Genomic DNA, 57,671 nt, shown 5'->3' on the forward strand with positions numbered 1-57,671 from the left:
CTGCATGAGAGTGATTGTGTAGCGAGTTGATGAAAACAGAATTTGCCTGGCGGCCATAGCGCGGTGGTCCCACCTGATCCCATGCCGAACTCAGAAGTGAAACGCCGTAGCGCCGATGGTAGTGTGGGGTCTCCCCATGCGAGAGTAGGACACTGCCAGGCATCAAATCAAGCCGAGACCCCATGCCAAAAGCGTGGGGTTTTTGCTATGTGTGGAATATGAAAAGAGAAAGCCTTCTGCTATGCAGAGGGCTTTTTTACGTTTGTACTTAAAGCAAAATACAATATTAAGTGTTATTTGACGAGAAATAGGCCGTATAAACGGTTATTCAGCTGATTTCGCACTAGTTAACCGCTTGATAGAGGCTATAACCGGTAGCTGCTCCAGCAACATCCCAAGCGAAATCTTTCCAACTCCAGCCAGTACCCCCTTGGCGGCTATCATACAACTCTTTACCCGCGCCTATCCCTATTGAGAACAGTAACCCGAAATGACGACTTTTCGTATCTGACCAATTTTGATGTTCACCATAGGCCGTTCCTGCGGCGGCTAACGCCGCAGAAACAAAGAAATGTTGTGCTTTGTCTTTCCCTGTCCAGTTGTCATTGGCCATGTGGGTGCATGCAGAGCTGATAAAAAGGAGCGGGAGGATAATTAAAGGGCGAAGATAAGGTGAGCACTTCATGCTGTCTCTCCTCTGACTTGAAACAAAAAACCCGGTAGAGAACCGGGCTTTATGTTTAGATTTACAGAATACGGCTAATGAGCCGATCGATACGAATGCGGCGTAGACGACGGATCAATTTACGAACCTTGACGGGATATTGTTGAATATTCTCTAGTTCAAGGTAATGCGAAACCACTTTGGTATGCGTGCGGATACATTCTAGCTCTTTCGCCCGCTGCTCATGCATCTCATGCTTAGGATCATGGATCAAAATCGCATTTTCCAAATCAAGACGCCACGCTCGCGGATTCAGATTATTACCCGTAATCAGTTGCCAGTTATTATCAACCCACATACCTTTCAGATGGTAAGTGTTATCGCCATCTTTCCATAAGCGAACAATCAGTTGACCATTATCGACAAAGCGCTGTAAGCGGCTAAGGAAGCGGCGCAAATTGATTTCGTATAAGTACGGCAACGCGCCAATAATCTTAAATGGCTGATCTTCAGGAATATAAAAATCATTTGCTGTTTTATCGCCAACAATAATCTCGACCTGTTTACCTTCACGCAGCAGATAAATGATATTACGTACCAAAAGCGCGGGCAGATTAAAGTAGGGCGTGCAAATCGTGAGGCGTTCGTCAGCGGAAGCCATTAAGTGATGAATGGTTTTGTTGAGTTGGCTCTTTTTACCTAACCCAACTAATGGAGTGACGGCCAATTCATCATTACCTGCTTGTGCTGAGAATTGATAACCGACGTCGCGCAGTGACGAGCGGAACTGCCGAGTCTCATTTTTGATCTCAGGATTAGTTGGCCTATCAGTACGATCTAGACGTTGAACCGCACCAGCACTCAGTACCCGCTGTTTCACATAATCAACCATGATTTTGGCTAATGATGAGTTTGTGATTAATTGATAGCGGTCATAACGGTATTTATCATTTTGATGGAGATAGACATCATTAATGCTGGCGCCACTGTAAATTACGGTGTCATCAATGATAAAACCTTTAAGATGCAATACACCAAGGGCTTCACGGGTATTCACAGGAACACCATAAACCGGGACACACACATCCGGATGCTTGCTGGCCATCTCACAATACCAATCAGCATTGGTATTGACTGCTGCGGCTCCAATGCGGCCACGCTGGGCACGATGCCAGTCGACCAACACACAAATTTCCAGTTCAGGATGCCGCTGCTTGGCCTGATAGAGTGCGTTCATCACATCGTGGCCTGCATCATCCTGCTCAAGGTAAAGCGCCACCAGATAAATACGTTTGGTCGCTTGGCCTATTAATTCCAGCAGAGTAGAGCGGAAAACCTTGGGGCAATAAAGCGTTTGGACATCATCAACTGGCTGGGGGAGTTTGGGCAGTTGTGCAAGGTGTTGTTGATGTTTGCTACGTTTGAATTTTGACAACATCACAGTGCGCTTCTTCTCTTGTTATTTGATGGCAGAACCGCCATATCCAAAAAAACACTAATCCATAGAATCGGGCGATAATACCACTACTTCTTCGGATTGTGCGCAAGTTTTGCCTGCCATAGACCGAATCGCTAATCTATGTGGTCTATGTCACTTTGATTGATGTAATTGAAATCAAAGTGCCAGTTCCAGATTAACGATTCCATCTTCCATCTGTACATCAATGCTAAAGCCGAGTTTTTTCGCCAAACCTATCATGCCGCGGTTATTGGGCATGGTAACAGCGGTCAACCGTGTTAAGCCGTGGCTGCGCGTATAGTGAATCATCTTCTCTAGCAACTCTCGGCCCAATCCCAACCCTTTTAGGTCTGAACGCACTAATACTGCAAATTCTGCGTCGATATTGTCAGGATCCGATAGCGCGCGCGTAACACCAATGATTTCCGGGCCGGTCGTGCTTTGGCGCACTGCAACAAAGGCCATTTCCCGATCATAGTCAATTTGCGTCATATTCGCCAAATCATCATGGCTGAATTCGTTGATTTCACTGAAGTAGCGATAATAGAGATCTTCTTTAGTGACTTGATCAATAAACAGTTTCAGTAGCGGTTCATCTTCCGGCAAGATGGGGCGGAACAAGCAATGAGAGCCATCTTTCAGCACCACATTCTGCTCTAGTTCGTGTGGGTAAGGCCGAATAGCCAGCCGGGCCTGTGGGTCACCGGTGACGGGGGCCAACTGCATTGAGACATCCAGCAACGTAAACTCACTACCGGATGCAAGTACGGGGTGAATGTCTAAGCGTGAAATTTCAGGGCAATCTAGAATCAGGTTAGAAACCTGCACCAGCAGGCGGCTTAGGCCAGGAATGTCCAACGGTTGTAGTGAGCCACGACTGCGAATTTTTCCGCCTTTGACTGCCTGTATTATCAGGTAACGAGCCAGCGCCATATTCAGGGGGGGCAAAGCAACGGCCGCTTGGGTTTCATGGTGCCACTCAATACCGCCTTCCCCCAGCATGATCAGGGGGCCAAAGATAGCATCTTGCTCAACGGCAATCCGTAGCTCCTGCGCTCCGGCCCGATTTGCCATGCTTTGCACCAGTAAACCGTGGATGCGGGCTTGCGGGTAAGTTCGTTTTACGCGATCAAGGATATCATCTGCGGCTCGCTGCACTTCAATCGCGGTGCGCAGATACAGCATAACGCCCTGAACTTCCGATTTATGTGGGATATCAGGTGAGCGCAATTTGATGGCGACCGGGTAACCAAGGCGCTCTGCAATATGTACTGCTTCAACACTGTCACTGGCAATCCAGGTCGGTAACATGCGCAGCCCATAGGCTTCAAGGATGGGTTGCACTTCATGGGTATCAAGCTGGGTTGTTCCTTCTGCCAGCGCCTGACGAATTAGCTGATGCACATGGGCAGTATTTGCTGTAAGGCCCACAGGCAGTGCCGGGGTTTCTTTTAGTTGTTTTTGGTTACGACGATATTCCACCATGTGCATAAAGGCCGTAATCGCGCCTTCTGGTGTGCGATAGGTCGGGATCCCGGCTTCTGTGAATAAGCGGCGAGCATCTTGAGATGAATATTCACCGCACCAGTTAGTCAGCAGAGTGATACGTTTGCCGCGTGGATGCTGGCGGATAGCAGAAATCAATAACTCTGCAGTTTTGCTACCCGGTGCGGCGGCACTAGGGGAGTGGATCAGCAGCAGAGCATCGTAATCGGTGCTGTCCAATAGTGGTTTAACCGCTGCCAGATAGCGCTCAGCACTGGCATCATCCCGCAGGTCTATTGGGTTACGTAAGGAAACAAAAGTCGGTAGTGCCGCACTCAGGGCGGATTGGGTGGTATCAGACAAGGTTGCCAGTTTGCCATTACGGCTAATCAGTTCATCTAAGGCCATAGCCGCAGGAGCCGCACCATTGCTAACAATCAGTAACCGCTCCCCGCGTAATGGATGCATATGGCTCAATGTTTCGACGGCGGAGAACAGTTCATGAGTATCTTGAACACGCAGCAAACCAGCGCGCTGAATAGCGGCGTCATAGGCGGCATCCAAACCTTGCTGGCCATTGAGCAATTGCTGGGCGCGTTGGCTGCGGCCGCTTTTGATAACCAGAATCGGCTTATTGCGTGAAGCACTACGTGATGCCGATAAGAAGCGGCGGGCATCACTGATATGCTCGATATACAGCATAATGGCGCTGGTTTTACCGTCACGGGCTAAGAAGTCGAGTAAATCGTCGACATCAATGTCGAGGCTTTCACCCAACGCAATAAAATAAGAGAAACCAACCTCACGCTGCTGTGCCCAGTCCAAAATAGTGTTTGCTACCGCCGCAGACTGGGAGATAAACGCCAGACGGCCTTTTTTGATTGGTACCGGAGAGAAACTGGCATTCAGTCCTTGCCACGGAGCCAGCAAACCCAAACTATTAGGGCCAAGCAGGCGCATGTGATGGCGTTGCGCACAGGCTTTCAGATCCGAGAATTGCTCGGTTGCCGCCGACAAAATAATCACCGCTTTACAGCCACGTGTACCTAAATCTTCCAGTAGGGACAGATTACGATGATCGTTAGTACATAAAATGGCCAGATCGGGCGTGATGGGGAGGCTGGCAATATTCGCGTAAGCCAGTACCCCGCAAACTGCTTTGTGGGTCGGGGTGACCGGTAAAATAGGGCCGTTAAATCCGCCATCAAGCAAATTGCGCATCATCAGGAAACCCGCACGATCAGGTTTTTCAGAAGCGCCAATAACCGCGATAGACTTCGGGCGTAGTAGTGCTTCTAATCCGCGTTGGCTCATAGGGTATTCCTTAAAGGAAAAACAGCTGGCCTAATTTTATGCGATTTCTTCGATACTTGCTGTGACTCGGCCCACTGGATGATGAGGTTTTCCGGCTAAATATTGCTGGCGAAAATAATGAAAGTGCGCCGTCAATCCATCTGCCGCTTGAATATCACCTGCTTGCTGGAGCAGAGCAGCGGCGACCTCTACGGTACAGTGTTGTTCCGGGCGTGGTGATTCTCGTAGCAAATAATCTGAGGTATTACTGACGTTCAGTGATAGCACAGGTAAACCGGCAAGGTACGGGCTTTTACGGAACATTTTTTTTGCCTCATTCCAGGTTCCGTCCAGCAGAATGAATAATGGCGGTTTATCGCTGATGGGTAATTGATTGAGAACCACCCGCTCGGGTTCAGCATATTTTTCAGGGAAAACTACATAAGGCTGGCGCTGAGGGTCACGAATCGCGGCTAGCAACTCAGGATCAACTTCCGTTCGCGCCCACATAAAGGCTTGAGTGTTCGGCAATATATCGGCAATCAGGCGGCCCGTATTACTGGGTTTAAGTGGTTCAGTATCAAACATCACCAGACAAAACCGACTGTTGGCTTGTTGCGGTTTAATGGTATCACACAAACAAAAACGTTCAGTTAGCAGGCAACCTTGGCAACGAATGGCACGACAACCTCGGGCGCGGTAGGGGCGAGTGGATAATGCCAGCCGCTGGTGACGCAGGCGCAATACCGCATTTCCCGTCGTTATATTTACGGGCAATGAATGTGCGTTGGTCAATGTTTCTGTCACGGCGGCTCCTGAAGAAATAGCGCTATTCTAATGAACCTAGGGTCTGAATTATAGAAAAAGTCACGCCCCGACAGAAAACTGCCAGGGCGTAGATGTGATGGGGATTTTCCCTCATCACCAGTAAATGGGGTAAACTTATTGAGCGAGCTTTTATCAGGCTGATGGCTCTACTGCTAATTGTTCATCTAACCAATTATCAAAAGGTGCTTTTGGCACTGCGCCGTTAAGCATGTCGACCATTTTGCCGTTGCGATACAGCATAATAGTGGGAATGCTGCGGATACGAAAACGGGTGCTAAGTGTGGGTTCCGCTTCTGTATTGACTTTAACGAAGCGAATTTTTCCCGCACGTTCTGCGGCGACATCTTCAAAAATCGGGGCGAAGCTGCGGCAAGGGCCACACCAAGGTGCCCAGAAGTCGATGACGATAGGTAGGTCATCTTGCAGCAGTTTATCCAGCGTTTCGGCGGTGGCGTTAATCACTTCGCCATCAAATAAAGAGTGGCCACAGCGCCCACATTTAGCGCCGTCATCAATACGTTCTTCCGGCAGGCGGTTGGTCGCCATACAAGCTGTACATACCGTATTCATAGATTAGCCTTTATTGTGTATCTCAGTAGATAAGAGAAACCAAACAGTCAAAGTGAGCTGAATTGTTTCGTTGTTGTTATCTATTATGGGTATAAATGAGGCCAGTGCCAAAAAGGTTTATTCGATGAATACGATAGTTGGTAGCTTTTAGCGCTTGCTTATGGCTAACCGGGCAGACATCAGGTAATCTTCGCGCCCTGCGCGTTGGTGGAGAAGACAATGAACGATTCATTTAGTGGCAAGAACGGCAAAGTTAAAGTGATGTACGTCCGCAGTGACGAAAGCAGCGACGACCGTAATAATAACCGCGGTAACAAACAACGTCCGGCGGGTAAAGGTCGTCCGGGTGATAATGCCGGCCGGGGCAGCTCACAGCGGAATAATGACTCACGTCGTAATGATTCCGGCCGTAATGAACGCGATCGTCCTAGCCGTCCGGCACGCTCTGACAGCAGTGGCCCTTACGATTCACCGTGGAAAACCGTGTCTCGTGCGCCTTCTGAGGAGCCAGAGTTTGATCACGGCGGCATCAGTGGCAAGAGCCATGTAGATCCTGCGCAATTGCGTCGTCAGCGAGCTGAAGAAACACGTGTTTATGGCGAGAATGCCTGTAAAGCGCTGTTTGAAAGTCGCCCTGATGCTATTGTGCGCGCCTGGTTTGTACAGTCAGTTACTCCTCGTTTCCGTGAAGCACTGAAATGGATGGCGGCTAACCGCAAGGCTTACCATGTGGTTGAAGAAGACGAGCTGGCGAAAGCATCGGGTACAGAGCACCACGGTGGCGTGTGTTTCTTAATTAAAAAACGCCAAGGTTTGGATGCAGAAACCTATTTGCAACAGCAAACTCAGGCAAAAGATTGCGTGCTGGCATTGGAAGATGTGGGTAACCCACATAATCTAGGCGGTATTATGCGTACCTGCGCGCACTTCGGTATTAATGGCGTGTTGTTGCAAGACCCGGCGATGCTGGAGTCTGGTGCCGCAGTGCGTACAGCAGAAGGTGGTGCAGAGCATATCAAGGCAATCAATGCCGACGATTTCCTCTCGGTGCTGGATACCTTCCGTAAAGCGGGTTACACCATCGTGACGACCTCAAGCCATAAAGGTGTCAGTCTGGCGAAAGCGGAACTGCCAGCTAAAATGGTGCTGGTGTTGGGTCAAGAGAGCGACGGCCTCACCGACAGCGCTTGGCAGCAGGGAGATATGAGCGTGTCTATCGGCGGTACTGGGCGAGTTGAAAGTTTGAACGTGTCGGTTGCGACGGGGATTTTGCTGTCAGAATGGTGGCGTCAAAATAGCGCCCAATAATACCCTGCGTCCTTGACGTTGCAGGGTTGTTAGCTGCGTTCATGCACTCGAGCTTGATCGGGATGCATTTATCTGCAACGTGAATGATTTTGGGTATGCTCAGTATAAAAACGGGCGCTGATGATCAGTCAGCGCCTGTTTTTTTATGTTAAATCTTGATTGATTTAGTGCGCACCACCGCCACTGCCACCGGAGGTGAATGGGGGTTTGGCGAACCAGACTAATGCCAGCAATAGCAGGAATACGCCTGCCGAGAGCCAGAAAATTTCATTAGCCGAGATAATTAGCCCCTGATTAGTTATCTCTCGCGCCAGATAAGCCGAGGCTTGTTGCTCGCTCATCCCCAGTTTTTCCAAATCCTGATACATCTGTGTCGCATTCGGGTTGAATGGGTTAACAAACTCCGTCAATTGCGAATGATGCATCGATTCTCTTTGCGTCCACAATGTGGTGGTGATTGACGTACCAATCGACCCCGCCAGTGTTCGCAGGAAGTTAGATAAGCTGGATGCCGCCGCCATTCGCTCTGGCGGTAAACCCGACAACGTAATTGCAGTCAGTGGCATAAAGAAGCAAGCAATGGCAAAACCTTGCACAAACTGCGGCCACGCCGAGGCACCAAAATCCATCCCCGGTTCGAATGTATATGCTCGCCAGTAGAAACAAACCGCATACATAATGAAGCTGAATGTGACTAACTGTCGCATATCAATTCGATGAGAGAAGCGACCAATGATTGGCGACAGCAATACCGGCAATATCCCAACGGGAGCCGACGCCAGACCAGCCCAAGTGGCGGTATAGCCATATACCTCCTGTAGTAACTGAGGTAGCAAAACGATCGCGCCAAAGTACAACATATAGGCCAGGCTGATACACAAACAACCAATGGTAAAGTTTCTCGACTTGAATAATGACAAATCGATCACCGGATGATCGTCGGTTAACTCCCACACGATCAGGAAGGAAATCGCAATCACGGCTACGATTGTCAGGACGATAATTTCGGTGGAGTTAAACCAATCCAGTTCCTTACCTTGGTCGAGCATGATTTGCAAAGCGCCGATACCGACGACCAACAGAACCAACCCCACAGTATCGATCGGTCTGATTTCGGTTTTGGTCTCTCGCCCTTTCAGCGTGCTGCCTGCAATTAAAACAACCACTATCCCGATCGGGATGTTAATAAAGAAGATCCAGCCCCAGTGATAGTTGTCACTGATATAACCGCCGAGAATTGGCCCAAAGATCGGGGCGACAACGATAGTCATCGACCACAATGCCAGGGCCATACTTCGCTTCGCGGGTGGGTAGTTGTTCAGTAGTAAACTTTGTGACAATGGGATCAATGGCCCGGCGACCAACCCTTGAATCACTCGGAAAAAGATAAGCATTCCCAAGCTGTTTGAAATGCCGCACAGCCATGAGGCCAGTGCAAATAAACCGATTGCCCACAAGAATAATCTGACTTCACCGACCCGTTTTGCTAGCCAGCCAGTGATAGGGATGGAAATCGCATTTGCTACACCAAACGAGGTAATGACCCACGTGCCCTGCGAGTTGGACGAGCCAAGATCACCGGCAATCGTTGGAATAGCCACGTTCGCAATGGTGGAATCCAGCACTTGCATGAAAGTCGCTAATGAGAGCGCGACCGTCATCCAGGCGAGCTGGGCACCTTCAAGCGGTTTTTGTGCCACAGTGGCCTCCGGCGCGCTTAACCTGCATTGGCATGAACATTAACCTGCGTTCGCATGAACAATGTCGCTAATCATTTGATTAACTGGCGCTAAATCCAGCGACAACGCGTCAGTGACAAATGCCGGATCTTTACGTACGTTTTGTGCTAACACCAGACCTTCGGTATTGGCGGTATCCACTCTTACCGTGGTGGACAGGCCAATACGTAGCGGATGATCTGCCAGTTGTTTTGGTTCAAGTGCGATACGCACAGGCAGACGCTGAACAACTTTAATCCAGTTACCCGTTGCGTTCTGGGCAGGAAGCAGTGAGAAGGCGCTGCCAGTCCCCATATCCAAACCGACAACTGTTCCCTGATAGACTACGTCATCGCCATAGAAGTCCGTCACCACAGTGGCGGGTTGACCAATCCGCATATTGGCGAGCTGTGTTTCTTTAAAGTTGGCATCGATCCACATCTCATTTGCTGGGATAACGGCCATCAATGGGGCGCCATTGGCAATTTCAGCACCCACTTGCACGCTGCGGCGTGAAACAAACCCGGTGATTGGGCTAACCACTTTCGTGCGTTGCAATGCTAACCAAGCATCACGCAGTTTGGCGGCGGCTTGCTCGACAGCTGGCTGTTTTTCCAGCGGTGTATTGAGAACCAGCGCCTGATTGGCATTGTACTGTGCAATCGCCACATCCAGTGATGCTGCCGCAGCTTCCGCGGCATCGCGGGCATGTTGCAGTTCTTCGCGACCAATGGCATCAACTGAACCCAGAACTACGCGGCGCTTCAAATCGCTTTGGGCTTTATTCAGTTCAGTTTTTTTCAGAGCAATATTGGCTTGATACTGTTTGCTATTAATCATGAGCTGGTGGGTTTGGCGCACGCTGTTAGCCAACGCGGTTTTTGCCTGCTCATAGGTTTGTTCTGCATCGGTAGGATCCAGAGCTAGCAGCACATCGCCACTTTTCACAAAGTCAGTATTTTCAAAATTGACACTGACTACACTGCCGGGCACCTGAGACATAATTTGTACCTGGTTGCCTGACACATAGGCATTATCCGTCTCTTGGTGATGGCGCAGTACCAAGAACCAATAAATCAGGTAGGCCACCCCAACGATGATAAAAATAACCGTCAGCAACAACAGCACGCGCTTGCGTTGCTGCTTTTTGTTCTGCGGTTGTGGCGGGGTTTGAGTTTCCGCGTTTGCACTCATGGTCTTCTCCAAACTCTCTATTATTTTATATTGTTTTATTCTGTGAACCGTCACTGACAGGGGCCTGATAGCCACCACCGAGTGAACGGATCAAACCAATCTTGGCCTGCAATAAATTGTTGCTGGCACTGAGTTCTGATTGCTGCTGTTGTAGATATTGCGACTGGCTAGTCAACAGTTCATCTCGTCCAATAACCCCTGCCTTATAACGTGCGTCGGCGACGTTATATACCTTCAGCATGGACTGCGACGCAGATGCGGCCTGTTGGAGTTGGAGCTGACTGCTTTGTTGGATGGTGATGGCATCCGCTGTTTCTTGCACAGCATTGAGGATGGTTTGGTTGTAGGATTCAACCGCTTCATCATACAGTGCCGATTCTTCGCCTAACTGACTGCGCAAGGCACCAGCGTGGAAAATAGGCAATGAAATTGCGGGAGCAAAGTTCCATGCCTGGCTGGCGGCTTCTAGCAAATTGGGGTTTGTGCCTTGAAAATTAGTGGTCGAGAACCCTGCAAATCCAGTAATGGATAAACTTGGATAAAACTCCTTACGTGCTGCTTTAACTCGCTGGTCATAAGATTCAACCAATTGACGTTGAGCGGTAATGTCTGGGCGCTGACCGAGTAAATCGGTGGTCAGCTCACCTTTCGGTGCCAAATGCGTGATATCTGGCAGAGAAACCGGATGCAGATTTTGCGTACCACTTGGGCCTTGGCCAGTCAGTGCGGCTAACTGATGCTTTAGCTGTTCACCTTGTGATTGCAGTTGGGTCATTTGCTGCTTGGCGGTGTCTGCCTGCACTTGTGTTTGTTGCGGAATTTCAACGCCATAAATGCCCGCCTGATATTGCTTACTACGCAACTCAGCCAGACGCTCATTATTATCGACTTCCTGCTGCAACACTTTTTGCAGGGCAAAATTGCTCTGTAGCTGGTAATACACTGATGCCACTGAACTGGTCAGTGTCAGTGCCGCTTGCTGCTGTTCGGCACGGGCAGCATTTACCTGCGCATTGGCGGCATTGACTCGGTTGCGGTATTTACCCCACCAATCAAATTCATAACTGAGATTCAGGCCAAGTGTATTAGCGGTTTCATACAGTGGCTTACTCGGGTAAGCCTGTAAGAATGGTTGCAGCGTATTTTGTGCGATTTTTTCCCGCGTACTGCTGGCGGCTAAATCCAGATTAGGGCCATTGGCTGCATCAGCCTGACCCACAATACTTTGTGCCTCCCGAACCCGCGCTGCAGCTTGTTTGAGTGACGGTGAGGTTTGTAAACTTTGTGACATCAAAGCATCAAGTTGGGGATCTTCCAGTACCCGCCACCACTGAGGACTTAACGCCAACGAACTGACTTTGGGTTGCGCCAATTGCAGTTGTTGGTTATTCAGCATTTGAGACTGAGGAGCAATATTATCGCTTGAGGCACAGCCCGCCAGTAAAAAAACGGCGAACAGGGGCGTGAGTCTCCAGCTATGTGGGGATGACATAGTTATTTACCTGGACAGATATTGTGTGGAATTACTGTTCCGGTATTTCCATTTGGTCCAAACGTGTCAGTAACTTACGCGTCAGCGTTTCAAGCTGTTGCTGTTCGTCGGCGTCAAGTGTTGACCAAAGAAAATGCAGACACTTATGTTGTGGGGGCAGCAGCTGATTTAAAAATTCCACGCCCGCTTCGGTGAGATGCAAATGCAAACAACGGCGGTCGTTTTGGCTTTCGCGGCGCTCAATCCAGCCTTTCTTTTCCAGCTCGTCAGCAATGCGCGTGGCATTGGTACGTGAAGAACCCAATGCTGCACTCAATTCTGACGGTTGGATACTGTGGCTTTCCTGCGCATCCAGCGTAATTAATGCCATAAACAGGGTCTCGTTAATCCCTTGTGCTTTTAGCATTTTGTTGCGATTTTCTAGCAGTTTACTGTGCATATGCATACACAAACGCGTCAGTAGAATTTCCTGATAAGGGAAATCTTTCTGGCGTTTTGCACGAAAATTAAGCATTTGTTCTATGGGACTAAACGAACTTTCCATTATAAGGAGCCTCATTAATTTCAAATGGTACAGTAACGATAGTGACTAATAATGTAAACGGTATAATTAAGGAAAAATTTAGCAATTAGTGTTATTCAGTCACTGTGTGTAAGTAATTAGTATCATTAATTGTAAGGATATTGTGTTTTAGCTCACAATTCATGCAAATTGTTACGCCAAAAGCATCAGTAGCTTGAATGTTAGACCGTAGCTAAGTGCGCCAAGTAAAGTGGCGAAAATAATACTGTTGGTTTTATAAAAGCATCCACAAATAACTAAGAAACCAATAAGTGTTGGGATTAATTTCTGGGGGTTATGCATGATCTCTGGCGTACTGGATACGACCAGTAAGGCACATATCGAGGCGATGCCGATGCTGTCTAGCAACAGTGAAATTTTTCCTCGTTGCAGACCGGCTTGCTGACGTGCTGGTCCAAGGCGCAGCGGTAAATAACGAAACAGGTAATTTACCGTTCCCACAACTAAGCCAATTATCAGGACATCCATATTCATGGTGTTTGCTCCTGTTTATTGTTCTCGTTCTGTTCTGTCACCACCTCTGGGGCGGGTTGAAGTAGTGCGGCCAAACATCCACCACCAATACCCGCCAAAATGGCGACTGGAATGGAGAATAATAATACGCCGAGTAATGCACCTGTCAGTGATGCCATCACTGTTAGGCTGTATTGACGTTTAAAAGAGGCTAATAGGAAACTCAAAAACAGGGCTGGCAGCATAAAGGAGAGTGAGGCTTCAATTGCAGGATAGTTTTCCAGCGGACCATTGCCGAACATGGCCCCGATGGCTGTGCCTGCCACCCAAGACAGCCAAGAGGTGAACGCGATGCCGAGCATCCAGTTCTCACTCCAACGGCGCTGGTCTTTCATGAGTTTGGTGGTCGCGGCAGCAAATACTTCATCGGTCAAACCGAAAGCCCATAAAGCCGTTTTTTTACCCGATAATCGGGTCAGAATGCGGTGCTTAAGTGCGGGACCATACAAAATATGGCGGATGTCCATGGCCATTACGGTTAAGGCGGAAACCCACAATGACATTCCGGCACTGAGCAGGGCGGTAATAACAAATTGGCTGGCACCAGCATAAATAATACAAGAGAAGAAAATCGCTTCCCACGGCGAAAAGCCAAGTTTTACCGAACTCAAACCAAAGGCAAAAGCGACAGGCAGATAGCCAATAACAATGGGCAAGCTATCAGTTATGCCCTCGATAAATGTTGCGGCTGGCTGTGTCGTTGGCGGGGAGTCGGTGGTTTGGCTATGCATAGGGTCAGCTATTAATTAAGTTTCAGGGAAAAATAATACGTTAGATAACACTAACAGAGTAGTAATTGTCTTAATACCCTAGAACCCAAATTTCTATCTACGTTGATTAGTAGTTAGCTAATTAACAACCAGAGGTAATATCTCGCTTTATAGCGAATAGCCCAGCCTCTGATAAGAGGCTGGGTATAACCGACATCACTCAACAGGCTGGTTTGCTGGTGGGTCAAAACGTTTACCGGCCAGCCAAGTCGTTATGTTCAAAATGCACAACACTAAACCGGCGATAGCCACACCATACCAACCCGCATGTTGATAGGCGGCGGCTGAAATTAATGAGCCCAGTGCGCCACCAATAAAGTAGGTGGTCATATAGCCTGCGGTTAACCGGTTTCTGGCTTCCGGCATCATGCGGTAGATAACGCTCTGGTTAGTGACATGAACCCCTTGAACAGCCAAGTCCAACACGACTATCCCAATAATTAGCGCAAGAATGGAGTACTGCCCCAATGCGATGGGTATCCATGAGAGCAGCAACAATACCAAGCCGACACTGGTGGTTACACGCGCTTTTCCTTTATCCGCCAACTGACCTGCTTTGGTGGCCATTAATGCACCGGCCGCCCCGACCAAACCAAATAGTCCGATAGCGGCTTCTGAATAACCATAGGGTGGTGAGGCCAGCAGAAAGGCCATTGATGTCCACAAGACACTGAAGTTGGCGAAAGATAGCGCACCCAGTAAGGCCCGAGTGCGTAATACAGGGGTACGGATAAATAAAGAAAATATCGAGCTGAGTAGCTGGCCGTAATTCAGACCGGTATGTTGTTTATAGCGAGGTAGGTAGCGCCACAGCGTCAGTGCCATAAAAATCATCAATACGCTAGCAACCCAATAGATCGTGCGCCATCCGCCAACAGAGGCCAATGCACCCGCTACAGTTCGTGCCAGTAAAATCCCCAGCAACAGGCCACTCATAATAATGCCGACAACTTTACCGCGTTTTTCTGGTGCGGCGAGCGTCGCTGCCAGTGGCACTAATAATTGTGCTACGACGGAAAAGAGGCCGGTGAGTGCTGTGCCGACAATCATCATGGTGAGGTTTTGCGACAAGGCGGTGATTAGCATTCCGCCTGCGGCCAGCAAGGTCATGCTGACGATCAGCCCACGGCGCTCGAACATATCTCCCAGTGGTACCAAGAACATCAACCCCACCGCGTAACCCAACTGGGCTGCTGTGACGATAAAACCGGCCTGATTGACCGAAAGATTAAACGCTTGCGCGATAGTTTCTAGTAGGGGCTGGGCATAATAGTTGCTAGCAACCGCCAATCCGGTGGCGACGGACATCAAGACAATTAATGCTGGGCTTAAACCGGCGGTTTCGGTTTTTTGTGTCATGGGGGATTATTCTGAATTGAAAAGAGTGACAGTATTAGATAAATGGCAGTGATAAACCAATGGATAATTTTTTATTTCATTTTGATCGGGTTTGGCTTCGGTGGGTATTCGATTTGTTCTCTTTGCTAGCTCCGTCATCTCAGCCGAGTAGGTAGGCTGGCCCTCTTGCTCGGTTGAGGTGACGGGGATTCAGTTGCCGTTGATCTCATGTCAATCAAACAGATTCACCTGAACGATTATCCGCTCTTGAGTCGGACTCTGCATCCGGCATCATATCCGGTGAACCCCAATCAACCCTTGTTGCTCTAATGCATAAGCGGCCCGCAAGCAGAAATCTTCTCGCCATGGCGCGGCGATTAATTGAACACCTATCGGCAACCCATTGGTGGTTTTCAGTGGCACGGTAACCACCGGTAAACCGAGGAAAGAAATGGGCTGGGTTAACATCCCCATACTGGCGCGAATGGGTAAATCAGTATCGTTAATCCGCATGAATTCCTGCCCGATGAGTGTGGCACTGCTAGGGGTTGCGGGTGCAATCAAGATATCCCAGTGCTCAAACAGCGGCAGAATTTGCTGACGAAAATGGTGACGAAAGCGTTGAGCTTGAACATACCAGCTTGCTGGCAACATGGCACCGGCTAACAGCCGCTCTCGTGATAGTGGTTCAAAGCGCTGGGGGGATTTTCTCAACGCAGGGAGGTACTGATTTCCCCCCTCGGTGGCACTGATAATAAATGCCGCTGAACGTGCCAAATCGCTCTGCGGCATCTCGACCTCGGTAACCGCTTCCAGCCCTTTGGCCACACGATGTACAGCAGCTTTTGCATCGCTATCACACCATTGGGCGAAATAGCCCCCCAATACCGCACTTCTTAATCCTTGTTGTCCACGATACAACTGGTCAGAACAGGGGGCCGGTGGTTTTTCCGATTGGAAACTGTCATGAATATCAGCCCCTTGCATAGCATCATACACAGCGGCCAAATCTGGCACACAGCGCGCCATCGGGCCAACATGATCCAGACTGGCGACAAAAGGATGAGTGCCCGTGCGTGAGAGTCGGCCAAAGGTGGGTTTCAATCCGAAAATACCGCACAGTGAGGCCGGGACTCGAATGGAGCCATTGGTATCGCTACCCAGCGAAAAATTAACCAGCCCGGCAGCCACGGCGGCGGCTGATCCTCCCGAAGACCCGCCGGCAATACGGTTAAGGTCATGAGGGTTACGTGTTGCGCCATAATGACTATTTTCGGTAGTAAAACCATAGGCATAGGCATCCATATTTAACATGCCAGAGAGCATGGCCCCTTGGCCGGCTAAGCGTGAAATAACGGCTGCATCGTGTTTGGCGGGTGGGCGTTCGCAAAATAAGCTGGCTCCGGCGAGGGTGGTTTCACCCTCGACATCAAACAGATTTTTCACGGCATACGGAATTGCCGCCAGTGCCGGTAAGGTTTGGCCTTTGGCGCGCAGGCTATCAAGTCGGTAGGCTTCACTGAGCATGCGATCCGCTGTGATGTGGGTATAGGCATTGATGGTTGGGTTGACAGCGCTGATAGTGTCCAGCGTGTGTAGTGCAATATCTTGTGCGGAGAGTTCACCATGATTCAAAGCCTGCTGAATTTCACTGATGGTGAGTGTTGGAATCTGTTTCATAGCCGGTATACCCCAGCAATTTCCTGTTTCTCATCCAAAGGCACGGCCATCAAGGGCCCCGCCATGGCAGCAATTCGTTCAAATTGCAGTAGCAAGGCGGCGCGGCGGGTATCATCCAGTTCTAATGCCAATAAGACTTCCATTTGCTGAATATAAGTAGCCCAATCCATGGCGGTTTTATTTGAAGTTTTTTTCATGACAATTCCTGTTCTAAATTGTGGATGAAATTAATAACCAACGGCGCTGCCACCCTTCCTTGCAGGGCCATATTGCTGTTGATTATCTGGCTTCCCTCATTGCCCATTGGTTGAAATAGAAAAAAGGAAATCACAGAAACAAAGCAAGAGGCGTTCCAGAATGTCGAGTTTTGTGCTGAGAATGAAAATTACCATATTACCGGTAGGGGCAGATGTGCTATGTTCCGCAAAAAATGGCTATATTGAAACGATAGTTTCAAGGGCTGGGGAAGAATATGAAACAGATTGATGAGCGTTTACGGGCGCACTATGCGCAATTAACCCCACAGGAGCAGCGAGTTACTGACTTTATCTTTGACCATTTTGATGACCTGATCAGTTATAACAGTGCCGAACTGGCGCGGTTAAGTGGCGTGTCTAAGGCCACCGTCAGTCGGCTGTTTAAGCGGCTTGGCTACAGCAGTTATCGGGAGATGCGTGAAGAGGTGCGAACCTTGCGCCAAAGTGGAATGCCGTTGACGGATAACCGTGATGCTGTGCAAGGAAATACCTTGCTGTCTCGCCACTATAAGCAGGAAATGGCGAACCTGACTCAGTGGGTCAATCAATTAGACAGTCAGCAATTTAGTGACGTTATCTCAGCACTGGTGCATGCACCGCGCATCCTGTTGTTGGGGTTGCGTAACAGTTACCCAGTAGCACTGCATTTACGCCAACAACTGCTACAAGTACGCCCGCATGTCCAACTCATACCACAAGCGGGGCAGACATTATCAGAGGAGTTGGTAGATGTCAGTTCACAGGATGTGGTGATTGTGGTGGCTTTTCGTCGGCGGCCTAAGATTATCCGCGACATTCTGCAGCATATGCAGGTGCTGGGAGTACCGACATTATTGATTTGTGAACCACAGGCCCAGTCATTGCTACCGTTGGCACACTGGCGATTTACCACACCACTCGACAGTGTGTCGGCTTTTGATAGTTACTCCTCAGCGATGAGTTTGGCAAACTTACTGAGTAATGCATTATTGCATGAGACTCTGGCACAAGGGCGACAAAGAATTCATCAAATAGCTGATTTATATGACGCTTTTTCTGAACTAGAACAACGGTCATGACTGAACCCGCAAGAGGACTTCTCGAAGGCAGGTTTCCACGTCGTAATTACCACTGACTGCTCTTTTATGGTGCATTTCATTTGCTGATTTGCACTTTCTCTGTGATTTTCCCTCCGTGACATTTCCCTTTACCCGGCATAGAACTCCTGATTATGGGCCTTCTCTGCAAGTTTATCTTTGGCACAGTAGTTGCAACGATGGTTTCAGTATATTGAATTAAAGAATCTATCGTTTCATCACTTACTTATCGGAGATAAGCTATGAACATGAAAAAGCGGATGTTGGCCTGGTTGGGTGCTGCACTGATACTCGTTCAGGCACCTTTAGTGTTAGCCGATCAATTAGAGCAAATTCAACAACGTGGCGTATTACGAGTGGCTGTTCCACAGGATTTTCCGCCTTTTGGCTCTGTGGGCACCGATCTTCAGCCTCAGGGGTATGACATCGATATGGCCCACTATCTGGCTGATAAGATGAAACTAAAGTTGCAATTAGTGCCTGTGACCAGTGCTAATCGGGTGCCCTATCTGCAAACCGATAAAGTGGATTTAGTCATTTCTAGTTTGGGTAAAAACCCGGAACGAGAAAAAGCCATCGCCTTTAGTCGAGCTTATGCGCCGTTTTTCCTCGGAGTATTTGGCGCGAAGGAGGATGCACTGAAGCAACCCGATCAGTTAGCAGGGAAAACGGTCGGAGTGACCCGTGGGGCTGTGGAGGATATGGTGCTGAGTGAGTTAGCTCCCAAAGAGGCTCAAATAAAACGTTATGAGGATAACAACACTACATTGTCAGCTTATTTATCAGGTCAGGTGGATTTTCTGGCTACCGGTAATCTAGTGGTTAGTGCATTAGCTCGACAGAATCCAACCCAAGCGCCAGTGGCGAAATTTATGCTGAAAGATTCACCCTGCTATATCGGTTTGCGCCAAGGAGAACCTGCTTTGAAAGCAAAGGTAGATGCACTGATTGTTGAAGCGCTGCAGGACAACACTCTCAATAATTTGTCTGAAAAATGGTTAAAGGCTCCGTTACCTGCTGACCTTGGTGCATAACAGGAGCGGCCGATGACCTATCAGCTAAATTTCTCTGCTTTGTGGCCCTATTGGCCGGATCTATTGTCTGGTCTGCTGATCACCATTGAGTTGACGGTCATGGCGACCATTGGCGGCATGGCACTGGGGATCGTCGGTGCGGCGATCCGCTGTAGTGACAATAAGGCTAGCGGTAGCGTCATATTGCGCCATATATGGGGGGGATATGTGGAAATTGTGCGCAATACCCCTTTTGTTGTGCAGTTATTCTTTATCGTTTTTGGCTTACCGGCGCTGGGCTTGAAGTTAAGTGCGGGGCAAGCTGCCTTGCTGGCGATGATAATCAATTTGGGTGCTTACAGTACCGAGATTATCCGCGCCGGAATTCAGGCCAGTGCCAAAGGCCAATGGGAAGCCGGGCGAGTATTGGGGTTGAGTCGCAGCCAGACATTTTTCCGGGTGATCCTGCCGCCTTCATTACAGCGGATTTATCCTGCCCTCGTCAGCCAGTGCATTATTGTGATGCTTGGCTCTGCGGTGGTGTCGCAAGTGGCATTTGAAGAACTGACATTTACGGCCAACTTAATTCAGTCACGTACATTTCTCAGTTTTGAGGTCTATTTGGTGACCACATTGCTGTATTTGTTGTTGTCCATTGCGATGCGTCAGTTGTTGTTGATGGCAGGACGTCGATTCTTTGGGAGCCGTACCTCATGATGTTTACTGACTGGGATATTATCCGCAATTTGTTACTGGCGGCCCGCTGGACGCTCTTACTGTCACTGACTGCCTTTATGGGGGGCACTCTGGTGACATTGCCGCTGATGTTGATGCGCATGAGCCGTTGGCGGTGGCTGGCATGTTTTGTACGTGGCTATACCGAGCTATTTCAAGGCACTCCCTTGCTGATGCAGCTATTTTTGGCGTTTTTCGGTTTAGCGCTGTTTGGTATTGATGTTAGCCCGTGGACGGCGGCGGCAATGGCATTGACCCTGTTTACCAGTGCGTTTCTAGTGGATATCTGGTGCGGCAGTATTGATGCTTTACCAAAAGGTCAATGGGAGGCTTCGCGCTGTTTGGGCCTGAGTTTCAGCCAAACCTTGCTCCGAGTTATCGCCCCGCAAGCGATGCGCATTGCCATTGCACCCACCGTAGGATTTTCGGTGCAGGTGATTAAAGGCACTGCACTGGCTTCGATCATTGGTTTTATTGAGCTGACTAAAGCAGGAACCATGCTAAATAATGTCACTTATCAGCCATTTAAAGTCTTTTGGTTGGTGGCGCTGGGCTACTTTCTGATGTGTTACCCCTTGTCGCGCTACAGCCATTATTTGGAGAGAAAATTCCATGCCGCTGATCACCATTAATCAAGTTCAAAAATACTATGGTCAGAACCATGTACTGAAAGGTGTGGATCTGGATATTGAAATGGGTGAAGTTATCTCAATCATTGGCCGCAGTGGTTCTGGAAAAAGCACGCTACTGCGTTGTATCAATGGGTTGGAAGCCTATCAGGACGGCAGTATTAAACTGGGCGGCATGACGGTGACTCATCGCGATTCACAGGCGCGGGAAATTAGCCGTTCAGTCGGGATGGTGTTCCAGAGTTTTAATTTATTCCCACATATGACGGCGCTGGAAAACGTCATGCTGGCACCGCGCCGGGTATTGAAAAAGAGTGCTGCCGAGTGCCGTGCTCTGGCAACCGAAATGCTAACCAAAGTCGGGTTAGCAGATCGAATCGATTACTATCCTGCCAATCTTTCTGGCGGTCAGCAGCAGCGAGTTGCCATTGCACGTGCGCTGGCAATGCAACCTAAAGTCCTACTCTGCGATGAAATAACTTCCGCGTTGGATCCTGAACTGGTGGGCGAAGTATTGAAAGTCCTTGAACAACTTGCGGCGGAAGGGATGACCCTGATCCTAGTCACTCATGAGATGAATTTTGCTCGAGAAGTGGGTGACAGAGTGGTGTTCATGCATCAAGGACAAGTGTGGGAGCAGGGTGAAAGCCGCGCCCTATTTTCTGCTCCTCAAACAACTGAGTTAAAACAATTTATATCCACCGTTCGCGGTTTATAACAACGTCTTACCGATTTAGAAAATGGAGATTTTTTATGTCAGCGCTCAGTCATAATCCGCTGTTTAGCCAGATAAACCCGCCAGCACGATTACTGATGGGGCCAGGGCCAGTCAATGCTGATCCGCGAGTACTACGCGCGATGGCCAGTCAGCTGATCGGGCAATATGATCCGGCGATGACCGACTATATGAATCAGGTGATGGCGCTGTATCGCGGTGTTTTTCGCACTGAAAATCAGTGGACAATGCTGATTGATGGCACTTCGCGCGCGGGTATCGAGGCAATTTTGCTGTCGGCTATCCGCCCCGGTGACAAAGTGCTGGTGCCGGTTTTTGGCCGCTTCGGCCATTTGCTATGTGAAATCGCCCGCCGTTGCCGCGCCGAGGTGCATACCATTGAGGTGCCGTGGGGTGAAGTCTTCAGCCCAGAGATGATTGAAGATGCCATCAAGAAAGTACATCCGCGCCTGTTGCTGACTGTGCATGGCGATACCTCGACCACTTTGTTGCAACCGCTGGTGGAGTTAGGTGAGATTTGTCGTCGCCATCAAGTGCTGTTTTATACCGATGCCACTGCTTCATTGGGGGGAAACGCGTTGGAAACGGATGCTTGGGGGTTGGATGCGGTTTCGGCTGGGTTGCAAAAGTGCCTCGGAGGGCCATCAGGCAGCTCTCCGGTGACCCTCAGTCCACAATTCGCCGAGCAAATTCGTCGTCGTAAATGTATTGAGCAAGGGATCCGAACCGAAGCTCACGCTGACGGTGACGAAGAGATGATTTACTCCAATTACTTTGATTTGGGCATGATCATGGATTACTGGGGGCCAGAACGGCTCAATCATCATACTGAAGCCACCAGTATGCTTTTTGCAGCACGAGAATGTGCGCGGGTGATATTGGAAGAGGGGCTGGATAACGGCATCGCTCGCCATGCCTTGCAAGGGGCTGCACTGCTGGCAGGCATTCAGGGAATGGGGTTGGCGGTGTTTGGTGATATGAAGCACCGGATGAATAATGTACTGGGCGTGATGATCCCCGCAGGTATTGCTAGTGAGCAAGTACGTCAACTGATGCTAAATGACTTTGGGATCGAGATAGGTACGTCATTTGGGCCATTGAATGGCAAAATTTGGCGCATTGGCACCATGGGATATAACGCCAGAAAAGACTGCGTGATGCAAACGCTGGCGGCATTGGAGGCGGTGCTGAACCGGCTAGGGTTTGCCACCGTTCAAGGCGCGGGGCTACAAGCTGCATGGAATATTTATCAAGCAGACAGTGATAAACCGTTCTTTGATAAACAATCAATGAATAAACCTGATGGTGCCAGATAATGGCCGCCACCCTGCCTGATGCCGAGGCAGAGCAGGCCGCATTACGGGTTTTGGCCCGTTGTGATGCGCTGGCGGCAATCAGTGAATCACCCGAGATGTTGACGCGAGTGTATATGTCACCTGAACATTTACTCGCGAATCAGCAAGTTGGGAAATGGATGCAAGCCGTCGGAATGCGCGTTTGGCAGGACTCTGTTGGTAACATTTGTGGCCGTTATGAGGGACTGCAACTCAATGCTCCAGCCATATTACTTGGTTCCCATCTTGATACAGTGCGCAATGCAGGCCGCTATGACGGCATGCTCGGGGTATTAAGCGCCTTGGAAGTCGTGGGGTATTTGCATCAGCAGCGGCGGCGACTACCGGTTGCCATCGAAGTCATTGGTTTTGCTGATGAAGAGGGAACGCGCTTTGGTATTACTTTGCTGGGCAGCAAAGGAATTACCGGGCACTGGCCAACTGACTGGCTAAATAAAACGGATGCTGAAGGTGTTAGTGTGGCGCAGGCGCTGGATAAAGCCGGTTTCCCCCCCGCAGCGGTTGGGGAATCGCAGCGGGCAATCAGTGAGTTCTGTGCTTATCTTGAGCTACATATAGAGCAAGGTCCGTGTTTGGAAAACGCTGATTTAGCCTTGGGCGTCGTGACGGCAATTAATGGGGCTTGCCGCCTACATTGCCAGTTTATCGGGCTAGCGGGTCATGCTGGAACCGTCCCAATGGGGCAGCGCCAGGATGCATTATCCGGTGCGGCTGAATGGATATATGCGGTTGAACAGTTCACTGAAAGTTATGGTGAGTATCTCGTGGCGACGGTAGGGACGCTGGCATGTTTACCCGGCGCAGTAAATGTTATTCCAGGTGAAGTGACGTTAACTCTGGATATTCGCGGCCCGCACGACAGCGACATAAACCATTTGTTAGCCCGCTTATTGGCTGAAGCTGAAGTGATAGCGGTTCGCCGTGGCCTGACATTCTCGGCTGAAGAGTTTTACCGCATCAATGCAACTTGCTGCGATGATAATTTACAGCAACGTATCAGCGAGAGCGTTAGCCGAGTACAGGGGCGTTCATTAGCCCTGCCCAGTGGCGCGGGTCATGATGCGATTGCGGTTGGCGAATGTTGGCCGGTGGGAATGTTGTTTGTACGCTGCAAAGGGGGGATAAGCCATCACCCAGATGAATCCGTTACCAGTAATGATGTTGCTCTGGGCATTCAAGCCTACCTAGAGACGGTATTGTCATGGGCTTGAGCCGCGGGGTTAACGTGCCGCGAGGCACGCTTCCCATTGCTGGATATTTATACCAGTAAAAATTTGTCGGCATCATGATAAGCCGGAAACGCTTCGCGGTAATTTTGCAGTGTTTCTAGCGATAGCTCCGCATTTAATTGTGTGGCTTGCCCTGGTTCTGCCTGTGCCAGAACCTCGCCTTGCGCATCTAGAATGAGGCTATCGCCTTGATAATAATGACCATTATCATCATCACCGACTCGATTACAGCCCGCTACGTAAGCCTGATTTTCTATCGCACGGGCTGCCAGCAAGGTTTGCCAGTGTTTGGCACGAGCTGCAGGCCAATTAGCGACATACAACGCTAAATCATAATCTTGCAGGTTACGTGACCACACCGGGAAACGCAGGTCATAACAGACTTGCGGTAAAATACGCCAGCCGCGCCATGCCACAATTTTGCGCTCTTTACCTGCCTGATAATGATGATGTTCACCCGCCATACGGAATAAGTGGCGCTTGTCATAGCGATGGATTTTTCCACTAGGTTCAGCCAGCAGAAAACGGTTAACTGCGCCCTGTGGTGTGCTCAACGCCACACTTCCCCCCACCAGAGCATCAGTACGTGCCGACCATTGGCACAGCCAGTCGATGATCTCGGCTTCTGAAAGTGCATTTTCAGCTGCATTCATGGCAAAACCGGTGGTAAACATTTCTGGCAGCACAATCACATCTCGTGGCGTCAAAGACGCTAATAGCATGTCAAAGTGACGCAGATTAGCTTGCGCATCCAACCACACCAGCGGTTGTTGCAGTAGAGTCAGTTTTAAAGTTGACACAATCGCTCCGCAGCGGCGTCCAGCGTGGCATCTTGTTTGGCGAAGCAAAGCCGGATCAGTTTATGGGGGAAGGGGCCTTCACAGAATACCGATAAAGGAATAGCCGCCACGCCCACTTGTTCGGTCAGCCATTGGCAGAACTCAACATCATCAAGATCTGAAACCGCGCTGTAATCGACCAAGAGGAAATAAGTGCCCTCGCTGGGTAGGATTTTCAGGCGACTGGCAGATAACGCATCGACAAAGCGGTCGCGGCGAGCGCGGTAAAACGCCGGCAATTGCTGCCAATGTTCTGGTTCGGCATTCAGCATATCGGCCAGTGCCAACTGAACGGGGGTGCAGACTGAGAAGGTCAGATATTGGTGAATTTTACGCACTTCAGCACTGATGGCGGCAGGGGCAATGCAATAACCCGCTTTCCAGCCAGTCATGTGAAAAGTTTTGCCAAAAGAAGATACCGCTATCGCCCGCTCCCGTAATTGCGGATGAGCCAATATGCTGGCATGGCCTGCGTCACTGAAGCAGATATGTTCGTACACTTCATCACTCAATACATAAATATTGCGTTCAGCAATCACTTGCCATAGCTGTTCAAAATCGGCTGCGCGCCAAACCGTTGCAGAAGGGTTATGGGGTGTATTCACAATCACCAATCGAGTGCGCTCAGAAATCAAATCGGCAAATTCGGCCCAGTCAGTGGTGAATGCTGGGGGCTTGAGAGCGATACGCTTGAGAATACCGCCTGCCAGTTTCACCACTGGGGCATAACTGTCGTAGCTGGGGTCAAAGCAAATAACTTCATCGCCGGGACGAACCAAGGCTGTAATCGCGGCAAATAAGGCTTCACTGGCACCGGTAGTCACGGTAACTTCGCTATCGGCATCAGGCTGCCAGCCATAACTTTTTGCGGTTTTCTCCGCAATGGCATGGCGCAGCGGTGCAACACCCGTCATGGGCGCATATTGGTTAGCGCCTTGGCTGACATGATAGGCCAATCGCTGCTTTAGATAGTCAGGTCCATCGAAATCCGGGAATCCCTGCGACAGGTTAATGGCTTGATGTTTTTGCGCCAATGCACTCATTTGGGTGAAGATGGTGGTGCCTTGTGCAGGCAATTTACTGTCTGGAATAAAAGATAAAGTGCTCATGGCAGGTGAATACTCCTGGTGCCGTATGTTGCCGTCAATATAACACGATGTTAAGATTTGGCAATCGAGACGCTTAGATGTTTAAACGGCTAAATGACGTAATGTGCTAAGCATAGATAAAATTGTGCTAACAGCGATTATCCAGCTAATTGCAGTAGCTGCGGGCTAGGGCACACCAACACCACAACAGGGATATGCAATGACCGAAAATGTACAACTTGGCGCGTTACTCGCCGCCTGCCACTGGATCGGTGAGAAGGGCTGGTGCCCTGCGACCGGTGGCAATATGTCCCTGCGTCTGGACTCAGCACACTGTCTGGTGACGGAATCTGGCAAAGATAAAGGCAGTTTGACCGCAGATGACTTTTTACTGGTGGAAACCGCCAGTAATCATGTGCCGAGTGGCCGTACACCTTCAGCCGAAACCGGCCTGCATACCTTACTTTATCGTCTGTATCCTGAAATCAATGCGGTCTTACATACTCACTCGGTGAACGCTACGGTGTTATCGCGAGTAGAACGTAGCAATGAGTTGGTATTGCAGGGCTACGAAATGCAAAAATCGCTTTCCGGGCAGCGCAGTCATCTTGATACCGTGGTCATCCCTATCTTCGATAATGATCAGGATATTCCTGCGTTGGCGCAGCGAGTCGCCGCGTTGGCGGATAATCATCCACTGCGTTATGGCTTTTTAGTGCGTGGCCATGGCCTGTATTGTTGGGGGAATTCGGTATCTGAAGCGCGCCGCCATTTGGAAGGGCTGGAGTTTTTGTTCCAGTGTGAATTACAACGGCGCTTGTTTGACGTAAACCCTTAAGGCTGGAGGCCGAATGATTCAGGCAATTGTTACCGATATTGAAGGCACCACCACTGACATTCGCTTTGTGCATCAAGTGCTGTTTCCTTATGCCAGAGAGCGATTAACCCCATTTCTGTTTGAACATCAACAAGATGAAGAGATTGTTGCCGCTCTAACTGATTTGCGCCGCGAGATTGAGCAACCCGATGCAGATACTGAAACGTTGATTGATACTTTGCACCGTTTTATGGATGAAGACCGCAAATCTACGGCACTGAAGGCCATTCAAGGCATTATCTGGCGTAGTGGCTACCTGCACGGTGATTTTCGCGGCCATCTCTACCCGGAAGTTGCTCAACAATTGGCTGATTGGCAACAGCAGGGGCTAGGACTGTATGTCTACTCCTCCGGCTCTGTTGATGCCCAGAAATTGCTGTTTGGTTACAGCGATGCAGGAGATTTACGCCCCTTATTCAGCGGCTATTTTGATACCCACGTAGGGGCCAAACGTGAAGTGAGCGCTTACCAGAATATTGCTAGTCAATTGGCGATTGCACCGCCAGCGTTACTGTTTTTATCTGATATCCGTCAGGAATTGGATGCTGCACAACTTGCCGGCTGGCATACCTGCCAGTTGATTCGCGACCTTCCTGATAGCGAGAGCCGTCATCCACAAGTCAACCGCTTTGATCAGATAGATTTAGCGCGTTTTAAATAAAGAGCTGGGGGTTTTACAGTATGAGCGGATTAACTATTTTCAGTGAAGAACAGCCGGCGCAGCCACTGTGGCAAAGTGTTGATGCTGATGCAATCCAACAGGAGTTGACGGCCATTGGCGTGCGTTTTGAGCGTTGGCAAGCAGACCGTGAGTTGGGCGAAAATCCACAACCTGAAACGGTGATAGCCGCTTATCAGCACGAAATTGATCGATTAGTCGCAGAAAAAGGCTATCAGAGTTGGGATGTGATCAGTATGCGCCCCGATAACGCGCAGCGTGAAGTTTTACGTGAGAAATTTTTATCGGAACATACTCACGGTGAAGATGAAGTGCGTTTCTTCGTTGAAGGCAGTGGGCTATTTTGCTTGCACCTGAATGGTAAGATTTATCAAATTCTCTGTGAAAAGAATGATCTCATCTCCGTCCCTGCGAATACTCGTCATTGGTTTGATATGGGATCGGCACCGAATTTCACCGCTATTCGTGTATTTGATAACCCAGAAGGATGGGTGGCACATTTTACCGGTGATAAGATTGCCGATGCTTATCCTCGATTGAATTGAGCAAAAGTTGACCTCAGGCGGCAGTATAGCCACCTGAGGTTTTTTTTAATGCTCAGGTTGGAAGAAGCCTGCTGTCACTTGCTCTGGTGTAATTACACCACTGTCCAAAACCCAACCGCTAATTAATGCTGCCGGGGTAACATCAAACGCCGGGTTGTACACTCTCGCATCTTGTGGCGCCCATTGGCAGTTGCCAAAACTCCCAGACACTCCGGTGACTTCACTGGCTGCCCGCTGCTCTATAGGGATGGCTGCACCATTAGGACAAGCCGGATCATGGGTAGTGTGTGGTGCGGCAACGTAGAATGGAATACGGTGGTAGTGAGCCAAGACCGCCAGACTATATGTGCCAATTTTATTCGCGATATCGCCATTGGCGGCAATTCGGTCCGCACCGACCCAAATGGCATCTACTTGACCTTGCGCCATCAAGCTGGCGGCCATCGAATCACAAATTAATTGATATGGAATACCCAGTTCCCCTAACTCCCATGCCGTTAAGCGGCCACCTTGCAACAAAGGGCGGGTTTCATCGACCCACACTTGACGGATTTTGCCCTGCTGGTGAGCGCGCAGTAATACACCGATAGCCGTACCGATCCCCGCAGTTGCCAGCCCGCCGGTATTGCAGTGAGTCAGCAGGTTGCTGCCGGGTTTTACCAGTGCAGCACCATGTTGGGCAATACGCTCACAGAGTTCGCGATCTTCCTCTACCAAGCGCAAAGCCTCGTGCACCATGGTTTCCACCCAGTTGGCTTGCAAAAGTGCTTGCTGCATCCGGGCCAGATTATTCATCAGATTAACCGCAGTAGGGCGCGATTCCCGTAGAGCAATTAGGGCTTGCTCAAGTTGAGCTTGTGATAAGCCACGTTCTGCCAGCAAGGCCAACAATAGGCTGGCAGACAGACCAATCAAGGGGGCACCGCGTACTCGCAGTGCTTGAATATGCTCAATCAGCAATTCCACAGTATCGGCAGACAACCATTCTTGGCGCTGCGGCAAGGCCTGTTGATCGAGTATCCAAAGCTGGTTATCAACAATTTTTAAGCTGGTTGTTTGTAAATTGAGCATGTTAAGCATCTGCATTGTCAGTTAAATCCATGTTGCGTTATTGCATCTGGTTTCTTATTCTGCCAACATAACTTATGGATGTGTAGACGTCTATATGGTTTTACGCCTAAATTTGGGATTTTTGTACTAACAGGGAATAATTTCACGGCTAAACACAGGGTTGGCGGTGAGTGAATCAGAATCAGATAAAAGAAAAAGAGGTTGAAGATGTCGCGCTACCATACATTTACTGCTGCGGATGCTGTTGAATATGCTCGTCAATTCGGCCAAGTGGCCGATCCACTGACTTTAGTGTCGGCTGATGAAATTGGTGATGGAAATCTCAACTTGGTATTTAAAATCCGCGATACAGCAGGGGTGAGCCGAGTCATTGTCAAACAAGCGCTGCCTTACGTACGTTGCGTTGGTGAATCTTGGCCGTTGACCTTAGATCGCGCCAGAATTGAGGCACAAACGCTGCTGACACACAGCCAATTCTGTCCACAACATACCGTCAATATATTGCACCATGACGTGGAATTAGCCGTGATGGTGCAAGAGGATTTATCTGATCACCATATCTGGCGCAGTGAGTTGCTCGCTGGAAAGCACTACCCGCAGGCCGCTGCACAACTGGCGGAATACTTGGCGCAGACCTTATTCCATACTTCAGATTTTTATCAGTCAGCCCAAGCTAAAAAAGCCGCAGTAAGCCAATATACCAACCCGGAATTGTGCCAAATAACCGAAGATCTGTTCTTCACTGATCCTTATATAGACCATGAACGCAATAATTTTGACCCAGCTTTATTAGCCGATGTATTGGCACTGCGTCAGGATCATGCGCTTAAATTGGCTGTGGCTTCCCTGAAGCATCGTTTTTTAAGTAAAGCTGAGGCGTTACTTCACGGTGATATTCACAGTGGTTCAATTTTTGTCGCGGATGGCCGCCTGAAAACCATTGATGCGGAATTTGGTTTTTATGGCCCGATTGGCTTTGATGTGGGCACTGCGCTGGGGAATTTGCTGCTCAATTATTGTGGCTTACCGGGATTGGCTGGCGCACGTGATGCAGCGGCAGGTCGTGAACAACGACTAAAAGATATTCATGTTCTCTGGGAAACTTTCTCTTACCGTTTTTTGGCATTGAGTCAGGAAAAAACGCAGGATTCAGCACTGGCAATCGAGGGCTATGCCCAGCTATTTCTTCAGCAGGTTTGGCAAGATACCATTGGTTACTGTGGTAGTGAATTAATCAGACGCACCATTGGGCTAGCCCATGTTGCTGATTTGGATAGTATTGCTGATGATGAAATGCGCAGAGCATGCCAACGCCATGCCCTGAACTTAGGGAGGACATTGATATTGGCGGCGTCGCACATTGACAGTATTGATGATCTAATAGCCCGTATTAGGCAAAATGGATAACTAAATCGGCCACACTGCATTAATTGCCGCTATTTCTATAAAAATATAGCCACCCTGCATAGCAATCTAGGGTGGCTTTATTATTTTAAATACTATTAATGTTAATAACACTTTTCTCATGCAATGAATTCAATATTTTTTAGTGTAATTTAATTCGATTTATTTTCTTTCATAACTTATTGATATATTAAATTAGCTTTGAACGCTACGCTTTAATAGTCTTGTTGTTTAAATTAATGATTTTCATAAGGTTACAATAATTCATTGCTATTAATATAAGTAATACTTATTTTGAAATCATTTACCTTTGCGACTTATTATTGTTTTGGATTAATAACTTACTATTCAACTAAAATAACTATTTGTGAGAAAGAGACCTGTCCTACTAGGCTGTTTTCATAACAAACAGATGAGAGTTTAGCAGTTAACATACTGTTTTTTTATTGCTCATTTTTAATTTATCTAACTATTATCACTCGAGGTTTATTTTAATTAACTATTATATTGATAACTAAAAAATTTACTGAGTGGCCGACTAATTAAGTAATTAGGGTGGTTATTGTTTGGCTGATGTTATCTCTAATTAAATGGGCATGTATTTATGCGATATTTTTATTACCCAGTAATGATGTTAAACCAATCAAAAAAAAGTTCGGTTTTATTTCTTTTTTTCCCTTTCTCTGTGCTCTTTTTAAATTTTAATCTTATCGCTGCGCCTCAAATAATAAATATACCTAATGCAGGTAATATTAGTAATGAAATTAGGCAAACAACGGTAGAGCCTACGCCAGTACCACATGAAACAGAAATACAGTTCCAGACACTGACGCCAGCATCGCCACCCAATCAACCTGTTGTCGAGCATTATATTATATTAAGTAAGGTGAGATTTGAGGGGGATACTGAGTTGTTGTCTACCAGTTATCAGGATTTGTACACGGTGGTTACCCCTTGGTTAGGCCAGTCATTAACATTTTCTGATTTGCAGAGTATGGCGTTGGCAATAACTCGGTTCTATCGGAATAACGGATGGGTCGCCGCTCAGGCAATATTACCGCCTCAAACTGTTCATAATGGTATTATTTTGGTTAGAGTGATTGCCGGAAGATTAGATAAACCTGAAATCAATAATCAAACTCGACTGAATACCCCATTTGCTATCGCTATGATTGAAAGTAATAGTTGCGGCAAAGAGGTTGGATTCTTTGGTGGAAAAAACTGTGCCGCTTCTCCAGTAGAATTATCCCGCCTGGAACGTACAGCACTTATTCTTAATGAAATTCCCGGTATCGATGCTTCTCTGGCATTAAAGCCAGGAACTCAATCTGGAATGACTCGAATTTACGCTGATATTACTCCGGGGCAGCGTGCAATGGGGTATCTGGGGATAGATAATCAAGGTAATGATTATTCTGGTCATAATCGGCTATTAGTTGGAGGGGCATTTAATCATTTAACTGGATGGGGGGATCAATTACGGGCAGATCTAATATTATCCAGTTCAACAGATGTTTTTAGTGGTTTGCTAGATTACAACTTTCCTATTAATACCTATGGTACCCGTGCTGCAATTAATTATAGTCATTTGAATTACACCTTAGCCGGGCCATTCGATGCGTTGGATGCTCATGGGTATTCCGATACGTGGGGTATTAATTTACGTCATCCATGGATACGTAATTCACAAGTCAGGGTAAATGCAAATGTCGGCTATTATCAGGCCAGAATGCGCGATTCACTGATTATGCTGCCAAAACAAAAACGAAATCTGGATGCTGGTGAGTTCGGTATTGATGGCTCGCTAAGTGCCTTGCCTCGAGGGCTGAGTCATTTCAATTTACTCGGTACAGCGGGCCACCTTTCTCTGGACGATGAATTTAGCCAAAGTGTAAATACGCTGACCGGAATAGGGGGCACCTTTGCTCGCTTTAATTATCGTCTCGGCCATGATCAGGGTTTTAGTTCCTATGTTTCATTTTTTAATCAGTTCACCGGCCAAATGGCCAGTAAGAATCTTGATAGTTCTCAAAAGCTATTACTGGCAGGGCCATTGGCTGTCCGTGCCTATGGTATTGGTGAGGGGGCGGTAGACAAAGGCACTGTATTTACCACGGAGTTACGTACTCACTGGCAACCCCATTTTCCTGCATGGGCAGGCGTCGGGAATCAAATTATGATTGCTGCATTTTTTGATCAGGGGTGGGGGGCATATTATCGCCAACCAATTGAGGGCCTATCAGAAAATAACATTAATTTATCTGGCGCTGGTGCCTATATTTCATTCGCTCGCCCGGCAGATTACACCTTAAATCTGACTTGGGCACATCGAACCGGTCAGGCAATAACACGTAATCAAGACCACGACCAGTTATGGCTCAACGCTTATAAGATGTTCTAGCGTTTACCTGCATATTTGTCAGATTAAATGGAGGTGAATAATGAACAGTAAATTATACAAACTTATTTTTTGTCATAGATTGGGATGTTTCGTTGCTGTTGGAGAATTTACCCGATCCTATGGGAAATCATTTTCGTCAACAGGGGAGAAATTAATTAAAGAGCATTACACCAGAATATTAACGCCTCTAGCCATAATGATGGGACTGGCTCTGGGAACATCGCCTTTGCTGGTATTCGCTCGTTCCTCATTACCCATTGACGGTCAAGTTGTTGTCGGGCAAGGCGAGCTAGGTATAAATAACGCCACTCTCACGGTGACACAGCAAAGCGATAAATTAGCGATTAATTGGCGCAGTTTTGATATCGCGCAGGGGAATAGCGTTATTTATAACCAGCCTAGCGTCCAGAGCATTGCATTGAATCGCGTATTGGGACGAAATGCATCGCAGATATACGGCAACCTCAAAGCAAACGGTCAGGTGTTCCTACTTAATCCTAATGGCATTTTATTTGGCAAAGGGGCTGAGGTTAATGTCGGTGGGCTGGTTGCCACGACGAAATCCATGTCTGATCATGATTTTATCAATGGACGCTATACGCTGATAAGTCGAAAGCAGGAAGGTAGCGTTATTAATCAGGCTAATTTACGTACCACATCAGGTGGCTATATTGCGCTCGTAGGGCAACGAGTGGATAACCAGAGTTCAGGCATTATTCATACCCCCCAAGGCAGAACATTATTTGCTGCTGGTCAACGTGTCACACTCAATTTGGATCATGGGCAATTATTGGGAGTGCAGATTCAGAGTGAGCAGATTACTGCACTATTACAAAATGGTGGGCTGATTCAGGCTGATGAAGGGGTTATCCAACTGACGGCTCATGGTAAAGATATGTTGATGAATACCGTAATTAATAATACGGGTATTTTACAGGCCAACGGAATATCTGGGAAAAATGGTGTTATTCACCTCGATAGTGGTGGTGTCGGTGTCACGAAACAACATGGAAGGGTCGATGTGAGTCATCCACAGGGACGTGGTGGGGAGGTTATTCTTCAAGGTGAAAATATTCATTTGGTCACCGGCAGTAAAATAGATGCGCGCGGCCGTGACGGCGGTGGAAAAGTATGGGTCGGCGGCGGTTGGCAGGGTAAAAATAAAAATATAAGAAATGCTCACTCAGTCGTCATGGATAAAGGTGCAAAGATTGATGTTTCAGCCACCAATAAGGGGCATGGTGGTGTGGCTGTGCTTTGGTCTGATCATTACACGGGCTTTTATGGCGATATTTATGCCAGAGGTGGGGGGGAGTCAGGAAATGGTGGGCAGGTTGAAACATCCAGTGTGCGTAATTTGCAGGCTTTTGGTCAGGTTGATGCTGCGGCTATTTATGGAAGAAGCGGAACTTGGCTGCTCGATCCGGCAGAGGTGAACATCGTCGGCAGTGGTGCTGAGAGTGGAGTATTGATTCAGGCGGGAAACATTCCTGCCGGGCATGTTACTAACGCACAAATTTTTATTCCAACGACTAATGTTGCACAAATAGCCAATAGCAGTATTAATGCTCAACTCAATAGCGGCACGAATGTCACGATTACTACCAGTAATGGCCGTTCATTGAGTTGCCGATGGTGTAATATTACGCTGCAAGCCGATATTAATAAAATTTCTGGGACAGATGCTACGCTAACGTTACATGCTGATGGCAATATCGTCGCTAATAATAATATTACCGCGAGTGCGGGGAAATTGAATGTTAATTTACTGGCTGGCAACACAACAGTTGACTCAGTTATTACATTAAATAACAGTTCTGTGCTATTAAATGGCGGGGATTTGTTGGCAAAGCACGCGAATGAGAATAATACAGCTCGTATCAGTGTGATCGGTGGGCGTTATGACGTCGGTAACCTGACGTTTGATGGAAATACCGGTGTTGCTTCTCAGGTCGGGGTGAATATCAGTAATGCCGCTAACATAACCGTAGCAGGTGAAACGCGGATAGCAGGTGAGAGCAGCAATTCGAATGGACAAGGGTGGCGGAGTGTTGAAATATCAGGTAACTCAACCATTATCGGAAAGGGGGATATAATCTTTGCCATTACTTCTAATTCCAAAACTGCATGGATGGCATCTTTCTCTAATACAACAATAACCAGTGATAAAAATATTATATTCCAAGCGAATGGGACTACATGGGGTGGGTTAGCCTTTAATTCGAGTAAATTAACCTCATTATTGGGAAATGTTTCGATTAATTTAAATGGCAGTATTATGACTGCGTCAAATAAAGGTGTTGATTTTAATAGTGGTTCATTGGTCAGTGGACAACATGTCAATATTGAGAGCCATATTACTGGTGCAGATGGTTTTTTATTGGCGAACAGCCGTATTATAGCGACAGCGGGCGATATTAATGCCAATAGCACAACAACCAATAAAGGGATATGGATCTCTGGGAATAGTAGTTTAAATGCCAATGGCAATATTGCGTTGCAAGGTATCACCACTGGGTTGCTTGCAGGCACTGAGGGTATCAAAATTGGTGGTGACTCCACTGATTATGCCAATATTACGGCGAGTGGGAATATCTCAATGAACGGGAATGATTCGGGTAAATCCGCCGGAATGAGTGTCATTGTGGATTATGCCAATATAGAAAGTCTTAATGGTGATTATCATTTAAATATTGCAGGAGAGAAAACAAGTAACATTACCAATACAAATATCACTGCAAATAATATTGAAATAACGTCCGATCCTGTCGACCTTGGAGGTATCGTGCTATCAGGGGTTAATGTAACCTCAACTGTTGACGATATTCATATTAATACCACAGCGAAAAATAAAAGCATTTGGATTAAGGCTAACTCCTCCTTAAATTCTAACCGAGATATTATATTGAATGGAGAGGCGAACAGTACGGGTGAAGGGATTGTTATTCAAGGTGCTTCAGATACTTCACGTAATATGATTAAGGCCCAACGTGATATCACCTTAAAAGCCAATAATAGCAATGTTAGTGTTCAAAGTTCATCAATGAATTTAGACAATGTTAGTCTGGTATCTGGAACGGGTAACATTGCGATTAATGGTTCGGGGTTGGGGAGTGTACATTTTAGTAATATAGATCTAACTGCCATTGCGGGTAATGTGACGGTTTATGCCGAGACAGTATCAGCTTTGACTTCAGCACTCAGTTCAACTTTGAGTATGGTAGGGAATAATACTATCAAGGCTCAGAATGGTTCCGTTATTGGCAGTGCGCTAAATACGTCACAGGGAGCCGGTATTGGATTCAGAGAAAATAACAGCTTATCCATTGAAGGCATTATTACCTTTCAAGGAAAAACGGAAGGAATAGGTGCAACACGAAAAGGTATTTATTTTTATGGGCCGAATACACTTAATATCGCCAAAGGAAGCCAACTCTCTTTAGTTGGAGAAAATAATGGCGCACAAGATACCGCTGGTGGGAATGGTATCACCCACTCAGGCCCAATTAAGTTAACGATTAATAATAACGGATCGTTAAAAATGGAGGGCAGTTCAACCCGTGGTTCGGGAATTCACTTCCCGAGAGATAATAATACGGTGGTATTAAATGGTGAGGGTGACACGTTGATTAGGGGCAGTAGTGTTGCCGGTCACGGAGTTGCTATTTCTGGGGTGGTGAATAACAGTACAGGTCCCGTCACTATTGAAGGTACTAGCGTTGATGGCATTGGCGTTCACCTTTTTAGTCCAGAGCATCAAGTCAGTCGGATTAATATTACGGGGAATTCCACTCACGCAGAAGGCTTAATCATTAGCGGTAATGCAACAATTACTGATGCCACACTGAGTGGCGGTTCAATTAGTCATAGCGGTGTGAGAATTGATTCTCCTCCAGGCTCTAATGTTATCACTCGTACTGTATTAGATAATGCTGCACTCAATGGTGTCAGCCGTCATGGTAAAGGCGTGGAAATCACCAGTGAAGTAAAAGGAATTCACCAAAGTACGATTAATGGGACAGTTAATGGTATTGGCTACGGCATTGATATTGCTGAAAATGTGAATGTAACTGGCACCAGTCAAGTTGATTTACTCACCCTTGCTGGGGAGGCGACGGCAGGAGCAGGAACGGGAATAAAACTGAATGGCAATAACGATTTAAGCAATACCAGTTTAAATGGTTCTGCTGTAGAGGGTATTGCATTAGATGTTGACGGCTCGTTAACTAGCCGTGGCAATACGGGATTAAGTGGTACGGCTTCCGGTACCGGTATCGGTGTACAAATTAATGGTTCACTGAATAATCATGTCGTTAATGGGACCTCAGTCAGCGGCATTGGTGTTCATATTAATGGCTCACTTGGCGATAGTCGTATTAATGGTGTTTCAACTAGCGGCAGTGGGGTGAAAATTGATGGCGATACAGTTCTCAATAATGTTGCGCTAGTGGGGGGAAGCATCGACGGTAAAGGGGTGGAAATGGCGGGAAATATCGTAGGTCGCCAAAGCAGCGTGGTGCAGGGTAATACGGTGAATGGCACGGGTGTCATGGTGAGTAATAAGGTCACCTTAACCGGGAGCAGGGTTGATGACTTGCTGGCAGTGGCCGGTAATGCCACCGGCGATAAGGGGAGCGGCGTGCAACTACGCGGTAATAATGCTCTCGATAACATTTCACTTCATGGCAATGCCACTGACGGCAGTGGGGTGGATATCTCCGGCCCGTTGGTGAATACCGGCAATACAGCTATTGACGGTAAAACAAATCACGGCGACGGGATCCAACTGGATGGTGCGGTGAGTGGCGGTGTGGTGATTGGTACATCCGACACCGGCGTCGGCGTTATAGTGGAGGGTGACACTACGCTTAACAATGTAGCGCTCAATGGTCGCAGTACCGACGGTAAGGGTGTGGAGATTGTCGCCAATCTGGCCGGCAGCAATGGCAGCACCGTGCAAGGCAATACCAGTAACGGCAGCGGTGTTGATATCGGCAAAGATGCGATTTTGACCGGCGGTGGGGCGAATGATCAACTGGCAGTGACCGGTAATGCGATCGGCGGTAAAGGTACTGGCGTGCAGTTGGGCGGTAATAACACTCTCGATAACACCTTCCTTAATGGCAATAGCGTCGACGGGCATGGTGTAGCGATCACCGGCGCTGTGACAAATAAAGGCAATGCCACTATTACAGGTAATGCCGCTAACAAGGGTCATGGGGTGGATGTTGATGGTTCGCTCACTGGGGGGGTAATAAGCGGTATCTCCGGCAATAATTACGGTGTTTTTCTCGATGACGATGCAGAGCTACGCGATCTTGCTGTCATTGGCTCAGGTAAGCCTCTTATATACATAACATCACCCGGCCTTATCCATGACAATGTGACGTTCAATGGCAAGCCTGTCGATAACACTCATTTAGGCGGAAATATTACGCGTAGCGGCGCTAATGTGAAGACGACTAAACCGAAACCGAAACGGAAACCGAAACCAGACCTCGTTTCCGGAAGGAATACTCTGAGAATCGCGGGAGAAATAACCCTCCCGTCACGGAGAGAAGAGCCTGAATTATTGTTGGTGGAACACGGGCAGATTCTCAGTTCTCTTGAACACCAGCCTTTCCCGCCCTCGATTGTGAGCGAGCCTGAGAGAGATATTGTCGCCAACACCAGTATTGCAATTTGTATTCCGTCTGATGCCTCTCTCCAGCAGGAAGTCTGCGACAAGCACATTTTTGGGCGATGGAAACCGCAACATTAAGTCGAGGATGAGGAGCAGCAATGCATTGTTAGGGGAGTTATTTAGCGGATAAATGCATTCATTGGGTGAGTGCGTCATGGCCAGGGAGAGCAACAATAGTGGAAAAAACAATTGAAATCGCGCCGATAGTCGAGGAGCCAACAGTATTTTCACTGCCCTATTTTGAGTTTTTAGTCAGCGCCCGACGCTATGAAGAAGCGGGGCGAGTATTAATATTCATGCTGGAGCAGTTAGATACACACTATGGTCGTTGGGATGTTTTCTCGCTAAATAAACCGTCGCCGCAGCAGCAGGCACATTATTGTAATCGGCTGGCGGCCGCCATTGGGAATCTGTTTTCCGATCCGGGTTTTGTGTTATCGGAAAAAGGATTTTTACAATTAATCAATTTTCATCGTTGGATTGCCTTAATTTTTGCCGCCTCTCCATTTGGACATGCTGATCATGTGATTACGAACCTGAATCAGGCAGGAGAAGGCTGTGCACATCCTCTTCGGTTTGAACGAGGCCACTTTCTTAAATTCTGTGTGATGTATTTACCTGAATCAGGTATTCCCCTACAACCGGAAATATTATGGCAATTTAATCCGTATGCGACGGCGGCACTATTTCTGGCTTTATTGTCTCCGCGGATTTTACCCAGTACGGTAGGGCACGCTAAGCGCGAGTTCCTCTTGGGTTGGCTGCCTGAAAAACTATTAACGTTGGACCGTATTGAACATCTGCCAGAGCGCATTCTGCATGATGTTTATATGCATTGCAGTTATGCCGATATGGCACAAAAGCATGCTATAAAGCGCAGCATTAATTTTCATCTGCGCAATTCACTGCTTCATCGTGGATTATCTGATAATGACTTATTGCCACCCTTACGCGATAAACCATTAATGTTAGTTATTTTAGAGTGGTTTAACAGCGGCCATTCTATTTATCGAACCCATTCCAGTACATTACGTGCTGCGCGGGAGCACTTTTCTACCCATGGCACTACAATTTCGGAGGCGACAGACACCCTCGCTCGCGAGGTATTTGATGACTTTACCGAGGTCAGCCGTGCAGGCGCTGTCGAGGCCATCGTGGCTTTGGCACAGCGATTACTTCCTGACGTTATCTATTTCCCCAGTGTTGGTATGTTCCCACTGACCATTGCGCTGACCAATTTACGTTTAGCGCCCCTACAGGTGATGGCGTTAGGCCATCCTGCCACAACACATTCCGATTATATTGATGCCGTTTTAGTGGAAGAGGACTATTTAGGCGACATTGGCTGCTTTTCCGAAAACGTGGTCTCATTACCCAAAGATTGCTTACCCTACGTCCCTCCCGCCAATATCAGCCAACCGGAACCTCTATTGCACGTTGATGAGCGGCCCGAGGTACATATTGCTGTTTGTGCATCTGCCATGAAGATTAATCCGCGTTTTCTCGCCACCTGTGAGGAAATAGCGCAGCGCACATCTACACCAGTTATTTTTCATTTTCTCGTGGGTTTTTGTTGGGGTATCACCCATCGGGTCATGGAAAAAGCGGTTCATGAGGTGGTGCCCCAAGCGAAAGTTTACGAACACTTGGCGTATCTGGATTATTTGCAGGTGATTAACCAATGTGACCTCTTTATCAATCCATTCCCTTTCGGCAATACCAATGGCATCGTTGATACCGTGCGTCAGGGATTACCCGGTGTGTGTCTCAGTGGGGCCGAAGTTCATGAACATATCGATGAAGGGTTATTTCGCCGTTTGGGGCTGGGTGAGGAACTGGTTGCACATAGCTTAGCTGAATATATTGCAGTGGCTGTTCGGCTGATTAGTGACAAAGTTTGGCGTGATAGCTTGCGCCGTCGATTGCTACAGATTCAGCCAGACAATGTACTATTTGCTGGTAAACCTGAGCAGTTCGGGGTGATTGTCCGCCGTTTGCTCGACGATAAAAAAAGCCTCCATTAATAGGAGGCTTTGTCAGTTAGACACACACATCAATAAGACAAAAATTAGGCTGCTTCAGTATGTCGTGGTTTAGTCGGTTGCTTTACGGCGGGTTTAACCGCCAGAGCATCCGCTTCAAACTCATCGACATTAATAGAACGTAGACGACTCTCTTCTGCTTTAGTCAATATGGCGGCTTCTTCGGCATTGATTTTACCTTCTGACAATGCGCGTTTTGCCAGCATATCTAGGCGAGTAAATGGCAAACTCTTGCCCGCTTCTTTACTCAAGCGTTTATGAATTGGCTCGGCCGCGATAACATCTTGCAACGCCGCTTCCAGTAAGCCCACCGGGTTGAACTCACTTGGTGTCAGATATTGACCACGGCCAATACGGCTGCGGGTTGCTGATGGCACTTGTAGCAACTGGGCTAACTGGTGATCCAGTCGGTCTGACGGTGCCTTATGTACCCGGCCAAGTGGGAAGATCCCGAACCGCATGACGCCCGCAATGAATTTGTTCGGGAAGTTACGCAGTAAATCATCCAGTGCAATTTCAGCCTGATTTAGGGCATCCTGCACGCCCCAGTGTACCAGTGGCAAATCTTCTTTCTGACGGCCTTCATCTTCATAGCGTTTCAGTGTGGCTGAAGCCAGATACATTTGGCTGAGAATATCCCCTAAGCGAGCTGAAATTCGCTCACGACGCTTCAGACTGCCACCCAGCACGCCCATTGAAACATCGGACATCAAAGCCAAGTTGGCACTCAGCCGGTTCAGGTGCTGGTAATAACGGCGTGTACTGTCTTTGACCGGTGTCGCACTAGTACGGCCATTAGTCAGCCCCAACCAGAAGCTGCGAACTTTGCTACTACCCACATGGCCCAAGTGGCCAAACAGGGCTTTATCAAATGCGGAAACATCATTGGATTGCGCGGCGGCCATTTCGTCCAGCACGAACGGATGACAACGAATAGCGCCCTGACCGAAGATAATCATGCTACGAGTCAGTATGTTAGCGCCTTCCACCGTAATACCAATCGGGGCACCTTGATAACCACGAGCGACAAAGTTAGCTGGGCCAAGGCAGATACCTTTGCCTCCGGCGATATCCATCGCATCCATCACTGCGCGCTGACCTCGGTGGGTACAATGATATTTAACAATGGCGGACAACACGGCGGGTTTCTCGCCCAGCATAATACCGCTGGTAATTAAGGTCGCCGCAGCATCCATCACATAGGCATTACCGGCAATGCGCGCTAATGGCTCTTCAATCCCCTCCATTTTACCGATTGAGATCTTGAACTGCCGACGTATATAGGCGTAAGCGCCGATCCCCATTGCCACACTTTTCAGGCTGCCTGTGGCGTTGGATGGCAATGTGATGCCACGGCCGACAGACAGACATTCCACCAGCATCCGCCAGCCTTGACCGGCCATTTTCGGCCCGCCAATAATGTAATCAATAGGAACAAAGATATCATTGCCGCGTGTCGGACCGTTTTGGAATGGCACATTCAGTGGGAAGTGACGATGGCCGATTTCAACCCCTGGGGTGTTGGTCGGGATAAGCGCACAGGTAATGCCTAAATCAACGGTTTCACCCAACAGATGCTCAGGGTCAGATAGCTTAAAGGCGAGCCCAAGCACGGTGGCAATAGGGGCCAGAGTAATATAGCGTTTGTTCCAAGTCAGGCGCATGCCCAGCACCTGTTTACCTTGCCATTCACCCATACACACAGTGCCGGTATCTGGAATGGCGCCGGCATCTGAACCGGCCTCCGGGCTGGTCAAGGCAAAACAAGGGATCTCATCGCCACGGGCCAGTCCCGGTAAATAATGATTTTTTTGCTCTTCAGTACCGTAGTGTTGCAGCAATTCACCGGGGCCGAGAGAGTTAGGTACACCAACGGTGATAGCCAAGATACCGGAGACTCCGGAGAGTTTTTGTAGTACTCGGGCCTGAGCATAAGCAGAGAACTCAAGACCGCCATACTCTTTCTTAATGATCATCGCAAAGAAGCGATTCTCTTTCAGATAATCCCACAGCTCAGGCGGTAAATCAGCCAATTCATGCGTAATCTGGAAATCATTTGCCATGCGGCACGCTTCTTCAACCGGGCCGTCGATAAAGGCTTGTTCTTCCGCGGTTAATTGCGGTTTTGGATAGTTGTGTAATTTTTTCCAGTCAGGTTGACCCTGAAATAAATCACCTTCCCACCAAGTTGTGCCTGCATCAATCGCCTCTTTTTCGGTGCGCGACATCGCAGGCATGACTTTTCGGAACATGCGCAATGCTGGGGCGGAAAATAGGGATTGGCGCAGAGGGGTTAGTGTCAGAGGTAACAGAACAATCACTATCGGCAATAATGCCCAATATGACCATAACTGTGCGGCCCCCATGGCAGCGGCGTAAACCACCAAAATCAAACTACTGAGATAGAGGTTCACCCGGTGATAGAACAACACACCAATAAGAACCAGCAAGGCAATAATGCTAAGAACCATCATAATGAAGCTCCTGAGATGTAGGAGGTCTGACCTGTTGAGTGATACATTTGTTGTAGTTCATCTCATTCTATTTATCAATACCATTACATGTCATTTACAACTTACTTCACAAATTGTTCTCATTAAGCGCCCAAATAGCCCCATCGATGTCATTGCTGTTTGGCTAATTCATTACAGTACTTCTCGCTGTTTGTGCTATCCGGTACACTGGCGCAGGAAGAACATTGATGCCATAGGACTATTAAAGAGGCTCCCATGTACCACGATTTAATCCGTAGTGAACTGAACGAAGCAGCAACCACGCTGGCAAACTTTCTGAAAGATGATGCCAATATCGATGCCATCCAGCGCGCAGCCGTATTACTGGCGGACTCTTTTAAAGCGGGCGGTAAGGTATTGTCATGTGGCAATGGCGGTTCCCATTGTGATGCCATGCATTTTGCCGAAGAGTTAACGGGCCGCTACCGTGAAAATCGCCCGGGTTATCCGGCGATTGCTATTTCTGATGTTAGCCATCTCTCTTGCGTCAGTAATGACTTTGGTTATGACTATGTTTTCTCTCGCTATGTTGAAGCTGTGGGTCGCGAAGGTGATGTGCTGTTGGGCATTTCAACTTCCGGTAATTCAGGTAATATCATCAAGGCAATTGAAGCTGCTCGCGCCAAAGGCATGAAAGTCATCACTCTGACAGGTAAAGATGGCGGCAAAATGGCAGGCACTGCGGATATCGAAATCCGGGTTCCTCATTTCGGTTATGCTGATCGTATTCAGGAAATTCATATCAAAGCGATTCATATCTTGATTCAGTTGATTGAAAAAGAGATGGTAAAATCCTGAGTTAGATAGAGTGAGTTATTGGCCGTAATTTATCCCCTTCATCTTTCAAGATGGAGGGAATAAGAAGGAGGAATGTATGTGCGAATTGCTCGGGATGAGCGCAAATGTTCCTACGGATATTTGCTTTAGTTTTACCGGCCTAGTGCAACGAGGCGGCGGGACAGGGCCACACAAAGATGGCTGGGGGATTACTTTCTATGAAGGTAATGGTTGCCGTACGTTTAAAGATCCCCAACCCAGTTTTAATTCTCCCATTGCCAGATTAGTGCAGGATTACCCTATAAAATCCTGCGCGGTAATTTCCCATATTCGTCAGGCAAACCGGGGCGAAGTCGCGTTAGAAAATACCCATCCTTTTACTCGTGAAATGTGGGGGCGTAACTGGACTTATGCCCATAACGGCCAACTTAAGGGTTATCGCCAACTAGATACCGGTACTTTCCGCCCTATTGGCCAAACTGACAGCGAATATGCTTTCTGCTGGTTGCTTAATCAATTAGCAAAACGCTACCCGCGCACCCCCAGTAACTGGCCTGCGGTATTCCGCTATATTGGTACGTTATGTGAACAATTGCGGGCGAAAGGGGTGTTTAATATGTTGCTGTCGGATGGACGTTTTGTGATGGCATTCTGTTCCACCAATCTATATTGGATAACCCGCCGTGCACCTTTTGGTAAAGCGACTTTGCTGGACCAAGATGTTGAAATCGATTTTCAGCGTCAAACCACACCTAAAGACGTGGTCACCGTGATTGCCACTCAGCCGCTTACTGGTAATGAAACCTGGCACAAAATTGCACCAGGTGAGTTTGCATTATTCTGTTTTGGCGAGCGAATCTGATTGGAGCATAGAGCCTGGTTTGCTCAGTGCGTACTGGGATGCAGGTTCGCTGGAGACCGGAGGGCGGCTTAAGACATACTGCCCGTTTATTACGGCAACCGATGGTGGCATCCGGTTTTTGGCAAAATACGCATATCCCGGCTGCAATTGGCGCCAGAAGTTGTAATCTGAAGAATTACGGTGACGTTGCATATTTTGTTCGGTCATGCGAAATGGATAGATACTGATATCTACTTTTTCTTGGCCGAAGATAAATGCCGTTTGCACGTAGTTAAATATCTCGTCCATATAGGCATCCGTCATCGCATAACAGCCGATTGATTTGCAAGCGCCGTGGATCATCAGATATTTCCCTGAGTAACCTTGCGACTTATCATAATCATTTGGGAAGCCGATATTGATTGCCCGGTAAAACTTACTGTCAGGTTTTAAATGGCGCATATCAATGCTGTAAAAACCTTCTGGGCTCTTAAAATCGCCTTCACGGCGTTTCGGGCCAAGGCCACCTGAGAATTCGCAGATGCGATAGCTTTGTACCAAACGATACTCGCCTTGCAGCTTGGCATATAATTCCAAAGTGCGTTCTTCTTTGAAGATCTGAATATAGACCGATGACCCTAGTAATTGCTGTTTTAGCTCTTTGGATACCGCGACAGGCTCACTGGCCGAGCTGTTGAAGGATACCGCAGGCAAGCAAATTATCACCGCAAACATTATCATCGCAAAAAACGGCGTGATTTTGCGCATTTATTATTCCTACTTATATTTATAGATGCCACTGACTTCTTCTGATTTATAGGCGCAGATTATCAGCCAGAAAATTTTTAGCAATATATGTTTTGTATAAAATAAATACAAAGTCGGTAAAGATGAATTAATGACACGATTTTACCGAATACATACAAAATTTAGCAGCAAATTATTTATGTTTGCTTGACTCAAGTCACTGCATTTGTCAGACAGTGCGAGATGGAAATGCTAGAATTGCCCGCGGCTGGGACCTGCTCAATTAATGACTCTTCCTGCTATTATTGGTTTAGATAACATTTAATATGGGGGCCGCATTAATTATCGGGCTTTTTCTGCCGATATTCTTGTATATCTAATCGACTAAGTATTAATCCGTCGTTTAACAGAACCATGAAAGTCTCAACTCCTTGCGTGGCTGTACGCTCTGGGCTAAGTACAGCATTTGATATAACTAATAAAGTTGTTCAACCCTATGATTAAAATAAAGAAAGGACTTGACCTCCCTATCGCGGGAGTACCTGCACAAGTGATAGAGGACGGTCCAGCGATTCACCATGTCGCCTTGCTTGGTGAAGAATATGTGGGCATGCGCCCCTCAATGTTGGTACACGAAGGCGATTGGGTTAAGAAAGGCCAACCGCTGTTTGAAGACAAAAAGAATCCAGGCGTGCTATTTACCGCCCCTGCTAGTGGCAAGGTCAGTGCTATCAATCGTGGTGAGCGCCGTGTTTTGCAATCGGTCGTGATTGAGATTGAAGGGGATGAGCAAATTCCTTTCGAACATTATGATGAAGCAGACCTCAATCAACTGAGCAATGAACAGGTACAACAGCATTTGCTGGCGTCTGGTTTATGGACGGCACTGCGCACGCGGCCTTTCAGCAAAACCCCAGTTCCAGGGAGCCGCCCGCGGGCTATTTTTGTCAGCGCGATGGATACACAACCTCTGGCAGCCGATCCGCGTGTAATTATTGCCACTGAAGCCGATGCCTTCAACCAAGGGCTAACCGTATTAACGCGTCTGACCGATGGCAAAGTTCATGTGTGTCATGCGCCAGGGCAAGTGGCAACGAGTCATCAGAATGCGCAGGTGACTTACAATGAGTTCTCCGGCCCGCATCCTGCGGGGTTGGTTGGTACTCACATTCATTTCCTTGAACCGGTGAGCCTGAAAAAAATTGTCTGGCACGTGGGGTATCAGGATGTCATTGCCATCGGTAAATTGTTCACCCGTGGTGAGTTGTGTACTGACCGCATCATCGCACTGGCAGGCCCCCAAGTAATCCAACCAATTTTACTGCGCACACGTGTTGGTGCCAGCTTATCTGAACTGACGGCTGGTCGACTGAAAGAAGGAGATAACCGTATTATCTCCGGTTCGGTACTCAGCGGTACGGCTTTCTCGGCAACGCATGGTTATCTGGGGCGCTTTCATCAGCAGGTGTCTGTTATCCGCGAAGGGCGAGAAAAAGAGCTATTCGGTTGGGTGATGCCAGGGCGCGATAAATATTCAATTACCCGGACGACTCTGGGGCACTTTTTCAAACGCAAACTGTTTGCCTTCTCCACCGATATGCACGGCGGGGAGCGCGCTATGGTACCAATTGGCAATTATGAGCGAGTGATGCCGCTGGATATTTTGGCTACCCATTTGCTGCGTGATTTGTTGTCCGGCGATACCGACAGCGCACAAGCGTTGGGTTGTCTGGAGTTAGACGAAGAGGATTTGGCTCTGTGTACATTTGTCTGCCCGGGTAAGTATGAATATGGGCCGGTATTGCGTGACATACTGACCAAGATTGAGCAGGAAGGATAACTGATGGGCCTGAAAAGTTTTCTTGAGAAAATAGAGCATCACTTTGAAGCGGGTGGAAAACTCGAGAAGTATTATCCGCTGTATGAAGCTGCTGCCACTATTTTTTATACGCAGGGTAAAGTGACACCCGGTGCTTCTCACGTTCGAGATGCCATCGACCTGAAACGGATGATGATTTTGGTGTGGCTGGCGGTATTCCCTGCCATGTTCTGGGGGATGTATAACGTCGGGGGGCAAGCGATCCCGGCCTTAAACCAACTCTACAGCGGAGCAGAACTACAACAGATTATCGCCAGTGATTGGCATTATCGGCTGGCACAACTCTTGGGCGCATCACTGGCACCCGATGCCGGTTGGGTTAGCAAGATGGTGCTCGGTGCCGTCTATTTCCTGCCGATTTATGCCGTGGTATTCGTGGTGGGTGGTTTTTGGGAAGTGGTCTTTTCCATTATCCGCAAACATGAAATTAACGAAGGTTTCTTTGTTACCTCGATTCTGTTTTCCCTGATTGTGCCGCCCACGTTGCCCTTATGGCAGGCGGCGCTAGGGATCTCTTTTGGGGTGGTGATTGGTAAAGAGATTTTTGGTGGTACTGGGCGTAACTTCCTCAACCCAGCTCTGGCTGGGCGTGCTTTCCTGTTCTTTGCATATCCGGCTCAGATTTCGGGTGACTTAGTTTGGACTGCGGCGGATGGCTTCTCTGGCGCCACGCCTTTATCGCAGTGGAGTGTTAATGGTAGCCACAGCTTGGTCAATACAGTCAGTGGCCAACCTATCACTTGGATGGATGCTTTCCTCGGCAATATTCCCGGTTCTATTGGTGAAGTTTCCACACTAATGATCCTGATTGGCGGTGCCATTATCCTCTTTGGTCGAGTGGCATCTTGGCGCATTGTTGCCGGTGTCATGATCGGCATGATGGCGACGGCTTATCTGTTTAACTGGGTTGGCTCCACGACTAATCCATTATTTGCTATGCCGTGGTACTGGCATTTAGTGCTCGGCGGTTTCGCTTTCGGCATGATCTTTATGGCGACTGATCCGGTATCGGCTTCCTTTACTAATAAAGGCAAATGGTGGTATGGCGGCTTAATCGGCGCGATGTGTGTGTTGATCCGCGTGGCCAATCCGGCTTATCCGGAGGGAATGATGCTGGCAATTCTGTTTGCTAACCTGTTTGCGCCATTGTTCGACTATGTGGTTGTTCAGGCCAATATCAAGCGGAGGAAAGCCCGTGGCGAATGATAAACCAAGAAATAATGACAGCATCGGCAAAACACTGCTGGTGGTGATTGTGCTGTGTCTGGTGTGTTCGGTTGTGGTCGCGGGAGCCGCCGTGGGCCTGAAGGCCAAGCAGCAAGAGCAGCGTCTGCTGGACAAGCAGCGTAATATTTTGGCCGTGGCGGGTCTGTTGCAACCAAGAATGCCAGCAGAAGAGATCCAACGTGAATTTGCCGAGCGCATTGAGCCGCGTTTGTTGGATTTGCAAAGCGGGGAGTTTATTCAACAGGATCCGGCCACATTTGATCGTGCAGCCGCACTGCGCAGTAATCAAATGAGTATTGCGCTGACGCCAGCACAGGATATTGCGGGCATTCGTCGCCGAGCTAATATCGTTGAAATTTATCTGGTACGTGCTGAAAGTGGGCAGATCAACAAAATCGTGTTACCGATTTATGGTTCTGGTTTGTGGTCAATGATGTATGCCTTTGTCGCTATTGATACTGATGGCAAAACAGTACGTGGTATTACCTATTATGACCAAGGCGAAACTCCGGGGCTGGGGGGCGAAGTTGAGAACCCGATTTGGCGTAACCAGTGGATTGGAAAACGGTTATTCGATGATCAAGGGCAACCGGCTATTCGCATTGTTAAAGGGCGTGCTCCGGCTAATGACCCCCATGCAATTGATGGTTTGTCGGGTGCGACACTGACCTCTAATGGGGTACAAAATAGCTTTGATTTTTGGCTTGGTGAAAACGGCTTTGGCCCGTTCCTGAAAAAAGTGCGCGAAGGAGCGTTAAAAAATGGCTGATAGCAAAGAGATAAAACGGGTTTTATTCGGGCCGTTATTTGATAACAACCCGATCGCATTACAAATCCTTGGGGTGTGTTCGGCATTGGCTGTCACCACCACACTGGGAACGGCTTTAGTGATGACACTGGCGGTTACCTTGGTAACGGCTTTCTCCAGTTTCTTCATCTCACTGATTCGTCATCATATTCCCAACAGCGTACGTATCATCGTTCAAATGGTGATTATTGCCTCACTGGTGATAGTGGTAGATCAGATCCTGCGTGCTTATGCCTATGAGATATCCAAACAGTTATCAGTCTTTGTCGGCTTGATTATCACTAACTGTATTGTGATGGGGCGGGCAGAAGCCTATGCCATGAAATCCCCTCCGATTGAAAGCTTTATGGATGGTATCGGTAACGGCTTGGGCTATGGGGTGGTACTCGTGCTTGTCGGCTTTGTTCGTGAGTTGATAGGCTCAGGTAAATTGTTTGGTGTAACAGTATTGGAAAGTGTCCAGAATGGCGGTTGGTATCAGCCGAATGGATTGTTCCTGTTAGCACCAAGTGCATTCTTTATTATTGGCATGCTGATTTGGGGTCTGCGGACTCTGAAACCTGCGCAGATTGAGAAGGAGTAATTGACGATGGAACATTACATCAGTCTGTTTGTCCGCGCAGTGTTTATCGAAAATATGGCGTTAGCTTTCTTTCTGGGGATGTGTACTTTTCTGGCGGTTTCCAAGAAAGTCTCCACAGCTTTCGGCCTTGGCATTGCGGTTACCGTGGTATTAGGTATTTCAGTCCCCGCGAACAATCTGGTTTATAACCTGGTTCTGCGCGATGGCGCTTTAGTTGAAGGTGTGGACCTGAGTTTCCTGAACTTTATTACCTTTATCGGGGTTATCGCTGCCATTGTGCAGGTATTAGAGATGATCTTGGATAGATATTTCCCGGCACTGTATAACGCTCTCGGCATTTTCCTGCCACTGATCACCGTGAACTGCGCCATCTTCGGCGGCGTGTCATTTATGGCGCAACGTGATTACAACTTCCCTGAATCTATTGTTTATGGCTTTGGTTCCGGTATTGGGTGGATGCTGGCGATTGTCGCGCTGGCGGGTATTCGCGAAAAAATGAAATATGCCAATGTGCCCGCGGGCTTACAGGGGTTAGGGATCACCTTTATCACTACCGGATTGATGGCATTAGGGTTTATGTCGTTCTCCGGTGTGAACCTATAAAGGCAGGAATAATTCATGGAAATAATTCTGGGCGTAGTGATGTTCACCCTTATCGTGCTGGCATTGACGGTGATGATTTTATTTGCCAAATCTAAGTTGGTGAATACAGGTGATATTACAATTGAAGTTAATGACGACGCGGATAAAAGTTTTACAGCCCCGGCTGGGGATAAGTTACTCAATATGCTGTCCAGCCATGGCATTTTCGTATCTTCAGCTTGTGGTGGCGGTGGTTCTTGCGGGCAGTGCCGTGTGAAAATTAAAGAAGGCGGTGGCGATATTCTGCCAACTGAGCTTTCTCATATTTCTAAGCGCGAAGCGAAAGAGGGCTGTCGGCTGGCATGCCAAGTTAGCGTGAAGCAGAATCTGAAAATTGAATTACCGGAAGAAATCTTTGGCGTGAAAAAGTGGGAATGTGAAGTTATCTCTAATGATAATAAAGCCACTTTTATTAAAGAGCTGAAGCTAAAAATTCCTGATGGTGAAGTGGTGCCATTCCGTGCCGGTGGGTTTATTCAAATTGAGGCCGAACCTCATACCGTGAAATATGCTGATTTTGATGTACCAGCGGAATATCGTGGTGATTGGGATAAATTCAATCTGTTCCGATTTGAGTCGGTGGTGACTGAACCGACAGTACGTGCTTACTCCATGGCAAACTACCCGGAGGAGCGTGGCATTATCATGCTTAACGTGCGTATTGCCACGCCGCCACCGTCCGTTCCTGATGCTCCGCCGGGGATTATGTCTTCCTATATTTGGTCGCTGAAACCCGGCGATAAGGTGGTTATTTCAGGGCCATTTGGTGAGTTTTTTGCCAAAGATACTGATGCCGAGATGGTCTTTATTGGTGGTGGTGCCGGTATGGCTCCTATGCGCTCACATATTTTTGATCAGCTCAAACGGCTACACTCGAAGCGTAAAATCAGTTTCTGGTATGGCGCTCGTTCACGGCGTGAAATGTTCTATGAAGAAGATTTTGACCAGTTACAGGCTGAGAATGAGAATTTCCGTTGGCATGTCGCGTTGTCTGATCCGCAACCCGAGGATAACTGGACCGGCTATACCGGTTTCATTCATAACGTATTATTTGAAAATTATCTTAAAAATCATCCAGCCCCTGAAGATTGTGAATTTTATATGTGTGGCCCACCGATGATGAATGCGGCAGTTATCAAGATGCTGAAAGACCTTGGTGTAGAAGATGAAAATATTATGCTCGATGATTTCGGTGGTTGATTTGCTATCACTTGAGTTTTCACGGTAAGTGAGGATATCCCCAAAGAACGTGGTGTTGCAGTGAATATTCTGCAACTTCACGTTTGAGTGGGGCACAATAATTTGAGGATATCGTGCACAGATATATTATGCATTGGTTCATGGCGGTAGCGGGGGTTTTACTACTCACCGGGTGCGGCCCTGAGCAAATCAATCTCGAAGGTAAAACCATGGGCACCACATACTCAATTAAGTATGTGAGTGATTCTTCAGCACCCAGTCCTGAAAAATTACAGCAGGAAATCGATCGGGAATTGGAGCAGGTTAATGACCAGATGTCGACTTATCGACCCCATTCTGAATTAAGTCTTTTCAACAAAAGTCAGGCAGTGGATACGCCGTTCCCAGTCTCAGCTGCGACAGCCAAAGTTGTACGCGAGGCTATCCGCATTAATCGCCTGACCGATGGAGCGCTGGATGTTACTGTTGGTCCTCTAGTTAATTTATGGGGATTTGGGCCACAAGGGCGACCCAATGTTGTCCCTACCGATGCTGAGATTGCGAAACGACAGGAATGGGTCGGTATCGATAAGCTCGCTGTAAAAAGAGGTGCGTTGGTCAAACGGATTCCTGAGTTGTATGTTGATCTTTCTGCGATTGCTAAAGGTTATGGTGTCGATGTTGTTGCCGAGTATTTGGAAACTCAAAATATCAATAATTATATGGTTGATATTGGTGGTGAAGTACGAACCCGTGGTAATAATGGGGAAAACAAACCTTGGCGCATAGCCATAGAGAAACCTGTCGCAGGTTCCGCGCAGAGTGCGCAAGAGATTATCGAACCTGGGCGTATGGCGATTGCAACGTCAGGGGATTACCGTAATTACTTTGAGCAGGAGGGGGTGCGTTATTCTCACACCATTGATCCTGAAACTGGCCGCCCGATTAACCACCGCTTAGTCTCAATAACAGTTTTAGACCCAAGTTGTATGACAGCTGATGGTTTATCGACAGGATTAGGTGTTCTTGGCCCTGAGCGAGGAATGGCTCTCGCTAATTTATTGGGCATCCCCGTGCTTATGATAGTCAAAACTGATGAAGGTTTTGAGGAACATCACTCTGAGTCGTTCAAGCCTTATCTGCAAAAACGGCCCTAATAGGAGAAGATATGTTGACTGTTTTTATCGCATCCTTTGTCTTTTTTCTCTTGGTCATCGTAGGGATGTCACTGGGTTATATTGTAAAACGTAAAACCTTGCAGGGCAGTTGCGGAGGTATTGGGGCATTGGGGATGGAGAAAGTCTGTGATTGCCCCGAGCCTTGTGATTCGCGTAAAAAGCGGCTGGCAAAAGAGGCTGCACGTCAAAAGGCGCTGGATCAGTATCGTATTTTATAGTTACCGAATTATTTTATGGGTATACCATAAATCTTGGACATTAAAATATCCCCTCGGCCAATATTGGTGGTTGAGGGGATATTTCTAATAAAAAGCCATTTAATTATTTACTCAGCAATAAGCTAATGTTCACTGTTAATCTATTATTGGCTGTTATTGTTAACTATTTTTTTAAATAGTGCGGGAGAATCAACCATAACAGCGTTAGCACCTAACTCTTTCGCTTTCTTGTAATCTTCAGGTGTATTAATACCGAAGAAAATAATATGGGCATTAGTATTTTTACGGAAACAATCAACGGCTTCTTTGTCCCAGCTTAATATGGCGTTAGACCGCCCCTCACCCAACGTGTATTTCTCGATAACTTCGACTTTGCGGTGTAACTCCAAACCATACCACCGTTCTTTATTGTCTGCTGGTAATTCACATTTATGGTCCATAGTGATATTAGCGAGCTGCGTTCGAGTAAAATCGCGGCTTTCAAAACGCTGGATTTTATGTGCGTTGTCATTGCCTTGATTGACGACATCCAGTGCATCCAAATAGTGATCGTCCGTTGAGTAGACCCGGGTTCTGTCTAACCGGTTTTCTTCACCTTTAGTCGTCGCAGTCAGTGTCTTTTGTAGCGCTTTAGCGAATGTTGCCGGGTTTGCATCTGGGGATTTTATGTCGAGGTAAAAGGTTGTTGTCGGAAATGTTTTTAATACTTCATCAAGTGTGGGAATACCAACGCGTGTATCCGATGTCGAGGTAATATTATGTTTTTTATTGTAGCCAATACTGGCATTCGCTTGGGCAAGTTGCTGTGCTGTATAGGCTGAAACTTTACCACTCTTATCTGTTAATTCTTTTAGATCAGAGGGGCGGTACAATACTGGAATATTATCCTTTGAGAGTTGCAGCGTAATCCAGATTGCATCGGCACCGTTATCTAGCGCTTTTTTGATAGCGGGTATAGTGTTTTCAGGAGCATCGCCCGTTCCACCACGGTGAGCGATAATTTGCGGAGATTGTAGCGCTGATGTCGTTGATTGAGCATTTGTGATAAAAGCTGCGGAGAGTAATAGAGTCGCCATTATATAATTTCGCATAGTATTTATTTTCCATCCATTGATTGGTAATGATTTTCTGTAGGGTGATTTCAATCATATAGATAATAGTCTTCGTCTATGTCAAATTTAATGATTTTTTATTAAAAATAAATAATAAAAAGAGTGTTGATACTAATAACAGAATTCAATTCTGATATTTTTTGAATTAAGTGGCATTTTGATTAGGATAATTATGACTCTAAGCTACTGTTACCTTGTTTTGAGAAAATTCTTTAGAAATCTTAAAAAACATTAGTTAAGTATGCAAAATTTGTATTAGTGTGATGTCTGATTTTATTGGGTACTCATCCCCTTCAGTACCCGGTCTTTAAGAAGGAATGTAGTGTGTCGAAATTACGGGTTGGTGTGATTTTTGGCGGTAAATCGGCTGAACATGAAGTGTCATTGCAGTCGGCAAAAAATATCGTAGAGGCAATTGATAAAGAAAAATTTGATGTGATGCTCTTAGGTATTGATAAGCAAGGGCAATGGCATGTTAACGATGCTTCCAGTTACCTGCTAAATGCAGAAAATCCTGCACTGATCTCCCTGAATCATTCAAACCGAAATGTAGCCTTGATTCCTGGGCAAACCAGCCAACAACTTATCGCAGCTGAAAATGCCTCTGCATTGGCTCAGTTAGATGTTGTTTTCCCTATTGTGCATGGCACATTAGGGGAGGATGGCTCCTTGCAGGGTCTACTACGAATGGCGAACATTCCTTTTGTCGGATCAGGGGTCGTGGGTTCAGCGGTCAGTATGGATAAAGATATCACGAAGCGGTTGCTGCGTGACGCCGGGCTGAATATTGCTCCTTTTATTACCCTGACACGAGCGAACAAAGGCCATTATAATTTTGAGCAGATCACGGCAGAACTTGGCTTGCCATTATTTATTAAGCCAGCGAACCAAGGCTCTTCAGTTGGAGTGAGCAAGGTTCGCAATGAGGCTGAATACCAGCAGGCTGTGGCATTTGCATTTGATTTTGACCATAAAGTGCTGGTCGAGTCGGCCATTGTTGGCCGCGAGATTGAGTGTGCCATTTTGGGGAATGATAATCCGCAAGCCAGTTTATGTGGTGAAGTGGTCATTAGTGACGAGTTCTATTCCTATGACACAAAATACATCAATGAAACCGGTGCACAGGTTGTTATCCCTGCGGCAATAGACAGTGAAGTCAGTGACCAGATTCGTGGCGTCGCATTAGCGGCTTTTCGTGCTCTCGAATGCTGTGGTATGGCGCGGGTTGATGTCTTTTTAACACCAGATAACCGCATTATTATCAACGAAATAAATACCTTACCGGGTTTCACCAATATCAGTATGTATCCCAAATTGTGGCGAGCCACGGGTGTTGGTTCTACCGAGCTAATCACTAAACTTATTGAGCTGGCATTAGAGCGTCATCAGCACGATAAAAACCTGAAAAGTTCTATTCTTCAGTAATTCTCGCTACTGTAATTTCAATAAAAAGAGCTGCCGTGTGCAGCTTTTTTTATGGGTATCTTTTCACATAACGAATTTGACAAAGTGTCAATAAATGACAATACTTCACAAATGAAACTAACTGAAGACCAACTCCTGTTACGGGAGAGCAAAAAAATCGTTGAGGCACTGGGTAAAACGTTTGCACCCTTAGTGGAATTTGTTTTGCATGACCTTACGCAACCTGAACATGCCATCGCAGCGATTTCAAACAACTTATCTGGTCGCGAAGTGGGTGAGCCCGCTACTGAGCTGGGCTTGAGCCGCATTGCAGATCCTAATTTCCCTGAAGTGATCCTCAATTATTCGAACCAGTTTCCTGATGGACGACCGGCAAAAAGTACATCAATTGGCCTGAAAAATAGTAAAGGGGAGTTCATTGGAGCACTTTGTCTCAATATGGATATCTCTTTGTTTTCAGCCGTTAGCGCCAGCTTGTCGCAATTGACACAAACCACGCCAACCGAAATCCAGGAGTCTCTGGCCTCTCCCCGCCTTGAAATGCTACGCACCCAACTGGAGCAATTCGCGGCGGCACACAATACCACTCCACGCGCGCTAAACCCGGCACAGCGGCGTGAAATTGTCCGTCAATTGGCCCAAGCGGGGTTGATGGATCTGAAAAATGCACAGACTGTCGTTGCCAATAATCTGGGTGTTGCCCGTTCTACGGTCTATACCTATCTCCCGACTGAAGGAAACTGAAAATGGCCCCATTAGCAATCTGTTATGACGATATTGTTCAAGCACATCAGCGGCTTGTTGGTTTTGCACTAAAAACACCGGTGCTGACTTCAGCCACAGCCAATGAGATGACGGGCGCGCAGCTTTTTTTTAAATGCGAAAATTTTCAGCATATGGGGGCATTTAAATTTCGCGGTGCCTATAACGCGCTAGTGAAGTTATCGCCAGAACAGCAAGCTAAAGGGGTTGTTGCTTTTTCCTCGGGCAATCATGCACAAGCTATTGCTTTGTCTGCCCGTAAGTTGGGAATTCGTGCCGTTATCGTTATGCCAAAAGATGCACCCGCAGCCAAAATTGCCGCTACCCGGGGCTATGGTGGTGAAGTGGTGCTGTATGACCGTTATCGAGAAGATCGTGAAGCCATTAGTCATAAACTTGCGCAAGAACAAGGGCTAACCTTAATTCCTCCTTACGACCATGCTGATGTGATGGCAGGGCAAGGAACGGCTGCACAAGAGCTATTTGACGAAGTAGGCGAGTTGGATGTACTGCTGGTGCCTTTAGGGGGCGGGGGATTGTTATCTGGCTGTGCTACGGTTGCTAAAGCGCGCTATCCGAATTGTCAGGTTATTGGTGTAGAACCGGCCGCAGGCAACGATGGCCAACTTAGTTTCCGTGGTGGCAAAATTGTTAAAATCGATACGCCAGTCACGATTGCTGATGGTGCACAAACCTCCGCGTTGGGTCACTATACCTTTCCCGTCATTCAGGAGCGGGTTGATAATATTCTGACTGCGACTGACGAGCAGCTTATCTCGGCGATGAAGTTTTTCACTAGCCGAATGAAGATAGTGGTGGAACCAACGGGCTGTTTAGGTGCTGCGGTGGCCTTTGGCGACGAACTTGATCTGCGTGGTAAGCGGGTTGGGGTGATTCTTTCTGGCGGTAATGTTGATTTAGCTCGTTTGGCCACTTTTATTGGAGAGGCTTGATGATGCCAGAGAGGGTGTTGATCAATGCTACGCAGGGCCTGCCTCCGGCGGGTCATTATAGCCATGCTGTCTGTGTGGGAGGCATGGCCTATCTTTCTGGTCAACTGCCGGTGACAGCACAAGGGCTGGCATTATCAAACCAACCTTTTGATATGCAGGTTCGCCAGGTTTTTGCCAATATCGAGGGGGTACTGGCTGATTGTGGATGCAGTAAAAATCATTTGATTCAGGTGCGTGTTTATCTGTGTGATGTCACGTTATGGTCAGATTTTA

At 47.7% G+C, this 57,671-nt stretch carries 49 protein-coding genes and 1 rRNA gene (1 of these 50 running past the window's edge); 30 read left to right on the forward strand and 20 right to left on the reverse strand.

What is annotated here, in order from left to right; translation table 11 throughout:
* Positions 1-45: 45 nt before the first annotated feature.
* Positions 46-161 (forward strand): 5S ribosomal RNA (rrf, locus tag HUZ92_RS10220).
* A 182-nt stretch (positions 162-343) separates the two neighbouring features.
* Here rrf and HUZ92_RS10225 read toward each other — a convergent pair.
* The 5 genes from HUZ92_RS10225 to trxC form a co-directional block, all read right to left on the reverse strand.
* Positions 344-685: a YfiM family lipoprotein gene (locus tag HUZ92_RS10225; RefSeq protein WP_050101674.1), complete on the reverse strand. Its 342-nt coding sequence runs from the start codon at positions 683-685 to the stop codon at positions 344-346.
* A gap of 61 nt (positions 686-746) precedes the next feature.
* On the reverse strand, positions 747-2,099 hold the full coding sequence (gene pssA / locus HUZ92_RS10230) for a CDP-diacylglycerol--serine O-phosphatidyltransferase (protein WP_404705054.1): 1,353 nt from the start codon (positions 2,097-2,099) through the stop codon (positions 747-749).
* A gap of 180 nt (positions 2,100-2,279) precedes the next feature.
* Positions 2,280-4,922, reverse strand: a complete 2,643-nt coding sequence (locus HUZ92_RS10235) for a bifunctional acetate--CoA ligase family protein/GNAT family N-acetyltransferase (protein ID WP_050101672.1) — start codon at positions 4,920-4,922, stop codon at positions 2,280-2,282.
* Positions 4,923-4,958: 36 nt separating this feature from the next.
* Positions 4,959-5,708 (reverse strand): tRNA-uridine aminocarboxypropyltransferase, encoded by a 750-nt coding sequence (locus HUZ92_RS10240; protein WP_050101671.1) that lies wholly within the window; start codon positions 5,706-5,708, stop codon positions 4,959-4,961.
* A 153-nt stretch (positions 5,709-5,861) separates the two neighbouring features.
* Positions 5,862-6,299: a thioredoxin TrxC gene (gene trxC, locus HUZ92_RS10245; RefSeq protein ID WP_050101670.1), complete on the reverse strand. Its 438-nt coding sequence runs from the start codon at positions 6,297-6,299 to the stop codon at positions 5,862-5,864.
* A gap of 219 nt (positions 6,300-6,518) precedes the next feature.
* Between trxC and HUZ92_RS10250 the strand changes: the two genes are divergently transcribed.
* Entirely contained in the window at positions 6,519-7,607 is a 1,089-nt protein-coding gene (locus HUZ92_RS10250) for a tRNA/rRNA methyltransferase (protein ID WP_050101669.1), read from the forward strand.
* Positions 7,608-7,771: 164 nt separating this feature from the next.
* Here HUZ92_RS10250 and emrB read toward each other — a convergent pair whose 3' ends face one another.
* The 9 genes from emrB to hpxX form a co-directional block, all read right to left on the reverse strand.
* Complete coding sequence (gene emrB / locus HUZ92_RS10255; RefSeq protein WP_050296062.1) at positions 7,772-9,307, reverse strand: multidrug efflux MFS transporter permease subunit EmrB; 1,536 nt, start codon at positions 9,305-9,307, stop codon at positions 7,772-7,774.
* 39 nt (positions 9,308-9,346) lie between these two features.
* Entirely contained in the window at positions 9,347-10,519 is a 1,173-nt protein-coding gene (gene emrA / locus HUZ92_RS10260) for a multidrug efflux MFS transporter periplasmic adaptor subunit EmrA (protein WP_050101667.1), read from the reverse strand.
* Between the two features lie 25 nt (positions 10,520-10,544).
* Positions 10,545-12,011, reverse strand: a complete 1,467-nt coding sequence (locus HUZ92_RS10265; protein ID WP_050139970.1) for an efflux transporter outer membrane subunit — start codon at positions 12,009-12,011, stop codon at positions 10,545-10,547.
* A gap of 31 nt (positions 12,012-12,042) precedes the next feature.
* Positions 12,043-12,555 (reverse strand): transcriptional repressor MprA, encoded by a 513-nt coding sequence (gene mprA / locus HUZ92_RS10270; protein ID WP_050101665.1) that lies wholly within the window; start codon positions 12,553-12,555, stop codon positions 12,043-12,045.
* Positions 12,556-12,726: 171 nt separating this feature from the next.
* A complete protein-coding gene (ygaH, locus tag HUZ92_RS10275; protein ID WP_050101664.1) occupies positions 12,727-13,068 on the reverse strand; it encodes an L-valine transporter subunit YgaH in 342 nt (113 codons plus the stop codon).
* Positions 13,065-13,838, reverse strand: coding sequence for an AzlC family ABC transporter permease (locus HUZ92_RS10280; protein ID WP_050101663.1), 774 nt, complete (start codon positions 13,836-13,838; stop codon positions 13,065-13,067). The genes ygaH and HUZ92_RS10280 overlap by 4 nt, the downstream gene beginning before the upstream one ends.
* A gap of 195 nt (positions 13,839-14,033) precedes the next feature.
* Entirely contained in the window at positions 14,034-15,236 is a 1,203-nt protein-coding gene (locus HUZ92_RS10285; protein ID WP_050101662.1) for an MFS transporter, read from the reverse strand.
* Between the two features lie 270 nt (positions 15,237-15,506).
* On the reverse strand, positions 15,507-16,895 hold the full coding sequence (locus HUZ92_RS10290) for an AtzE family amidohydrolase (protein ID WP_050139969.1): 1,389 nt from the start codon (positions 16,893-16,895) through the stop codon (positions 15,507-15,509).
* The gene (hpxX, locus tag HUZ92_RS10295; protein WP_050139968.1) at positions 16,892-17,092 is read right to left on the reverse strand and encodes an oxalurate catabolism protein HpxX; all 201 of its coding nucleotides are present in this window, start codon (positions 17,090-17,092) and stop codon (positions 16,892-16,894) included. The genes HUZ92_RS10290 and hpxX overlap by 4 nt, the downstream gene beginning before the upstream one ends.
* A gap of 275 nt (positions 17,093-17,367) precedes the next feature.
* Here hpxX and HUZ92_RS10300 point away from each other — a divergent pair, with 275 nt between their 5' ends.
* From HUZ92_RS10300 to hpxK, 7 genes are all read left to right on the forward strand, one after another.
* On the forward strand, positions 17,368-18,210 hold the full coding sequence (locus HUZ92_RS10300) for a MurR/RpiR family transcriptional regulator (protein WP_050296061.1): 843 nt from the start codon (positions 17,368-17,370) through the stop codon (positions 18,208-18,210).
* A gap of 260 nt (positions 18,211-18,470) precedes the next feature.
* On the forward strand, positions 18,471-19,262 hold the full coding sequence (locus HUZ92_RS10305; protein WP_050101658.1) for a transporter substrate-binding domain-containing protein: 792 nt from the start codon (positions 18,471-18,473) through the stop codon (positions 19,260-19,262).
* Between the two features lie 12 nt (positions 19,263-19,274).
* Positions 19,275-19,958, forward strand: a complete 684-nt coding sequence (locus tag HUZ92_RS10310) for an amino acid ABC transporter permease (protein WP_050101657.1) — start codon at positions 19,275-19,277, stop codon at positions 19,956-19,958.
* Positions 19,955-20,608, forward strand: coding sequence for an amino acid ABC transporter permease (locus HUZ92_RS10315; RefSeq protein ID WP_145525281.1), 654 nt, complete (start codon positions 19,955-19,957; stop codon positions 20,606-20,608). Before HUZ92_RS10310 ends, HUZ92_RS10315 begins: the two co-directional genes overlap by 4 nt.
* Complete coding sequence (locus tag HUZ92_RS10320) at positions 20,589-21,323, forward strand: amino acid ABC transporter ATP-binding protein (RefSeq protein WP_050101655.1); 735 nt, start codon at positions 20,589-20,591, stop codon at positions 21,321-21,323. The genes HUZ92_RS10315 and HUZ92_RS10320 overlap by 20 nt, the downstream gene beginning before the upstream one ends.
* A 35-nt stretch (positions 21,324-21,358) precedes the next feature.
* The gene (locus HUZ92_RS10325) at positions 21,359-22,657 is read left to right on the forward strand and encodes a pyridoxal-phosphate-dependent aminotransferase family protein (RefSeq protein WP_145579570.1); all 1,299 of its coding nucleotides are present in this window, start codon (positions 21,359-21,361) and stop codon (positions 22,655-22,657) included.
* Positions 22,657-23,907 (forward strand): allantoate amidohydrolase, encoded by a 1,251-nt coding sequence (gene hpxK / locus HUZ92_RS10330; protein WP_050101653.1) that lies wholly within the window; start codon positions 22,657-22,659, stop codon positions 23,905-23,907. The genes HUZ92_RS10325 and hpxK overlap by 1 nt, the downstream gene beginning before the upstream one ends.
* Positions 23,908-23,954: 47 nt before the next feature.
* Here hpxK and HUZ92_RS10335 read toward each other — a convergent pair whose 3' ends face one another.
* A complete protein-coding gene (locus HUZ92_RS10335; protein ID WP_050296056.1) occupies positions 23,955-24,725 on the reverse strand; it encodes an amidohydrolase in 771 nt (256 codons plus the stop codon).
* On the reverse strand, positions 24,713-25,873 hold the full coding sequence (locus HUZ92_RS10340) for a pyridoxal phosphate-dependent aminotransferase (RefSeq protein ID WP_050296055.1): 1,161 nt from the start codon (positions 25,871-25,873) through the stop codon (positions 24,713-24,715). The genes HUZ92_RS10335 and HUZ92_RS10340 overlap by 13 nt, the downstream gene beginning before the upstream one ends.
* Positions 25,874-26,072: 199 nt before the next feature.
* Between HUZ92_RS10340 and HUZ92_RS10345 the strand changes: the two genes are divergently transcribed.
* The 3 genes from HUZ92_RS10345 to HUZ92_RS10355 are packed head-to-tail and all read left to right on the forward strand — an operon-like array spanning position 26,073 to position 27,953.
* Positions 26,073-26,690 carry a methylthioribulose 1-phosphate dehydratase gene (locus HUZ92_RS10345; protein WP_050101650.1) on the forward strand — a complete coding sequence of 206 codons (618 nt, stop codon included), beginning with the start codon at positions 26,073-26,075 and terminating at the stop codon, positions 26,688-26,690.
* Positions 26,691-26,703: 13 nt separating this feature from the next.
* Positions 26,704-27,390 carry an acireductone synthase gene (gene mtnC, locus HUZ92_RS10350; RefSeq protein ID WP_050101649.1) on the forward strand — a complete coding sequence of 229 codons (687 nt, stop codon included), beginning with the start codon at positions 26,704-26,706 and terminating at the stop codon, positions 27,388-27,390.
* Positions 27,391-27,410: 20 nt separating this feature from the next.
* Positions 27,411-27,953 (forward strand): 1,2-dihydroxy-3-keto-5-methylthiopentene dioxygenase, encoded by a 543-nt coding sequence (locus HUZ92_RS10355; RefSeq protein WP_050101648.1) that lies wholly within the window; start codon positions 27,411-27,413, stop codon positions 27,951-27,953.
* 45 nt (positions 27,954-27,998) lie between these two features.
* Here HUZ92_RS10355 and mtnA read toward each other — a convergent pair whose 3' ends face one another.
* Positions 27,999-29,039: an S-methyl-5-thioribose-1-phosphate isomerase gene (gene mtnA, locus HUZ92_RS10360; RefSeq protein WP_050139946.1), complete on the reverse strand. Its 1,041-nt coding sequence runs from the start codon at positions 29,037-29,039 to the stop codon at positions 27,999-28,001.
* 192 nt (positions 29,040-29,231) lie between these two features.
* On the opposite strand from mtnA, the gene mtnK reads away from it, so the two are divergent.
* The 4 genes from mtnK to HUZ92_RS10380 all read left to right on the forward strand — a co-directional run bounded on the left by mtnK (position 29,232) and on the right by HUZ92_RS10380 (position 40,536).
* Positions 29,232-30,431: an S-methyl-5-thioribose kinase gene (gene mtnK / locus HUZ92_RS10365; RefSeq protein ID WP_145579571.1), complete on the forward strand. Its 1,200-nt coding sequence runs from the start codon at positions 29,232-29,234 to the stop codon at positions 30,429-30,431.
* Positions 30,432-31,059: 628 nt separating this feature from the next.
* Complete coding sequence (locus HUZ92_RS10370; RefSeq protein ID WP_174846827.1) at positions 31,060-32,829, forward strand: ShlB/FhaC/HecB family hemolysin secretion/activation protein; 1,770 nt, start codon at positions 31,060-31,062, stop codon at positions 32,827-32,829.
* A gap of 40 nt (positions 32,830-32,869) precedes the next feature.
* Positions 32,870-38,590 (forward strand): two-partner secretion domain-containing protein, encoded by a 5,721-nt coding sequence (locus HUZ92_RS10375; RefSeq protein WP_145579573.1) that lies wholly within the window; start codon positions 32,870-32,872, stop codon positions 38,588-38,590.
* A 95-nt stretch (positions 38,591-38,685) separates the two neighbouring features.
* The gene (locus HUZ92_RS10380) at positions 38,686-40,536 is read left to right on the forward strand and encodes a hypothetical protein (RefSeq protein ID WP_050101679.1); all 1,851 of its coding nucleotides are present in this window, start codon (positions 38,686-38,688) and stop codon (positions 40,534-40,536) included.
* A 44-nt stretch (positions 40,537-40,580) separates the two neighbouring features.
* Here the strand turns inward: HUZ92_RS10380 and fadE are convergent, their stop codons facing one another.
* Complete coding sequence (gene fadE / locus HUZ92_RS10385; RefSeq protein ID WP_145579574.1) at positions 40,581-43,028, reverse strand: acyl-CoA dehydrogenase FadE; 2,448 nt, start codon at positions 43,026-43,028, stop codon at positions 40,581-40,583.
* A 255-nt stretch (positions 43,029-43,283) separates the two neighbouring features.
* Here fadE and lpcA point away from each other — a divergent pair, with 255 nt between their 5' ends.
* Positions 43,284-43,865, forward strand: a complete 582-nt coding sequence (gene lpcA, locus HUZ92_RS10390) for a D-sedoheptulose 7-phosphate isomerase (RefSeq protein WP_050101642.1) — start codon at positions 43,284-43,286, stop codon at positions 43,863-43,865.
* Positions 43,866-43,941: 76 nt separating this feature from the next.
* Positions 43,942-44,706, forward strand: coding sequence for a class II glutamine amidotransferase (locus tag HUZ92_RS10395; protein WP_145579575.1), 765 nt, complete (start codon positions 43,942-43,944; stop codon positions 44,704-44,706).
* Here the strand turns inward: HUZ92_RS10395 and dpaA are convergent.
* Entirely contained in the window at positions 44,680-45,453 is a 774-nt protein-coding gene (dpaA, locus tag HUZ92_RS10400) for a peptidoglycan meso-diaminopimelic acid protein amidase (RefSeq protein WP_050296051.1), read from the reverse strand. The genes HUZ92_RS10395 and dpaA overlap by 27 nt on opposite strands.
* Before the next feature lie 475 nt (positions 45,454-45,928).
* Between dpaA and HUZ92_RS10405 the strand changes: the two genes are divergently transcribed.
* From HUZ92_RS10405 to nqrM, 8 genes are all read left to right on the forward strand, one after another.
* The gene (locus tag HUZ92_RS10405; protein WP_050101636.1) at positions 45,929-47,272 is read left to right on the forward strand and encodes a Na(+)-translocating NADH-quinone reductase subunit A; all 1,344 of its coding nucleotides are present in this window, start codon (positions 45,929-45,931) and stop codon (positions 47,270-47,272) included.
* A gap of 3 nt (positions 47,273-47,275) precedes the next feature.
* Complete coding sequence (locus tag HUZ92_RS10410; RefSeq protein WP_050101634.1) at positions 47,276-48,517, forward strand: NADH:ubiquinone reductase (Na(+)-transporting) subunit B; 1,242 nt, start codon at positions 47,276-47,278, stop codon at positions 48,515-48,517.
* The gene (locus HUZ92_RS10415; RefSeq protein WP_050101632.1) at positions 48,507-49,307 is read left to right on the forward strand and encodes a Na(+)-translocating NADH-quinone reductase subunit C; all 801 of its coding nucleotides are present in this window, start codon (positions 48,507-48,509) and stop codon (positions 49,305-49,307) included. The genes HUZ92_RS10410 and HUZ92_RS10415 overlap by 11 nt, the downstream gene beginning before the upstream one ends.
* Entirely contained in the window at positions 49,300-49,929 is a 630-nt protein-coding gene (locus HUZ92_RS10420; protein WP_050101630.1) for an NADH:ubiquinone reductase (Na(+)-transporting) subunit D, read from the forward strand. Before HUZ92_RS10415 ends, HUZ92_RS10420 begins: the two co-directional genes overlap by 8 nt.
* A 6-nt stretch (positions 49,930-49,935) precedes the next feature.
* On the forward strand, positions 49,936-50,532 hold the full coding sequence (gene nqrE / locus HUZ92_RS10425; protein WP_050101628.1) for an NADH:ubiquinone reductase (Na(+)-transporting) subunit E: 597 nt from the start codon (positions 49,936-49,938) through the stop codon (positions 50,530-50,532).
* A gap of 15 nt (positions 50,533-50,547) precedes the next feature.
* Positions 50,548-51,771, forward strand: a complete 1,224-nt coding sequence (gene nqrF, locus HUZ92_RS10430) for an NADH:ubiquinone reductase (Na(+)-transporting) subunit F (RefSeq protein ID WP_050101626.1) — start codon at positions 50,548-50,550, stop codon at positions 51,769-51,771.
* A gap of 128 nt (positions 51,772-51,899) precedes the next feature.
* The gene (locus HUZ92_RS10435; RefSeq protein ID WP_050139943.1) at positions 51,900-52,907 is read left to right on the forward strand and encodes an FAD:protein FMN transferase; all 1,008 of its coding nucleotides are present in this window, start codon (positions 51,900-51,902) and stop codon (positions 52,905-52,907) included.
* An 11-nt stretch (positions 52,908-52,918) separates the two neighbouring features.
* Positions 52,919-53,146 carry a (Na+)-NQR maturation NqrM gene (nqrM, locus tag HUZ92_RS10440; RefSeq protein ID WP_050101622.1) on the forward strand — a complete coding sequence of 76 codons (228 nt, stop codon included), beginning with the start codon at positions 52,919-52,921 and terminating at the stop codon, positions 53,144-53,146.
* A gap of 143 nt (positions 53,147-53,289) precedes the next feature.
* Here the strand turns inward: nqrM and HUZ92_RS10445 are convergent, their stop codons facing one another.
* Entirely contained in the window at positions 53,290-54,237 is a 948-nt protein-coding gene (locus HUZ92_RS10445) for a glycerophosphodiester phosphodiesterase family protein (protein ID WP_128451627.1), read from the reverse strand.
* A gap of 345 nt (positions 54,238-54,582) precedes the next feature.
* Between HUZ92_RS10445 and ddlA the strand changes: the two genes are divergently transcribed.
* The 4 genes from ddlA to HUZ92_RS10465 form a co-directional block, all read left to right on the forward strand.
* On the forward strand, positions 54,583-55,683 hold the full coding sequence (gene ddlA / locus HUZ92_RS10450; protein WP_145579576.1) for a D-alanine--D-alanine ligase: 1,101 nt from the start codon (positions 54,583-54,585) through the stop codon (positions 55,681-55,683).
* Positions 55,684-55,794: 111 nt separating this feature from the next.
* Positions 55,795-56,427 carry a helix-turn-helix transcriptional regulator gene (locus HUZ92_RS10455; protein WP_050139941.1) on the forward strand — a complete coding sequence of 211 codons (633 nt, stop codon included), beginning with the start codon at positions 55,795-55,797 and terminating at the stop codon, positions 56,425-56,427.
* A gap of 2 nt (positions 56,428-56,429) precedes the next feature.
* A complete protein-coding gene (locus tag HUZ92_RS10460) occupies positions 56,430-57,398 on the forward strand; it encodes a threo-3-hydroxy-L-aspartate ammonia-lyase (RefSeq protein WP_050139940.1) in 969 nt (322 codons plus the stop codon).
* On the forward strand, positions 57,398-57,671 hold the 5' portion of the coding sequence (locus HUZ92_RS10465) for a RidA family protein (protein ID WP_074006909.1). The gene runs 161 nt beyond the window's last position; 274 of the gene's 435 nt are visible here — the first part of the coding sequence; the start codon lies at positions 57,398-57,400; its stop codon lies off the right edge, out of view. The genes HUZ92_RS10460 and HUZ92_RS10465 overlap by 1 nt, the downstream gene beginning before the upstream one ends.

It is taken from the genome of Yersinia vastinensis (assembly GCF_902726565.1).
Classification (GTDB): Bacteria; Pseudomonadota; Gammaproteobacteria; order Enterobacterales; family Enterobacteriaceae; genus Yersinia; species Yersinia vastinensis.

What these genes read in the sequence shown, in the direction of transcription:
- HUZ92_RS10325 (WP_145579570.1), top strand. Translation starts at nt 21,359, where the DNA reads ATGTCAGCGCTCAGTCATAATCCGCTGTTTAGCCAGATAAACCCGCCA.
- nqrF (WP_050101626.1), top strand. Translation starts at nt 50,548, where the DNA reads ATGGAAATAATTCTGGGCGTAGTGATGTTCACCCTTATCGTGCTGGCA.
- nqrM (WP_050101622.1), top strand. Translation starts at nt 52,919, where the DNA reads ATGTTGACTGTTTTTATCGCATCCTTTGTCTTTTTTCTCTTGGTCATC.
- nqrE (WP_050101628.1), top strand. Translation starts at nt 49,936, where the DNA reads ATGGAACATTACATCAGTCTGTTTGTCCGCGCAGTGTTTATCGAAAAT.
- mtnK (WP_145579571.1), top strand. Translation starts at nt 29,232, where the DNA reads ATGTCGCGCTACCATACATTTACTGCTGCGGATGCTGTTGAATATGCT.
- HUZ92_RS10305 (WP_050101658.1), top strand. Translation starts at nt 18,471, where the DNA reads ATGAACATGAAAAAGCGGATGTTGGCCTGGTTGGGTGCTGCACTGATA.
- mtnA (WP_050139946.1), bottom strand. Translation starts at nt 29,039, where the DNA reads ATGCAGATGCTTAACATGCTCAATTTACAAACAACCAGCTTAAAAATT.
- HUZ92_RS10345 (WP_050101650.1), top strand. Translation starts at nt 26,073, where the DNA reads ATGACCGAAAATGTACAACTTGGCGCGTTACTCGCCGCCTGCCACTGG.
- HUZ92_RS10310 (WP_050101657.1), top strand. Translation starts at nt 19,275, where the DNA reads ATGACCTATCAGCTAAATTTCTCTGCTTTGTGGCCCTATTGGCCGGAT.
- HUZ92_RS10280 (WP_050101663.1), bottom strand. Translation starts at nt 13,838, where the DNA reads ATGCATAGCCAAACCACCGACTCCCCGCCAACGACACAGCCAGCCGCA.
- dpaA (WP_050296051.1), bottom strand. Translation starts at nt 45,453, where the DNA reads ATGCGCAAAATCACGCCGTTTTTTGCGATGATAATGTTTGCGGTGATA.
- emrA (WP_050101667.1), bottom strand. Translation starts at nt 10,519, where the DNA reads ATGAGTGCAAACGCGGAAACTCAAACCCCGCCACAACCGCAGAACAAA.
- trxC (WP_050101670.1), bottom strand. Translation starts at nt 6,299, where the DNA reads ATGAATACGGTATGTACAGCTTGTATGGCGACCAACCGCCTGCCGGAA.
- HUZ92_RS10435 (WP_050139943.1), top strand. Translation starts at nt 51,900, where the DNA reads ATGCATTGGTTCATGGCGGTAGCGGGGGTTTTACTACTCACCGGGTGC.
- hpxX (WP_050139968.1), bottom strand. Translation starts at nt 17,092, where the DNA reads ATGAAAAAAACTTCAAATAAAACCGCCATGGATTGGGCTACTTATATT.
- HUZ92_RS10315 (WP_145525281.1), top strand. Translation starts at nt 19,955, where the DNA reads ATGATGTTTACTGACTGGGATATTATCCGCAATTTGTTACTGGCGGCC.
- HUZ92_RS10410 (WP_050101634.1), top strand. Translation starts at nt 47,276, where the DNA reads ATGGGCCTGAAAAGTTTTCTTGAGAAAATAGAGCATCACTTTGAAGCG.
- HUZ92_RS10235 (WP_050101672.1), bottom strand. Translation starts at nt 4,922, where the DNA reads ATGAGCCAACGCGGATTAGAAGCACTACTACGCCCGAAGTCTATCGCG.
- HUZ92_RS10265 (WP_050139970.1), bottom strand. Translation starts at nt 12,011, where the DNA reads ATGTCATCCCCACATAGCTGGAGACTCACGCCCCTGTTCGCCGTTTTT.
- HUZ92_RS10455 (WP_050139941.1), top strand. Translation starts at nt 55,795, where the DNA reads ATGAAACTAACTGAAGACCAACTCCTGTTACGGGAGAGCAAAAAAATC.
- mtnC (WP_050101649.1), top strand. Translation starts at nt 26,704, where the DNA reads ATGATTCAGGCAATTGTTACCGATATTGAAGGCACCACCACTGACATT.
- HUZ92_RS10320 (WP_050101655.1), top strand. Translation starts at nt 20,589, where the DNA reads ATGCCGCTGATCACCATTAATCAAGTTCAAAAATACTATGGTCAGAAC.
- fadE (WP_145579574.1), bottom strand. Translation starts at nt 43,028, where the DNA reads ATGATGGTTCTTAGCATTATTGCCTTGCTGGTTCTTATTGGTGTGTTG.
- HUZ92_RS10225 (WP_050101674.1), bottom strand. Translation starts at nt 685, where the DNA reads ATGAAGTGCTCACCTTATCTTCGCCCTTTAATTATCCTCCCGCTCCTT.
- HUZ92_RS10285 (WP_050101662.1), bottom strand. Translation starts at nt 15,236, where the DNA reads ATGACACAAAAAACCGAAACCGCCGGTTTAAGCCCAGCATTAATTGTC.
- HUZ92_RS10290 (WP_050139969.1), bottom strand. Translation starts at nt 16,895, where the DNA reads ATGAAACAGATTCCAACACTCACCATCAGTGAAATTCAGCAGGCTTTG.
- HUZ92_RS10300 (WP_050296061.1), top strand. Translation starts at nt 17,368, where the DNA reads ATGAAACAGATTGATGAGCGTTTACGGGCGCACTATGCGCAATTAACC.
- ygaH (WP_050101664.1), bottom strand. Translation starts at nt 13,068, where the DNA reads ATGAATATGGATGTCCTGATAATTGGCTTAGTTGTGGGAACGGTAAAT.
- HUZ92_RS10445 (WP_128451627.1), bottom strand. Translation starts at nt 54,237, where the DNA reads ATGCGAAATTATATAATGGCGACTCTATTACTCTCCGCAGCTTTTATC.
- HUZ92_RS10405 (WP_050101636.1), top strand. Translation starts at nt 45,929, where the DNA reads ATGATTAAAATAAAGAAAGGACTTGACCTCCCTATCGCGGGAGTACCT.
- HUZ92_RS10370 (WP_174846827.1), top strand. Translation starts at nt 31,060, where the DNA reads ATGTTAAACCAATCAAAAAAAAGTTCGGTTTTATTTCTTTTTTTCCCT.
- HUZ92_RS10250 (WP_050101669.1), top strand. Translation starts at nt 6,519, where the DNA reads ATGAACGATTCATTTAGTGGCAAGAACGGCAAAGTTAAAGTGATGTAC.
- HUZ92_RS10420 (WP_050101630.1), top strand. Translation starts at nt 49,300, where the DNA reads ATGGCTGATAGCAAAGAGATAAAACGGGTTTTATTCGGGCCGTTATTT.
- HUZ92_RS10460 (WP_050139940.1), top strand. Translation starts at nt 56,430, where the DNA reads ATGGCCCCATTAGCAATCTGTTATGACGATATTGTTCAAGCACATCAG.
- hpxK (WP_050101653.1), top strand. Translation starts at nt 22,657, where the DNA reads ATGGCCGCCACCCTGCCTGATGCCGAGGCAGAGCAGGCCGCATTACGG.
- HUZ92_RS10375 (WP_145579573.1), top strand. Translation starts at nt 32,870, where the DNA reads ATGAACAGTAAATTATACAAACTTATTTTTTGTCATAGATTGGGATGT.
- HUZ92_RS10395 (WP_145579575.1), top strand. Translation starts at nt 43,942, where the DNA reads ATGTGCGAATTGCTCGGGATGAGCGCAAATGTTCCTACGGATATTTGC.
- mprA (WP_050101665.1), bottom strand. Translation starts at nt 12,555, where the DNA reads ATGGAAAGTTCGTTTAGTCCCATAGAACAAATGCTTAATTTTCGTGCA.
- lpcA (WP_050101642.1), top strand. Translation starts at nt 43,284, where the DNA reads ATGTACCACGATTTAATCCGTAGTGAACTGAACGAAGCAGCAACCACG.
- HUZ92_RS10355 (WP_050101648.1), top strand. Translation starts at nt 27,411, where the DNA reads ATGAGCGGATTAACTATTTTCAGTGAAGAACAGCCGGCGCAGCCACTG.
- HUZ92_RS10340 (WP_050296055.1), bottom strand. Translation starts at nt 25,873, where the DNA reads ATGAGCACTTTATCTTTTATTCCAGACAGTAAATTGCCTGCACAAGGC.